The organism is Massilia sp. Dwa41.01b (genome assembly GCF_014171775.1).
In the GTDB taxonomy this organism is placed as follows: Bacteria; Pseudomonadota; Gammaproteobacteria; order Burkholderiales; family Burkholderiaceae_D; genus Telluria.
The window spans coordinates 4,211,988-4,269,658 of the sequence record NZ_CP050454.1; the positions used below are offsets into that span (position 1 = coordinate 4,211,988).

The 57,671-nt window shown below is 64.2% G+C and carries 47 protein-coding genes, 1 tRNA gene and 8 pseudogenes (2 of these 56 cut by a window edge); 32 read left to right on the forward strand and 24 right to left on the reverse strand.

The window, feature by feature from the left end:
* The 5 genes and pseudogenes from G4G28_RS19395 to glp form a co-directional block, all read left to right on the forward strand.
* A pseudogene (locus G4G28_RS19395) lies at positions 1-283 on the forward strand (Rne/Rng family ribonuclease) (it extends 2,877 nt beyond the left edge of the window).
* An 89-nt stretch (positions 284-372) separates the two neighbouring features.
* Positions 373-1,705 (forward strand): annotated as a pseudogene (chrA, locus tag G4G28_RS19400) (chromate efflux transporter).
* A 9-nt stretch (positions 1,706-1,714) separates the two neighbouring features.
* On the forward strand, positions 1,715-2,806 hold the full coding sequence (gene moaA, locus G4G28_RS19405) for a GTP 3',8-cyclase MoaA (protein ID WP_183107732.1): 1,092 nt from the start codon (positions 1,715-1,717) through the stop codon (positions 2,804-2,806).
* Between the two features lie 7 nt (positions 2,807-2,813).
* Positions 2,814-3,400: pseudogene (gene mobA / locus G4G28_RS19410) on the forward strand (molybdenum cofactor guanylyltransferase MobA); the annotation flags it as partial.
* Positions 3,389-4,689 (forward strand): annotated as a pseudogene (gene glp / locus G4G28_RS26785) (gephyrin-like molybdotransferase Glp). The pseudogenes mobA and glp, both read left to right, overlap by 12 nt.
* 79 nt (positions 4,690-4,768) lie before the next feature.
* On the opposite strand, the gene G4G28_RS19415 reads toward glp, so the two are convergent.
* From G4G28_RS19415 to G4G28_RS19435, 5 genes and pseudogenes are all read right to left on the reverse strand, one after another.
* A complete protein-coding gene (locus tag G4G28_RS19415; RefSeq protein WP_182989539.1) occupies positions 4,769-5,308 on the reverse strand; it encodes a transposase in 540 nt (179 codons plus the stop codon).
* Between the two features lie 246 nt (positions 5,309-5,554).
* Positions 5,555-6,874: a DNA recombination protein RmuC gene (locus G4G28_RS19420; protein WP_182989540.1), complete on the reverse strand. Its 1,320-nt coding sequence runs from the start codon at positions 6,872-6,874 to the stop codon at positions 5,555-5,557.
* 15 nt (positions 6,875-6,889) lie between these two features.
* Positions 6,890-7,279 (reverse strand): group II truncated hemoglobin, encoded by a 390-nt coding sequence (locus tag G4G28_RS19425; protein WP_182989541.1) that lies wholly within the window; start codon positions 7,277-7,279, stop codon positions 6,890-6,892.
* A gap of 65 nt (positions 7,280-7,344) precedes the next feature.
* Positions 7,345-9,877 (reverse strand): annotated as a pseudogene (locus tag G4G28_RS19430) (ABC transporter permease).
* 18 nt (positions 9,878-9,895) lie between these two features.
* Positions 9,896-10,903, reverse strand: a complete 1,008-nt coding sequence (locus G4G28_RS19435) for an adenosine deaminase (RefSeq protein ID WP_182989542.1) — start codon at positions 10,901-10,903, stop codon at positions 9,896-9,898.
* Positions 10,904-11,588: 685 nt separating this feature from the next.
* Between G4G28_RS19435 and G4G28_RS19440 the strand changes: the two genes are divergently transcribed.
* From G4G28_RS19440 to G4G28_RS19520, 17 genes and pseudogenes are all read left to right on the forward strand, one after another.
* Complete coding sequence (locus G4G28_RS19440; RefSeq protein WP_182989543.1) at positions 11,589-13,511, forward strand: PrkA family serine protein kinase; 1,923 nt, start codon at positions 11,589-11,591, stop codon at positions 13,509-13,511.
* Between the two features lie 230 nt (positions 13,512-13,741).
* Positions 13,742-15,013, forward strand: coding sequence for a YeaH/YhbH family protein (locus G4G28_RS19445; RefSeq protein ID WP_182989544.1), 1,272 nt, complete (start codon positions 13,742-13,744; stop codon positions 15,011-15,013).
* A 115-nt stretch (positions 15,014-15,128) separates the two neighbouring features.
* On the forward strand, positions 15,129-16,655 hold the full coding sequence (locus G4G28_RS19450; RefSeq protein ID WP_182989545.1) for a SpoVR family protein: 1,527 nt from the start codon (positions 15,129-15,131) through the stop codon (positions 16,653-16,655).
* Between the two features lie 533 nt (positions 16,656-17,188).
* A complete protein-coding gene (locus G4G28_RS19455) occupies positions 17,189-17,851 on the forward strand; it encodes an energy transducer TonB (protein WP_182989546.1) in 663 nt (220 codons plus the stop codon).
* Between the two features lie 85 nt (positions 17,852-17,936).
* Complete coding sequence (locus G4G28_RS19460) at positions 17,937-18,881, forward strand: MotA/TolQ/ExbB proton channel family protein (RefSeq protein WP_202033857.1); 945 nt, start codon at positions 17,937-17,939, stop codon at positions 18,879-18,881.
* 3 nt (positions 18,882-18,884) lie between these two features.
* Positions 18,885-19,313: a biopolymer transporter ExbD gene (locus G4G28_RS19465; RefSeq protein WP_182989547.1), complete on the forward strand. Its 429-nt coding sequence runs from the start codon at positions 18,885-18,887 to the stop codon at positions 19,311-19,313.
* Positions 19,314-19,400: 87 nt separating this feature from the next.
* Positions 19,401-19,832: a biopolymer transporter ExbD gene (locus G4G28_RS19470; RefSeq protein ID WP_182989548.1), complete on the forward strand. Its 432-nt coding sequence runs from the start codon at positions 19,401-19,403 to the stop codon at positions 19,830-19,832.
* Positions 19,833-19,900: 68 nt separating this feature from the next.
* Entirely contained in the window at positions 19,901-21,130 is a 1,230-nt protein-coding gene (locus G4G28_RS19475) for a lipopolysaccharide assembly protein LapB (RefSeq protein WP_182989549.1), read from the forward strand.
* A 601-nt stretch (positions 21,131-21,731) separates the two neighbouring features.
* Positions 21,732-22,724: a bifunctional riboflavin kinase/FAD synthetase gene (locus G4G28_RS19480; protein ID WP_183107733.1), complete on the forward strand. Its 993-nt coding sequence runs from the start codon at positions 21,732-21,734 to the stop codon at positions 22,722-22,724.
* Positions 22,725-22,799: 75 nt separating this feature from the next.
* Positions 22,800-25,709 (forward strand): isoleucine--tRNA ligase, encoded by a 2,910-nt coding sequence (gene ileS, locus G4G28_RS19485; RefSeq protein WP_182989551.1) that lies wholly within the window; start codon positions 22,800-22,802, stop codon positions 25,707-25,709.
* Between the two features lie 87 nt (positions 25,710-25,796).
* On the forward strand, positions 25,797-26,315 hold the full coding sequence (gene lspA, locus G4G28_RS19490) for a signal peptidase II (RefSeq protein ID WP_182989552.1): 519 nt from the start codon (positions 25,797-25,799) through the stop codon (positions 26,313-26,315).
* 37 nt (positions 26,316-26,352) lie between these two features.
* Positions 26,353-27,572 (forward strand): annotated as a pseudogene (gene coaBC / locus G4G28_RS19495) (bifunctional phosphopantothenoylcysteine decarboxylase/phosphopantothenate--cysteine ligase CoaBC).
* A 19-nt stretch (positions 27,573-27,591) separates the two neighbouring features.
* Positions 27,592-28,041, forward strand: coding sequence for a dUTP diphosphatase (gene dut, locus G4G28_RS19500; RefSeq protein WP_182989553.1), 450 nt, complete (start codon positions 27,592-27,594; stop codon positions 28,039-28,041).
* A gap of 157 nt (positions 28,042-28,198) precedes the next feature.
* A complete protein-coding gene (locus G4G28_RS19505) occupies positions 28,199-29,281 on the forward strand; it encodes a M48 family metallopeptidase (RefSeq protein WP_183107734.1) in 1,083 nt (360 codons plus the stop codon).
* A gap of 137 nt (positions 29,282-29,418) precedes the next feature.
* Positions 29,419-30,428, forward strand: a pseudogene (locus G4G28_RS19510) (XdhC family protein).
* 90 nt (positions 30,429-30,518) lie between these two features.
* A complete protein-coding gene (locus tag G4G28_RS19515) occupies positions 30,519-31,412 on the forward strand; it encodes a DMT family transporter (RefSeq protein ID WP_183107735.1) in 894 nt (297 codons plus the stop codon).
* A gap of 4 nt (positions 31,413-31,416) precedes the next feature.
* Entirely contained in the window at positions 31,417-32,304 is an 888-nt protein-coding gene (locus G4G28_RS19520; protein WP_183107736.1) for a DNA-3-methyladenine glycosylase 2, read from the forward strand.
* Between the two features lie 55 nt (positions 32,305-32,359).
* On the opposite strand, the gene G4G28_RS19525 is transcribed toward G4G28_RS19520, so the two are convergent.
* A complete protein-coding gene (locus G4G28_RS19525; protein ID WP_182989556.1) occupies positions 32,360-32,773 on the reverse strand; it encodes a T6SS immunity protein Tdi1 domain-containing protein in 414 nt (137 codons plus the stop codon).
* An 18-nt stretch (positions 32,774-32,791) separates the two neighbouring features.
* Here G4G28_RS19525 and G4G28_RS19530 point away from each other — a divergent pair, with 18 nt between their 5' ends.
* On the forward strand, positions 32,792-33,046 hold the full coding sequence (locus G4G28_RS19530; RefSeq protein ID WP_182989557.1) for a hypothetical protein: 255 nt from the start codon (positions 32,792-32,794) through the stop codon (positions 33,044-33,046).
* On the opposite strand, the gene G4G28_RS19535 is transcribed toward G4G28_RS19530, so the two are convergent.
* Positions 33,017-33,093, reverse strand: a tRNA-Met gene (locus tag G4G28_RS19535). The genes G4G28_RS19530 and G4G28_RS19535 overlap by 30 nt on opposite strands.
* A gap of 174 nt (positions 33,094-33,267) precedes the next feature.
* On the opposite strand from G4G28_RS19535, the gene G4G28_RS19540 reads away from it, so the two are divergent.
* The 5 genes from G4G28_RS19540 to G4G28_RS19560 all read left to right on the forward strand — a co-directional run bounded on the left by G4G28_RS19540 (position 33,268) and on the right by G4G28_RS19560 (position 37,554).
* Positions 33,268-33,858, forward strand: coding sequence for an NUDIX hydrolase (locus tag G4G28_RS19540; RefSeq protein WP_182989558.1), 591 nt, complete (start codon positions 33,268-33,270; stop codon positions 33,856-33,858).
* Between the two features lie 15 nt (positions 33,859-33,873).
* Positions 33,874-34,596, forward strand: a complete 723-nt coding sequence (gene aat, locus G4G28_RS19545; protein WP_182989559.1) for a leucyl/phenylalanyl-tRNA--protein transferase — start codon at positions 33,874-33,876, stop codon at positions 34,594-34,596.
* 70 nt (positions 34,597-34,666) lie between these two features.
* Positions 34,667-35,395: an arginyltransferase gene (locus G4G28_RS19550; protein WP_182989560.1), complete on the forward strand. Its 729-nt coding sequence runs from the start codon at positions 34,667-34,669 to the stop codon at positions 35,393-35,395.
* A gap of 60 nt (positions 35,396-35,455) precedes the next feature.
* Complete coding sequence (locus G4G28_RS19555; protein WP_183107737.1) at positions 35,456-36,496, forward strand: quinone-dependent dihydroorotate dehydrogenase; 1,041 nt, start codon at positions 35,456-35,458, stop codon at positions 36,494-36,496.
* A gap of 11 nt (positions 36,497-36,507) precedes the next feature.
* Positions 36,508-37,554 carry an aldo/keto reductase gene (locus G4G28_RS19560; protein WP_182989562.1) on the forward strand — a complete coding sequence of 349 codons (1,047 nt, stop codon included), beginning with the start codon at positions 36,508-36,510 and terminating at the stop codon, positions 37,552-37,554.
* A 148-nt stretch (positions 37,555-37,702) separates the two neighbouring features.
* Here the strand turns inward: G4G28_RS19560 and G4G28_RS19565 are convergent, their stop codons facing one another.
* The 7 genes from G4G28_RS19565 to G4G28_RS19595 form a co-directional block, all read right to left on the reverse strand.
* Positions 37,703-38,641 (reverse strand): CysB family HTH-type transcriptional regulator, encoded by a 939-nt coding sequence (locus G4G28_RS19565; RefSeq protein WP_182989563.1) that lies wholly within the window; start codon positions 38,639-38,641, stop codon positions 37,703-37,705.
* Positions 38,638-39,711: a sulfate/molybdate ABC transporter ATP-binding protein gene (locus G4G28_RS19570; RefSeq protein WP_183107738.1), complete on the reverse strand. Its 1,074-nt coding sequence runs from the start codon at positions 39,709-39,711 to the stop codon at positions 38,638-38,640. Before G4G28_RS19570 ends, G4G28_RS19565 begins: the two co-directional genes overlap by 4 nt.
* Positions 39,708-40,628, reverse strand: a complete 921-nt coding sequence (gene cysW, locus G4G28_RS19575; RefSeq protein ID WP_182989564.1) for a sulfate ABC transporter permease subunit CysW — start codon at positions 40,626-40,628, stop codon at positions 39,708-39,710. The genes G4G28_RS19570 and cysW overlap by 4 nt, the downstream gene beginning before the upstream one ends.
* Positions 40,625-41,467, reverse strand: a complete 843-nt coding sequence (gene cysT / locus G4G28_RS19580) for a sulfate ABC transporter permease subunit CysT (protein WP_182989565.1) — start codon at positions 41,465-41,467, stop codon at positions 40,625-40,627. The genes cysW and cysT overlap by 4 nt, the downstream gene beginning before the upstream one ends.
* 123 nt (positions 41,468-41,590) lie before the next feature.
* The gene (locus G4G28_RS19585) at positions 41,591-42,364 is read right to left on the reverse strand and encodes a sulfite exporter TauE/SafE family protein (RefSeq protein ID WP_182989566.1); all 774 of its coding nucleotides are present in this window, start codon (positions 42,362-42,364) and stop codon (positions 41,591-41,593) included.
* A gap of 467 nt (positions 42,365-42,831) precedes the next feature.
* Positions 42,832-43,470: a peroxiredoxin gene (locus G4G28_RS19590; RefSeq protein ID WP_182989567.1), complete on the reverse strand. Its 639-nt coding sequence runs from the start codon at positions 43,468-43,470 to the stop codon at positions 42,832-42,834.
* A 108-nt stretch (positions 43,471-43,578) separates the two neighbouring features.
* Entirely contained in the window at positions 43,579-43,965 is a 387-nt protein-coding gene (locus tag G4G28_RS19595) for a diacylglycerol kinase (RefSeq protein ID WP_182989568.1), read from the reverse strand.
* Positions 43,966-44,131: 166 nt separating this feature from the next.
* Here G4G28_RS19595 and G4G28_RS19600 point away from each other — a divergent pair, with 166 nt between their 5' ends.
* A complete protein-coding gene (locus G4G28_RS19600; RefSeq protein ID WP_182989569.1) occupies positions 44,132-44,917 on the forward strand; it encodes an IclR family transcriptional regulator in 786 nt (261 codons plus the stop codon).
* 61 nt (positions 44,918-44,978) lie between these two features.
* Here the strand turns inward: G4G28_RS19600 and G4G28_RS19605 are convergent, their stop codons facing one another.
* The 3 genes and pseudogenes from G4G28_RS19605 to G4G28_RS19615 all read right to left on the reverse strand — a co-directional run bounded on the left by G4G28_RS19605 (position 44,979) and on the right by G4G28_RS19615 (position 48,060).
* Positions 44,979-46,175 carry a serine hydrolase gene (locus G4G28_RS19605; RefSeq protein ID WP_182989570.1) on the reverse strand — a complete coding sequence of 399 codons (1,197 nt, stop codon included), beginning with the start codon at positions 46,173-46,175 and terminating at the stop codon, positions 44,979-44,981.
* Positions 46,176-46,448: 273 nt separating this feature from the next.
* Positions 46,449-47,153: a nitroreductase gene (locus G4G28_RS19610; RefSeq protein ID WP_182989571.1), complete on the reverse strand. Its 705-nt coding sequence runs from the start codon at positions 47,151-47,153 to the stop codon at positions 46,449-46,451.
* Positions 47,150-48,060: pseudogene (locus tag G4G28_RS19615) on the reverse strand (DMT family transporter). Before G4G28_RS19615 ends, G4G28_RS19610 begins: the two are co-directional and overlap by 4 nt.
* Before the next feature lie 333 nt (positions 48,061-48,393).
* Here G4G28_RS19615 and phaP point away from each other — a divergent pair.
* Positions 48,394-48,978 carry a TIGR01841 family phasin gene (gene phaP / locus G4G28_RS19620; RefSeq protein WP_182989573.1) on the forward strand — a complete coding sequence of 195 codons (585 nt, stop codon included), beginning with the start codon at positions 48,394-48,396 and terminating at the stop codon, positions 48,976-48,978.
* A gap of 505 nt (positions 48,979-49,483) precedes the next feature.
* Here phaP and G4G28_RS19625 read toward each other — a convergent pair.
* From G4G28_RS19625 to G4G28_RS19655, 7 genes are all read right to left on the reverse strand, one after another.
* Positions 49,484-50,575, reverse strand: a complete 1,092-nt coding sequence (locus G4G28_RS19625) for a serine hydrolase (protein WP_182989574.1) — start codon at positions 50,573-50,575, stop codon at positions 49,484-49,486.
* 393 nt (positions 50,576-50,968) lie between these two features.
* Positions 50,969-51,691, reverse strand: coding sequence for an ABC transporter ATP-binding protein (locus tag G4G28_RS19630; protein WP_182991896.1), 723 nt, complete (start codon positions 51,689-51,691; stop codon positions 50,969-50,971).
* Positions 51,692-51,702: 11 nt separating this feature from the next.
* The gene (locus G4G28_RS19635; RefSeq protein WP_182989575.1) at positions 51,703-52,473 is read right to left on the reverse strand and encodes an ABC transporter ATP-binding protein; all 771 of its coding nucleotides are present in this window, start codon (positions 52,471-52,473) and stop codon (positions 51,703-51,705) included.
* A 23-nt stretch (positions 52,474-52,496) separates the two neighbouring features.
* Positions 52,497-53,711, reverse strand: a complete 1,215-nt coding sequence (locus G4G28_RS19640; RefSeq protein WP_182989576.1) for an ABC transporter ATP-binding protein — start codon at positions 53,709-53,711, stop codon at positions 52,497-52,499.
* A gap of 9 nt (positions 53,712-53,720) precedes the next feature.
* Entirely contained in the window at positions 53,721-54,656 is a 936-nt protein-coding gene (locus G4G28_RS19645) for a branched-chain amino acid ABC transporter permease (RefSeq protein ID WP_182989577.1), read from the reverse strand.
* 215 nt (positions 54,657-54,871) lie between these two features.
* A complete protein-coding gene (gene ispH / locus G4G28_RS19650) occupies positions 54,872-55,819 on the reverse strand; it encodes a 4-hydroxy-3-methylbut-2-enyl diphosphate reductase (protein WP_182989578.1) in 948 nt (315 codons plus the stop codon).
* 11 nt (positions 55,820-55,830) lie between these two features.
* Entirely contained in the window at positions 55,831-56,286 is a 456-nt protein-coding gene (locus G4G28_RS19655; protein ID WP_182989579.1) for a peptidylprolyl isomerase, read from the reverse strand.
* Between the two features lie 243 nt (positions 56,287-56,529).
* On the opposite strand from G4G28_RS19655, the gene G4G28_RS19660 reads away from it, so the two are divergent.
* Positions 56,530-57,006, forward strand: coding sequence for an RDD family protein (locus G4G28_RS19660; RefSeq protein WP_182989580.1), 477 nt, complete (start codon positions 56,530-56,532; stop codon positions 57,004-57,006).
* A gap of 114 nt (positions 57,007-57,120) precedes the next feature.
* On the forward strand, positions 57,121-57,671 hold the 5' portion of the coding sequence (gene radC, locus G4G28_RS19665) for a DNA repair protein RadC (RefSeq protein ID WP_182989581.1). It continues 121 nt past the right edge of the window; 551 of the gene's 672 nt are visible here — the first part of the coding sequence; the start codon lies at positions 57,121-57,123; its stop codon lies beyond the right edge, outside the window.

Here is a 57,671-nt window from a genome sequence, read left to right on the forward strand (position 1 = left end):
CGCCGCTCCGGCAGCACCTGCTCCAGCCCCGGCTGCCCCAGCACCTGCTCCAGCCCCGGCTGCCCCAGCACCTGCTCCAGCCCCGGCTGCGGCAAGCGCGCCGGCCGACCTCGGCGAACTGCTCGGTGCCGCCGGCCTGACGCTGGCCTCGACCGATCCGGAAAAGCTGCGCGCAGCCGGGAAGCGGCGGCGCAAGCTGCCGCCCCGGTGCGCGGGCCGCGCCCGCAAGCCGGCGCCAAAGCTGGCCGACGAGCCGCTGATCCAGGTCGATACCCGCCAGTAACCGGGTAGCGATCCGAACGAAAAAGGGAAGCCGCGTGCTTCCCTTTTTTACATCGATTTTTTCGCTCGATTTCACGGGAAACCGCCGCCATGAACGATGCCGCCCTCCCCGCCCAGGTCAGCTTGCGCGAAGCCTTCCTCTACTGGCTCAAGCTTGGCTTCATCAGCTTCGGCGGCCCCGCCGGCCAGATCGCGCTCATGCACACCGAACTGGTCGAGCGCCGCCGCTGGATTTCCGAAGGCCGCTTCCTGCATGCGCTGAACTATTGCATGCTGCTGCCCGGCCCCGAGGCGACCCAGCTCGCTGTCTACATCGGCTGGCTGCTGCATCGCACCCGCGGCGGCATCGTCGCCGGCGTGCTGTTCATCCTGCCTTCGCTGCTGATGTTGATCGGGCTGGCCTGGATCTACCTCACCTTCGGCCACCTGACGCTTGTCACCGGCATCATGAACGGCATCAAGCCGGTCGTGGTCGCGATCGTGCTGGCGGCGGCCTGGCGCATCGGCAGCCGCACGCTGCGCAATCCCATCCTGGTGGCGATCGCCGCCGCCGCCTTTGTCGCCATCGCCCTGCTGAGCGTACCGTTTCCCTTGATCGTGCTGGCGGCGGCCCTGGCCGGCATGCTGGGGCGCGCCTGCGGCCGCAAGCCTTCCAGGCACCCGGCCATGCCGCGCACGCGCAGGCGGGAACGGCGCGTCCGCGCGCCCTCATCGACGACGACACCCCGACGCCCGCGCATGCCCGCTTTTCGCGCTTGCGGCTGGCAGCGGTCGTGGGAATCGGCGTCGGCATCATGCTGGCCTGCTGGCTGCTGCTGGCCGCCTGGGGCGGCGCCCACGGCACCCTGGCGCAGATGGGCTGGTTCTTCACCAAGACCGCCCTGCTCACCTTCGGCGGCGCCTATGCCGTGCTGCCCTACGTGGTGCAGGGCGCGGTCGAGCACTTCGGCTGGCTGAGCGGGTCGCAGATGATCGATGGCCTGGCGCTGGGCGAAACCACGCCCGGCCCCTGATTATGATCGTCGCTTTCGTCGGCTTCGTCGGCGGCTGGACCCATGCCGTGTTCGGACCGGCCGCGCCGGTACTCGGCGCCATCGCCGGCGCCTGCGTCGCCGCCCTGTTCACCTTCGTGCCTTCGTTCGTGTTCATCCTGGCCGGCGGGCCGCTGGTCGAGTCCACGCGCGGCAACCTGCGCCTGACCGCGCCGCTGACCGCCATCTCGGCCGCGGTGGTCGGGGTGATCGCCAGCCTGGCCCTGTATTTCGGCCGAGAAGTCTTCTTTGCCGGCGGCAGCCTGCAGCCGCAGGCGCTGGTGCTGGGCGTGCTGGCGGCGGTGGCGTTGCTGCGCTACCGGGTCGGCACCATCGGCCTGCTCGGCGCCTGTGCGCTGGCGGGGCTCGTGCTATCGTACTGGCATGGCTGAAAAATCTTCATGCTGAACGACTTGCGCCACCCTGCGCTGGCCGTTCCGGCAACACCCGTGGCACCGGGCGGCACGCTCGTCGATGCGCTGGCGCGTCCGCTGCACGACCTGCGCATTTCCGTGACCGACCGCTGCAACTTCCGCTGCGTGTATTGCATGCCGAAGGAAGTGTTCGGCAAGGACTACCCCTACCTGCCGCATGCCGAGCTGCTCTCGTTCGAGGAAATCGCGCGTGTGGCCGGCCTGTTCGTCGCCCATGGCGTGGAAAAGATCCGCCTGACCGGCGGCGAGCCGCTGCTGCGCAAGCACCTCGAGCGCCTGGTGGCGATGCTGCGCGCCATCCCGACACCGTCCGGCCGCCCGCTCGACCTGACCCTGACCACCAATGGCTCGCTGCTGGCGCGCAAGGCGCGCAGCCTGCGCGATGCCGGGCTGGACCGCGTCACGGTCTCGCTCGACGCCCTCGACGACAGCGTGTTCCGGCGCATGAACGACGTCGATTTCTCGGTGGCCGACGTGCTTGCCGGGATCGAGGCCGCGCATGCCGCCGGCCTCGGCCCGATCAAGGTCAACATGGTCGTCAAGCGCGGCAGCAACGACGACCAGATCCTGCCGATGGCGCGCCACTTCAAGGGCTCGCCCGTCATCCTGCGCTTCATCGAATACATGGACGTGGGCGCCTCGAACGGCTGGAACATGGAGGAAGTCATGCCATCGAGCGAGGTGGTGCGCCGCATCGGCGCCGAACTGCCCCTGCTGCCGCTTGCTGCCAACTATGCCGGCGAAACGGCATCGCGCTGGCGCTATGCCGATGGCAGCGGGGAAATCGGCGTCATCTCCAGCGTCACCGGGGCCTTCTGCGGCGACTGCAGCCGCATGCGCCTGTCGACCGAAGGCAAACTGTACACCTGCCTGTTCGCCACCCGCGGCCATGACTTGCGCGCCCTGCTGCGCAGTGGTGCAGATGACCTGGCGATCGGCGGCGCCATCGCCCAGCTCTGGCGCGGCCGCACGGACCGTTATTCCGAAACCCGCGGCATCGAGCCTGCCGGCACGAAAGCCGGCGCGAAAAAAGTCGAAATGTCCTATATCGGCGGTTGACAACAATATGAACAAGCATGAATCGATCAGCGGGCTGATCCTCGCGGGCGGACGCGGCACGCGCATGGGCCAGGTGGACAAGGGCCTGCAGCCGTTTCGCGGCAAGACCATGGTGGACCACGTGCTCGAGCGGCTCGGCGCCCAGGTTGGCAGCGTCGCGATCAACGCCAACCAGAACCTGGACACCTATGCGGCGCTGGGCGTGCCGGTATGGCCGGACGAGCTGCCAGGCTTTGCCGGGCCGCTGGCGGGCATGGCGGTCGGCATGCGCCACTGCGGCACGCCATATTTGCTCACCGCGCCCTGCGACTCGCCCTTCCTGCCACCCGACCTGGCCGCTCGCCTGCTGGCCGCGCTGGAGGCGCAGGACGCCGACCTGGCATTCGCCGTCACCCAGAACCCGGCCGGCGTCCGCAGCCGCATCCCGTGTTCTGCCTGGTGAAGGTGAAACACCTGCCGGTGCTGTCGCGCTACCTGATGGAGGGCGGCCGGCGCATGGATGGCTGGTACAGGGACCTGAAGGCGGTCGAGGTGCTGTTCGAGGATGGGGATGCCTTTCGCAACATCAATACGCTGGACGAACTGCAGGCGCTCGATGCGCCGCGCGCGCCGCGCCTGGCCGACGTGACGAGCTGCCTGTCCGGCTACGATCCGGACGCGCTGCCGGTGAAGGACGCCCAGCACATCATCCGCAGCTTCGTGCAGCCGGTAGGCGCCGTCGAGCAGGTGGCGCTACGTGCGGCCACGGGCGCGTGCTCGCGCGCGACATCGTCTCGACCATCGACGTGCCCGCGCACGACAATTCGGCCATGGACGGTTACGCGCTGCGCGGCGAGGATGTGCCGCTCGAAGGCGAAGCGCGCTTTGCCGTGATCGGCACCGCCTATGCCGGCATCCCGGCCGGCCTGGTGCCGGGCCCGGGCGAATGCGTGCGCATCATGACGGGCGGCGTCATGCCGGCCGGTTGCGACAGCGTGGTGCCGCAGGAATTCGTGATGGAAGACGGCGCCCACGCAATCGTGCTCAGGGCCGGCACCATCAAGCCGGGCGACAACCGCCGCTTCGCCGGCGAAGACCTGAAGGCCGGCAGCCCCGCCCTGCGCGCCGGCCGCGTGATCCGTCCGGCCGACCTGGGCCTGATCGCTTCGCTCGGCGTGGCCGAGGTACCGGTGCGGCGGCGCCTGCGCGTGGCCTTCTTTTCCACTGGCGACGAGCTGCGCTCGATCGGCCAGCCGCTCGCGCCGGGTTCCGTCTACGACAGCAACCGCTACACCATCTACGGCATGCTGCAGCGCCTCGGCTGCGACATCGTCGACATGGGCGTGGTGCGCGACGATCCGGCGGCGTTGGAAGAAGCATTGCGCAGCGCCTGCGAGAACGCCGACGCCATCATCACCTCCGGCGGCGTCTCGGTGGGCGCGGCCGATTACACCAAACAGATCATGGCGCGCCTGGGCGACGTCACCTTCTGGAAGATCGGCATGCGCCCGGGCCGGCCGCTGGCCTTTGGACGCATCGCCTCGAACGGCCATAGCGCCTTTTTGTTCGGCCTGCCGGGCAATCCGGTAGCGGTAATGGTCTCGTTCTACTTCTTCGCGCGCGACGCCCTGCTGCGCATGATGGGCGCCGACGCCCCGCTGCCGCTGCTGCGCGCCCGCTGCGTGGCGTCAATTCGCAAGAAACCCGGCCGCACCGAATACCAGCGCGGCATCCTCGCCCACGGCGCCGACGGCGCTCCTGAAGTCCGCATCACCGGCTCGCAAGGCTCGGGCATCCTGCGTTCGATGTCGGAGGCGAACTGCATGGTGGTGCTGCACGATGGGCAGGGCAATGTGGAGGCGGGGGAGATGGTGGATGTGCTGATGTTCGAGGGGCTGATCTAAGTCGGTAGGGTGGGCGCCCCGTGCCCACGCGGTACGACGTCTCCATGATCCACAGAGCGCGGCGACACCCCGTACCGCCCTACTCTAGCTGCATCATCTCAGCCTGAGCCGTTCCACCCCAATCGGCCGGATAAATGCCTGTCCGCACGAACCGATGAAATGTCGAAAACGGCCACGCTATCGCGCTGTCGGCATGACCATGCCGGACAGGGTTGAAATGAACGTAATCCGCATGCCGTTCGAAATCAAGATCATCCCGTATCCGATGTTCGAAGAACCGGCGCTGCCAGATTGCCGCATCACGGTGCTTGATTCGCGACGGGCTAGGGTGCCCGGTATAAGGCGTCGTTATCCCGGCAAAGCGCGACACCGAGTTCTTGATGAGCGCCCAGCGCGTCGAATAGTCCAGGTCCCCGTCGGGCAAGGTCCAGATGCAATGTAAATGGTCGGGCATCAAGACCCAGGCATCGATGTCGAACGGGCGAACGATACGAACATCTTGCACCGCGCGGCGTAGCGCGGCGCGGATCGGTGGGAGACACAGGATGGGTTGGCGCCGAAACGACACCAGGGTGAAGAAGTAGGTGGAGCCGGTACGTGCGCGACGGTATCGGGACATGGTGGCGCATTGTATGTTGCACGCACCGAAGTACGTTATGCGTCACGGATGATTGATGAGATGCGTCAACTGTTCCGTGACGCACCGTTCACGCGTGGGCGCGGGGCGTCAACCGTTCCGTGGTCGCACCGTTCACGCGTGGGCACGGGGCGTCAACCGTTCCGTGGTCGCACCGTTCACGCGTGGGCACGGGGCGTCAACCGTTCCGTGGTCGCACCGTTCACGCGTGGGCACGGGGCGCCCACCCTACGGGTCCAGCTCTTCTTGCGAGCCCAGCATCAACTGCGCCGCTTCGCTCGGCAGCGCTTCCACCGACTTCAGCTTGCGCGCCATCTGGCGGCTGCGCACCTCCGCGCTTTCGATGTTGCGGGCGGCTTTTTCCAGGGTGAGCTTGGTGGCGGCGAGCACGTCGCCGAACTTGCCGAACTCGGTCTTCACGGCGCCGAGCACCTGCCACACTTCCGACGAGCGTTTTTCCAGTGCCAGCGTGCGGAAACCCATTTGCAGGCTGTTGAGCAGGGCCGACAGCGTCGACGGGCCGGCGATCGTCACGCGCATCGAGCGCTGCAGGTCGTCCGCCACGCCGGGACGGCGCATCACTTCCGCATACAGGCCCTCGGTTGGCAGGAACAGGATGGCGAAGTCGGTGGTCTGCGGCGGCGACACGTATTTTTCGCAGATGGTCCTGGCTTCCGCGCGCACCGCCCGTTCCAGTTCGGCGCCGTGGCGGGCGACCCCTTCGGCGTCGGAACGCTCCTGCGCTTCCAGCAGGCGCTCGTACTGCTCCTTCGGGAACTTGGCGTCGATAGGCAGCCACAGCGGCGGGCCGCCGTCGACCACGCCCGGCAGCTTGATGGCAAATTCGACCCGCGCATTGGAACCCGCGATGGTTTCGACATTCTTCGCGTACTGGTCCACGGTCAGCACCTGCTCGAGCAGCATCTCGAGCTGGACTTCGCCCCAGGTGCCGCGCGTCTTGACGTTGGTGAGCACGCGTTTCAGGTCGCCCACGCCGATGGCTAGCTGCTGCATTTCGCCCAGGCCCTGGTGCACCTTCTCGAGGCGATCGGACACCTGGCGGAAGGATTCCGTGAGGCGCGTTTCCAGCGTCGCGTGCAGCTTCTCGTCGACGGTCTGGCGCATCTCCTCAAGGCGCTTGGCGTTATCGACCTGCAGGTCGCGGATCTTGGTTTCCAGCGTGGCGCGCACTTCCAGCATGCGCTGGGCGTTCGATTCGGTGAGATTCGCCAGGGTCTGCTGCAGGGTATCGGCAAAGCGCTTGAGCGCACGCGCCTGCTCCTCGCGTCCGCCGGCCGCGTGCAGCTGCATCTGCTGGCGCATGTTCTCCAACTGCTGGTTGGTGCCGCCTTGGTGCTGGGCCATGTGCCCGGCCAGTTCCTGGCGCGTGCCCTGGGCGCTGTGCTGCAGCTCCTGGCGCAGCTCGCGTTCGAGGCGTTCGAAGGCGAGCGCGCTGCCATCTGTACGTCCGCGCAGGAGCAGCAAAACCTGCAGCCCGATCACGGCCAGCAGCGCCAGCGCCAGTACGGCAAATTGAAGAGTACTCATCTCGTTCGGCTCATTTCAATCCGCTTTATTGCGCATCCAGTCGGCGGTCTGGTAGAAGGACTGCATCAGGCGCAGGCGGATATCGTCGTCCATGCCGATGTCTTCCATCGCCCAGGCCATCGCGCGCAGCCACTGGTCGCGCTCCTGCGTGCCGATGGCGAATGGCAGGTGACGGGCGCGCAGGCGTGGGTGGCCATGACGCTCCACGAACAGGTCGGGGCCGCCCATCCAGCCGGACAGGAACATGAACAGTTTTTCGCGCGAGCCGTCGTTGGGTTTCGGGTGCATGGCGTGGATGCCGGCGAACTCCGGCTCCAGTTCCATCAGGTCGTAGAAGCGGTCGACCAGTTCGCGCAAGCGGGCTTCGCCGCCGATGATTTCGTACAGGGTTTGGTTCTCGGACATCCCGTGATCATAACTGAGCGTGGGCCGCCGCGTGTACCGACGCGGCATTCCCGCAACGATCTCGATCAGGTCGCCTCGCGCAGCGTTTGCAGCGGTGGCTGGCGCAGCACGCTGCGCAGCCCCAGCCAGCCGCCGGCCAGCGCGCAGACGGCACCGGCCAGGATGCCCGCCCCCACACGGTCGGATTGAACGACCACTCGAACTTGAACTGCCAGGTCGCCAGCGCCCAGCCCGGGGCCGCCGCGCCGCTGGCCGCGAGCAGGCCAGCCAGGCCGCCGACCAGCACGAACTCGATGCGCTGCGCCTGCGCCAGCTGCCTGCGCGTCGCGCCCGGGGCCCGCAACAGGCCCGCCTCGCGCGTGCGATCGGTGGTCGAACCCATCAGCGCCGCATACAGCACCAGCACGCCCGAGGCCAGCGTGAACAGGAACAGGAATTCGACCGCGACCACGACCTGGTCCACCACTTCCTGGATCTGGCGGATGATGCCGCTGACGTCGATTACGGTCAGGTTCGGATAGGCGCGTGCCAGCGAACTGGCCAGGTTCGCGCCCTGTTCGGGCAAGTGGAAGGCCGTCATGTAGGTGGCCGGCGCCTTCGCCATCGCGGCCGGGTTGATGATGACGAAGAAGTTGGCGCGCATCGAGCCCCATTCGAGCTTGCGCAAGCTGGTGATCTTCGCGTCCACCGGCAGACCGCCCATGTCGAAGCGGATGGTATCGCCGAGCTTCAATCCCAGGGTCTTGGCGATGCCCTGCTCGACCGAGGCCTCGGAGACGCCGGGCGCGTCCCTGTACCAGGCGCCGCGCACGATCACGTTGTCCTCGGGCGGCGTGGCCATCGTCGACAGGTTGAATTCGCGGTTGGCCAGGCGCTGGGCATCCTCGCTCTTGTAGGTGCTTGCCGTGACCGGCTTGCCGTTCACGGCCGTCAGGCGGCCGCGGATCATCGGGTACAAACGCGGCGCCTCGACGCCGGCCGCGGCGATGCGGCGCGTGACGTCGTCCTTCTGGTCGGGCAGCACGTTGATGATGAAGCGGTTGGGCGCGTTCTCTGGCGTGGCGCGCTGCCAGGCCGCGACCAGGTCGCCGCGCACCACCGTCAGCAGCAGCAGCGCCATCAAACCGAGGGCCAGCGATACCACCTGCACGATGGTGGCGCCCGGGCGGCGCTGCAGCGAAGTGACGGCAAAACGCAAGCCCCGGTGCTTGAAGGCGCCGCGCAACTGGCGCAGCAGGCGCAGGCCCAGCCAGGCAACGAGCGCAAAGAAGGCGAAGCCGCCGAGGAAACCGCCGGCCGTGATCAGGGCCAGCTTCGGGTCGCCCGCCTGCCACAGCAGCAGCGCGACAAAGACGACGGTACCGAGGCCGTAGGTTGCCAGCGCCATCGGCTGCGGCGCGGTTTGCTCGCGCCGGATCACGCGGTTGTGCGGCACGTTCCGCAGCTGCAGGACGGGCGGCAGTGCAAAGCCGACCAGCAGCAGCATGCCGGTGGCGATGCCCTGCAGCGCCGGCAGCGGCGACACCGGCGGCAGGTCGGCGGGCAGCAGCTTGCCGATCAGTTCGAGCAGCACGAAGTGGGCACCAAAACCCACGAGCACGCCAAGCAGGCTGCCGGCCAGGCCGACCAGCGCGAACTCGATCAGGTACAGGGCGCCGACCTGGTTCTGCGTCAGCCCCAGGCAGCGCAGCATGGCGCAGGCGTCCAGGTGGCGCTGCATGAAGCGGCGCGCCGCCATCGCCACGGCCACCGCCGCAAGCAGCGCCGACAGCAGGCCGACCGGGGACAGGAAGCGGTCGGCGCGGTCGAGCGTGGCCTGCATTTCGGGCGGCCGTTTTCCAGCGTCTCGATGCGCACGCCCTTGACGTTGTCGCCGGCGATGCGCGCGCGCAGCCAGGCCTCGAAATCGCGCACGCGCGCAAAATCGTTCTTCGCCGGGGACGCCACCTGCACGCGATAGGTCACGCGCGCGAAATTGTCGACCAGGCCGGTCGACTGCAGATCGCCGATCGACAGCAGCACGCGCGGTGCGAAATTGGCGAACGAGGCGCCACGGTCCGGCTCGGCCGCGATCAGCTGGGCAATGGTGAAGCGCCGGTCGCCCAGCTGCAGGGATTCGCCGACCTTGACGCCGATTCCGGTCAGCAGGTTGGCGTCGACCCAGACGGTGCCGGGCGCGGGGATGCCGCGCGTGCGGGTGCCAAGGGCATTGCTGGCCTGGGCGGGATCGGTGGTAATGCGCAGTTCGCCGCGCAGTGGATAACCGTTCGAGACGGCCTTGATCGAGGCCAGCTGCGCCGTTGACGCTTCGCCCTCGCCGCCTTGCGCCATGCTGGGGAAGGTGATGGTGTCGGCCAGCAGCAGGCCACGCCGCGTCGCCTCGGTGCGCCAGGCGGCGGGGACCGGCTGGTCGGCGTTCAGGATCAGGTCGGCGCCGAGCAGCTGGTGGGCGTCCCGCGCCAGGCCGGCGCGCATGCGGTCGATGAAGAAGCCGACCGAGGACAGGGCAGCGACGGCAACGATCAGTGCCACCAGCAGGAAACGCAACTCGCCGGCGCGCCAGTCGCGCGCGGTCATGCGAAGGGATTGGGTCAGCATCGTCGCGGTTCCTTGTTGTTATGCGTTGGCGAAGAACTGGTCGACTTCAGCCAGGAAGGCGCGCTTCTGCTCGGGCCCCAGGAAGGCGGCGGCAAAGCTGTTGTGGGCCAGCTGGCGCGCATGCGTGATATCCAGCGGCAAGGCGTCGAAGGCCGCGATGAAATTGTCGTTCATGTAGCCGCCGAAATAGGCGGGGTCGTCGGAATTGACGGTGGCCGCCAGGCCCTTGTCGAGCAGGGTGCGCAGGTTGTGCGAGCCCATCACGTCGAACACGCGCAGCTTGATGTTCGACAGCGGGCAGACAGTCAAGGCCATGTGCTCGCGCGCCAGGCGCTCGACCAGCTCGGGGCTCTCCAGGCAGCGCACGCCGTGGTCGATGCGCTCGACATTCAACACGTCCAGTGCGCTTTCGATATAGGCCGGCGGCCCCTCCTCGCCCGCATGCGCGACCAGGCGCAGGCCGAGCTGGCGGGCGCGCTCGAAGACACGCGCGAACTTCTCCGGCGGGTGGCCGACCTCGGACGAATCGAGGCCGACGCCGATGAACTTGTCCCGGTGCGGCAGCGCCTCGTCGAGCGTGGCCAGGGCCTCTTCTTCCGACAGGTGGCGCAGGAAACACATGATCAGGCCCGCGCTGATGGGCCCATCCTGGCAGGCTCGCCAGATGCCGTTGATCACGGTCTCGAAGGGCACACCACGCGCCGTGTGGGTTTGGGGATCGAAAAAGAGTTCTGTGTGTCGAACGTTGTCAGACGCCGCCCTTTGCAAGTAGGCCGCGGTCATGTCGTAGAAATCCTGCTCGGTCAGGAGCACACTGGCGCCAGCGTAATAGATGTCGAGAAAGGACTGCAAATCGCTGAATGCGTAGGCCTGGCGCAACGCTTCGACCGATGGATAAGGCAGCGATACACCGTTCCTTTGTGCCAGCGCAAAGATCAGTTCCGGCTCCAGCGAGCCCTCGATGTGGATGTGCAATTCGGCTTTCGGCATCCGTTGGATGATCTGGCGCAGCTGCTCGGTCAGCATGGTTTTACTCCGTCTTGGGGCGCTTGGGCAGGGGTGTGAAAGTGGTAAAACTGACCACTGCCGGCCAGTGTACCGCATGGGACGACGCCCCGTTTTTCCGGTAAAAACGGAGCAAAAAAAGCCCTGCGTTTGGCGTGCGCCGCTACCCCTCGAGATCGTGCACTATCGATTCAGGGTACCGACAACCCAGCAGTAAATACAGCTGGAAATGGCCTGTTGGAATGCCTCGAAATGGGGTCCCGAAGGACTGCGCACGAACGCGCCGCGGCCCTCGTCAAATTCGCTCTTTTTTCTTTCCAATCAATTACTTATCGATAACGCGACAGTGCACACGATAGGGCTTTGACTTCGGAAACGGATAGGCACATAATAAATTTCAGTAACACAAGAAGACCTCCACTCCATGGGAACTGCCGGCCACAAGCCGGCCAGAACAAGAAGATCCGCCAGAGCCGCCGCCCCACCTCGCGGCGCTACCACGGCGACCCGTCAATAAGAGCGCCTGGCAAAGCCTTCAGACCCAGGCGCGTTGCCGAAGACAGTACGCCCGTACGGCGAGACAACGCAACGCTGGGCTGGAGGCTTTGTTAGGTGCTCCAAAGTACGCCAAGAAAAACGGGACTTAGCAGTCGGCATCGATCGGCTGCCGTGACAGATCGTTGTTAGCAAACTAAAGGACATGCACATGACCATTTTTGACAACTACGCCGCCCGTTATGAGCGTACCCGCGAAGAAGAATATTCCCTGACCGAATACCTTGCCCTGTGCAAGAAAGACCCGCTGACCTACGCGAGCGCACCCGAGCGCATGCTGGCCGCCATCGGCGAACCGACCCTTGTCGATACCCGGCTCGACCCGCGGCTGTCGCGCATCTTCGCCAACAAGGTCATCAAGATCTATCCCGCCTTCCGCGAGTTCTATGGCATGGAGGAAGTGATCGAGCAGGTCGTTTCCTACTTCCGCCACGCGGCGCAAGGCCTGGAAGAACGCAAGCAGATCCTCTACCTGCTCGGTCCCGTCGGCGGCGGCAAGTCGTCGATCGCCGAGAAGCTCAAGCACCTGATGGAACAGGTTCCCTTCTATGCGATCAAGGGTTCGCCCGTGAACGAATCGCCGCTGGGCCTGTTCAACGAAGACGAGGACGGCGTCATCCTCGAGGAAGACTATGGCATCCCGCGCCGCTACCTGCGCTCGATCCCGAGCCCGTGGGCAGTGAAACGCCTGCACGAGTTCGGCGGCGACATCAACAAGTTCCGCGTCGTGAAGCGCTACCCGTCGATCCTGAAACAAATCGCCATTTCAAAGACCGAGCCGGGCGACGAGAACAACCAGGATATTTCTTCGCTGGTCGGCAAGGTCGACATCCGCAAGCTCGAGGATTATTCGCAGGACGATCCGGACGCCTACAGCTATTCCGGCGGCCTCTGCCTGGCCAACCAGGGCCTGATGGAATTCGTCGAGATGTTCAAGGCACCGATCAAGGTGCTGCACCCTTTGCTGACGGCCACGCAGGAAGGCAATTACAAGGGCACCGAGGGTTTCGGCGCGATTCCCTTCGAAGGCATCATCCTGGCGCACTCGAACGAGTCGGAATGGAAAAGCTTCCGCAACAACCGCAACAACGAGGCTTTCCTCGATCGCATCTACATCGTGAAGGTGCCGTATTGCCTGCGCATCTCCGATGAAATCAAGATCTACGACAAGTTGATCCGCAATTCCTCGCTCGAGAAAGCACCCTGTGCGCCGGGCACGCTGCGCATGATGGCGCAGTTCGCGATCCTGTCGCGCCTGAAGGATCCGGAGAATTCCAGCATCTATTCAAAGATGCTGGTCTACGATGGCGAAAATTTGAAGGACACCGACCCCAAGGCCAAATCCTTGCATGAATATGTGGATTACGCCGGCGTGGACGAAGGCATGAACGGGCTGTCGACGCGCTTCGCCTTCAAGATCCTGTCGAAGGTCTTCAACTTCGACAATACCGAAGTGGCCGCCAATCCGGTGCACCTGCTGTATGTACTGGAACAGCAGATCGAACGCGAGCAGTTCCCGCCGGAACAGGAGCAGCGCTACCACTCTTATATTAAAGAGCACCTGGCGCAGCGCTACGTCGACTTCATCGGCAAGGAAATCCAGACGGCCTACCTGGAGAGCTATTCGGAATACGGCCAGAACATCTTCGACCGCTACGTGACGTTTGCCGACTTCTGGATCCAGGACCAGGAATTCCGCGATCCCGACACCGGCGAAAGTTTCGACCGCGAGTCGCTCAATGCCGAACTCGAGAAAATCGAGAAGCCGGCCGGCATCTCGAATCCGAAGGACTTCCGCAACGAGATCGTCAACTTCGGCCTGCGTGCCCGGGCGACCAATGGCGGCAAGAACCCGGCCTGGACCAGCTACGAAAAATTCCGCACCGTGATCGAGAAGAAGATGTTCTCGAACACCGAAGAACTGCTGCCGGTGATTTCGTTCAACGCCAAGGCCAGCGCCGAGGACGCGACGAAACATGCCGACTTCGTCAACCGCATGGTGGAGAAAGGGTATACGGCCAAGCAGGTGCGGCTCCTGTGCGAATGGTACCTGCGTGTGAGGAAATCGTCCTGAGGTAGGGACCACGCTGCCAGGGCACGCGGCGCCATCCGCCTGTGTCCGCTTACGGCCTGCTCGGTGTGCCGCAAGCATCGAAAGCGTCGCCTCCGGGCACGCTTTCGCGGCGTTCCACGCATTTTTGACGACCCTGCCAGCCGTGCGCACCCCGCGTCAGCACGCAGCGTATTAAGATAGGAGGACCAGCGCAGCACCTGGTCCGCCGCGATTTTTGCAGGAGGCATGTTTTGACTTACCTCATCGACCGTCGCTTGCAGAGCAAGAACAAGTCAGCGGTCAACCGCGAACGCTTCCTGCGCCGCTACAAAGCGCAGATCAAGGATGCGGTCGGCCGCGCGATCAAGGGCCGTTCGATCACCGATGTCGAGAACGGCGAAAAGGTCTCGATTCCCGTCAAGGACGTCAACGAGCCTCATTTCGGCCACGCCCACGGCGGCGTATGGGAAACCGTCAATCCCGGCAATACCGAATACCAGAAAGGCGACCAGTTCAACCGCCCCCGCAGCGGCGGCGGCGGGTCCGGACGCGGGCGCGCCGGCAATAGCGACCAGACCGTCGAGGACGACTTCATCTTCGAGCTCTCGCGCGAAGAGTTCATGAACTACTTCTTCGAAGACCTCGAGCTGCCGAACATGATCAAGACGCAGCTGTCGCAGACGATCGAATTCAAGACCCAGCGCGCCGGCTACAACGTCTCGGGCACGCCGTCGAACATCCACGTACTGCGCTCGCTGCGCGGCGCACTCGGCCGGCGCATTGCGGTAGGCGGCCCCAGCCGGCGCCACCTGGCCGAAGCCCAGCAGGAATTGCAGGACCTGTTCGATGCCGGGGTGCTCGAAGAAGACCCGCGCGTCGTCGAACTGCGCCGCAAGATTCACCACTACCACACGCGCATCAACGCGATTCCCTTCATCGATCCGTTCGACCTGCGCTACAGCAACCGCATCAAGGTACCGAAACCGAGCACCCAGGCCGTGATGTTCTGCATCATGGACGTGTCCGGCTCGATGGACGAAACGCGCAAGGACACGGCCAAGCGCTTCTTCATCCTGCTCTATTTATTCCTCAAGCGCGTATACGAACACATCGAGGTCGTCTTCATCCGCCACCACACGGCCGCGGCCGAAGTCGACGAGGACGAGTTCTTCCACTCGCGCGAGTCAGGCGGCACCGTTGTCTCTTCGGCCCTGCACCTGCTGCAGAAGGTGATCGGCGAGCGCTATGCCAGCGCCGACTGGAACGCCTACGTCGCCCAGGCTTCGGACGGCGACAACTGGGACAACGACTCCGTGCTGTGCAAGCAGTTGCTGACCCACGGCATCATGCCCAAGGTGCAGTACTACACCTATGTCGAAATCACCGACGGGCCGCCGCAGAACCTGTGGGAGCAATATACCGAGGTGGCGGCGCAGCACAGCAACTTTGCGATGCAGAAGATCGTGACTCCGGCCGACATCTACCCGGTCTTCCGCGAGCTGTTCAAGAAGCAACCAAAATAAGGCCAGCACATGGACACCCGATATCCGATGCAAACGCAAGCAGGGCCGGCAGACCGCCGGCACCACACTTGCGCCGCGCCCGATGTCCGCGGGTCCTCCAACCGATAGGCACGCCATGCCAGACGACCATACCAATCCGCGCGCCCTCCCCGAACAGTCCGAATGGACCTTCGACCTGATCGAACAGGCGCACGAAGAAATTCGCCGCGTGGCCAGGAAATTCGGCCTCGACACCTACCCGAACCAGCTCGAGGTCATTACCGCCGAGCAGATGATGGATGCCTACACCTCGGTCGGCATGCCGGTGTCGTATAACCACTGGTCCTTCGGCAAACATTTCCTCACCACTGAGAAGAGCTACAAGCGCGGCCAGATGGGCCTGGCCTACGAGATCGTCATCAACTCGAATCCCTGCATCGCCTATTTAATGGAGGAGAACAGCCTGACCATGCAGGCGCTGGTGATTGCCCACGCGGCTTACGGCCACAATTCTTTCTTCAAAGGCAACTACCTGTTCCGCACCTGGACCGACGCCGAAGCCATCGTCGACTACATGGTGTTCGCCAAGAACTATATTGCCGAATGCGAGCAGCGCTATGGCATCGACGCGGTCGAGGACCTGCTCGACTCCTGCCACGCGATCCAGAACTATGGGGTCGACCGTTATAAACGTCCGGCCAAGCTGTCGGTGGCACAGGAAGCGGCGCGCCAGAAGGAGCGCGAGGAGTATGCCCAGTCGCAGGTGAACGCCCTGTGGCGCACGGTGCCCCGGCGCGAGGAGGAAGAGCGCGACACCCCGCCACCGCGCTTTCCAATCGAGCCCGAGGAAAACCTGCTGTACTTTATAGAGAAGTACGCACCGCTGCTGGAACCCTGGCAGCGCGAACTGGTGCGTATTACCCGCAAGATCTCGCAATACTTCTATCCGCAGCGCCAGACCCAGGTGATGAACGAAGGCTGGGCCACCTTCTGGCACTACACGATTCTGCAGGAACTATATAAAGAGGGGATCGTTGGCGACGGCTTCATGCTCGAGTTCCTGCAAAGCCATACGAACGTCGTCTATCAGCCACCTGCGACCAGTCCTTATTATTCGGGCATCAATCCGTATGCCCTCGGTTTCGCGATGATGAGCGACATACGCCGGATCTGCGAGAACCCGACCGATGAAGACCGCGCCTGGTTCCCGGACATTGCCGGCAGCGACTGGATCAAAACGCTCGACTTTGCCATGCGTAACTTCAAGGACGAAAGCTTCATTGCCCAGTACCTGTCGCCCAAGCTGATCCGCGACTTCCACTTCTTTGCCGTGCTCGACGACGACCGCAGCGACAAATTGACGATTTCGGCCATTCACGACGAAGCCGGCTACCGCTACGTGCGCCAGCAGCTGGCCGAGCAGTACAACATCGGCAACCGCGAGCCGAACATCCAGGTCTGGCAGGTCAACACCCGCGACGACCGCGCCCTCACCTTGCGCCATACCCAGTTCCAGCGCCGTCCGCTCAACGCCCAGGCCCAGGAAGTGCTCAAGCATGTCGCTCGCCTGTGGGGCTTCGATGTCCGGCTCGAAACCGTGGACACCAGCGGCCACGTGGTCAGCTTCCTCGACTGCCGACGCGAAAAGCGCCACCACCGCTAATCCCTTCGATGCGGCGCTTGTACGGACAAGTTTTTGAATACTTGTCCGTACGTATTATCCACATTGACGCATATCAAGTATTCAGTTTGCCACCACCTTCAGTCGTCCACCCCGCCCCGTCCAGCCCCCTGTTCTGTTAGCTAGCGAACGCTCAGCTCAGCCAAAACTGGCTATAGTTTGCAAAAAGCTCAGCATTGCACTATATGATATTTGCCACTTGGCAAAATCAGCGTGCATAATTTGGCAAAAGGGCAGCCCTCACCTCATGTTCTACAGAAGTGCAAGTAACACCGTGCAATCTTGTAATTTTGTTTAGAATTAGACCGCGCTTTTTTGCACAGCAGGAGTGCATCCGGATGAGCTGTATTGCCTGTTTTTACAGGCATTTACGGGGGTTTCGGAGGCTCAAAAATACCTGTGCAAAAATTAATTCGTAGGTATAATTCGCCGATGTCCCGGATGCGGCCTTGTCTTTTCGTCGTGTTTTGTGGGTTTAGTAGCAACAAAAAGAGTTGGTATTGGAGAAAGCAGGCATGAATTTTTCACATGAGAAGGAACCGGGGAAGAATCTCACTGGTATCACCATTGTGGTCCTGTTGCACGTCCTGGTCGCCTGGGGGATCATCAATGGTCTCGGTACGAAGGTGATCTCGAAAGTACAGGAAGCAGTGGAAACGAAGTTGATCGAGGAGGTGAAGCCGCCTCCACCGCCCGAAACTCCACCACCGCCACCACCGCCGGAAATGAAGGCCCCGCCGCCTCCATTCATCCCGCCGGTCGAGGTACAGGTAACGCCACCGCCGCCGTCGCCGACTGCCATCGCCGCAACGACGAGCACGCCGCCACCGACGACCAGCCTGACTCCACCAGCCCCACCGGCACCGGCAGCTCAGCCTAGCCCGGCGGCAGGTCCGAGCCGTACCCCGGCAGTGGCCGACTTCAGCACCTGCGCGAAGCCGGAATACCCGAAAGCCTCGGCACGTAACGAAGAAGAAGGCACAACCACGATCTCGTTCCTGATTGGCGTCGATGGTCGCATGGTCGATTCCAAGATCACGAAATCGAGTGGTTCGCGTGATCTGGACCGCGCAGCGCAGCAGGCTATCGGCAAGTGCCGCTTCAAACCGGCAATGGTCAATGGTCAGCCTGAACAGGCATGGGTCCCAGTACAGTACGTCTGGTCGCTGGAACAATAACCGAGACAGAAGATCGTCTCACAACTGTGATTTTCGTTGTCAATTAGATCAGCGAACTGTCTATTTTTATATTTCTGGAGGAAGCATGTTTAAGAATACCCGTTTGTCCGCTGTCCTGGCGGCAGTCCTGTTCTCGGTTACGGCAGCAGCGGCCCTGGTCTCGGCACCAGCCTTCGCTGACGCACCGGCAGCAGGCGCAGCAGCTCCGGCAGACGCAGCAGCAGCCCCGACCGCTGACGCAGCAGCAGCTCCGGCCGCTGACGCAGCAGCCGCTCCTGCAGCCGAAGGCGCTGCCGCTCCGGCCGCAGCCGGCGCCAAGGAAGAAGTCAAGAACCCGTACGGCTTCTCGGCCATGTGGGAAGAAGGCGACTTCGTCAACAAGGGCACCATCATCATCCTGTCGATCATGTCGATGGGTTCGTGGTACATCATCATCACCAAGCTGATCGACCAGTCGAAGATCATGCGCCAGTCGAAGGAAGTTTCCCAGAAATTCTGGAAAGCCAACTCGATCGCTGCTGGTTCGGCTACCCTGAAAGAAGGCTCGCCATTCCGCTTCATCGCTGAAACCGGCACCAAGGCAACCCAGCACCACGACGGCGCCCTGCTCGAGCAGATCGACCTGTCGACCTGGGTGACCATGCAGATCCAGCGCGCCGTGGACCGCGTCCAGTCGCGCCTGCAAGATGGCCTGTCGTTCCTGGCAACCGTTGGTTCGACCTCGCCGTTCATCGGTCTGTTCGGTACCGTCTGGGGCATCTACAACGCGCTGACCAACATCGGTATGTCGGGTAACGCGTCGATCGACAAAGTGGCAGGCCCAGTGGGTGAAGCACTGATCATGACCGCCTTCGGTCTGTTCGTTGCAGTTCCTGCGGTCCTGGGTTACAACTGGCTGGTTCGCCGCAACAAGTCGGCAATGGAAGATGTCCGTTCGTTCAGCGCCGACGTGCACTCGGTCCTGATCTCGGGCGCGATGACCACCTCCGAAGCTGCCCGTGCTGCCGCCGGCGCTAAAAAGATTGGATAAATCATGGGTATGAGTGTCGGCTCCGATAGCGGAGATGAAGATGCCGTGATGTCAGAGATCAACACGACGCCGCTTGTCGACATCATGTTGGTTCTCCTGATCATCTTCCTGATTACCAGCCCAGTGGTCCTGCAGCTGAAAAAGGTGACTCTGCCGGCGGAAGTCAACCAGGTCACCAAGACCGCGCCGGAAGACATCAATATCACCGTCAATAAAGACGGCGAAATGTACTGGAACCAGCGCCGCATCGCGAATACGGACGAATTGTTCAAGTTCTTCGCGGAGCAGTCGGTGAAACAGCCGCAGCCTGCAGTGAAAGTTCGTGGCGACCAGGAAACCCGCTACGAAGCCATTGGCCGGGTGATCTATACGGCACAGCGTGCCGGGGTGCAGAAGGTCGGTTTCATCATCGAACCGCCTGACAAGATGTAACAGCCTGACATGGGCTGATCAAGCCGCAGCGTCGGACGCAAATCCGGCGCTGCCACTTGCACCCCAGTTATTTGAAAAGGAAACACCATGGGTATGAACGTAGGTTCAGGCTCCGCCAAGGCAGCCGATCCGGAACCGATGATGGAAATGAACATGACGCCGTTGATCGACGTCCTGCTCGTTCTGATCATTATGCTGATTATCACGATTCCGAAGCAAAACCACTCGGTCAATCTGAACATGCCAGTCGGTCCTTCGCCACCACAGGTCACTGAACCAGTTGTCGTCACCATCGACGTCGACTTCGACGGTACCGTGTCGTGGAACGGCCAGGTTGTTCCAGACCGGGCGACGCTGGAAGCCAAGATGAACGAAGTGGCAGCCCAAGCCGAACAGCCGGAAGTGCACCTGCGTCCGAACAAGCTGGTCGAGTACAAGGTTGTCGCCGGTGTCATGGCGACCGCACAGCGCCTCGGCGTGACGAAGATCGGCATGGTCGGTAACGAGCAGTTCCAGTAATCGCACCACGCTAGACCAACACGGCAGGGTTTCCCTGCCGTGTCCATTTTCAAAGAGGATTTTCCACGATGAGCAAATTCCGTCTCGCACACCTCGGCCTCGCATTGGCCGCCCTCGGCTTCACCGCAGCAGCTCCGATCGTCGGCATGGCTCCCGCCCACGCGGCAGAAACCCTGCGCCCCGAAGTCGGCCGCCCACTGCAGGCAGCCCAGGCATTGATGAAACAGGGCAAGCACAAGGACGCCCTGGCAAAACTGCGCGAAGCGGACAAGGTTTCCGGTAAAACAGCCAACGAAAGCTACCTGATCGAGCGCGTGCGCGCTGCTGCCGCCTCCTCGGCCGGCGACTACGGCACCGCTGCCAACGCTTTCGAAGCCCTGCTCGCCTCGGGCAAGCTGTCGGCAGCCGAACGCGGCCAGTTCTCGGAAGGCCTGATCGGCATCTACATGCGCGGCGGCGAACTGAACAAGGCGAACGAAGCGATCCTGCGCCAACTGAAGAATGGCGACGATCCGAAGCTGCGCGCCTATCTGCTGCAGAACTATTACAAGCAGGGCAATACCGCCGCCCTGGAAAACGAGCTGCGTAACGCCGAGAAATCGGGCCGCATGACCGAAGACCAGCTCGGCATGCTGGCGAACATCCAGCTCAAGAAGAACGACAAGACCGGTTACGTCAACACCATCGAAAAGCTGGCCGCCAACTATCCGAAGGCCCAGTACTGGAACGACCTGCTGAACCGCGTCCAGGGCAAGCCCGGGTTCTCGGGCCGCCTGTCGGTCGACCTGTACCGCCTGAAGCTGGCCAACAACCTGCTCAAGAAGCCGAGCGAGTTCATGGAAATGGCCCAGCTGGTGCTGCAGGCGAAAGCACCGGCGGAAGCCCTCAAAGTCATCGACAAGGGCTACAAGGCTGGCGCCCTGGGCACCGGTCCCGACGCCGCGCGCCACCAGCGCCTGAAAGACCTGGCCGAGAAGAACCTGGCCGAGCAGAACAAGACCATCGCCGCCCTGGAAGCCGAGTACACGGCCGCCAAGGACAACGACGGTCTCGTCGCCCTCGGTTACAGCCTGGTGCAGTCGGGCCAGGCCGACAAGGGTCTGAAGATGATGGAAAACGCCATCAAGGCCGACAACCTGCGCTACGCTGACGAAGCCAAGCTGCGCCTGGGCGAAGCCTACGCCGCGGCTGGCAAGAAGCAGCAGGCGATCAGCACCCTGCGCGGCGTCAGCGGCAAGGAAGGCACCGCCGAGCTGGCCCGCTACTGGATCATGGCGATCAACAAGCCACTGGCCTGATCTCCGGCAAGCACTTGCCCATGAAACGCCGCCTGTTCGCAGGCGGCGTTTTTTTTCCAGCCGCGATTTCTCCACCAACCGTAGGGTAGGCGGCTCCACCCGAACGCACGATGACCTGCTCCTTATGCGCTGCCTACGCGTTCAACGCATACATGCAAGTCGGGCCGCCGGCCGGATGCCGGGCTTGAACGCGTGGGCGGCATTTTCGCAACCGACCATCAAGCTCCGCGCTAGTGCAGCTCACCCCTACCTCCACGACGCAGGGTAGGCGGCTCCACCCGAACGCACGGTGACCTGCTCCTTATGCGCCGCCTACGCGTTCAACACACACATGCAAGTCGGGCCGCCGGCCTGCATGCCGGGCTTGAACGCGTGGGCGGCGTTTGCGCAGCCGGGTATCACGCTCCCGGGTGGAGCCGCTCACCTTGCGAATGCCCTGGCATGCCAAGCTTTGCATGCTGCAATCACCCAGCAGCCCTGGCAAACTGGCAACGAATGCCCCCTCCTCTCTCCGCATTGCAACAAGCCTTTACCGTATAATCAAGGTTTCGCCCCACGGCGTGGTCGCTTGCTTCACCCGCCCGGCATTCTGGAACAACCAATGAAGGTATTTCGCGGACTTCCCAACGACGCGGCGCGTGCTCCCTGTGCTCTGACGATCGGCAACTTCGATGGTGTCCACCGCGGGCACCAGGCGTTGCTGGCGCGCGTGCGCAATGCGGCCGACGCGCTTGGGCTGGAAGCGGCCGTGATGACCTTCGAGCCGCATCCGCGCGAATACTTCGCCCAGCGTAGCGGCGACCTGTCGCGGGCGCCGGCACGCATTGCCAACCTGCGCGACAAGCTGGAAGACCTGGCCGAGGCCGGCATCGACCGCGTCATCGTCGAGCATTTCAACGAACAGTTCGCTTCGATTTCCCCCGAGGACTTCGTCAGCCGCGTGCTGGTCGGCGGCCTGCACGTGAAATGGCTGATGGTCGGCGACGATTTCTGCTACGGCGCCAGGCGCGCCGGCAATGTCGCGATGCTGATGGAAGCCGGCCGCCGCCATGGTTTCCATGTCGAGACCCTGCCGACGGTGCGCGAAGGCGACCAGCGCATCTCGTCCTCGGCCGTGCGTGCGGCCCTGGCCGCGGGCGAACTGGAAGCCACCGGCGCCCTGCTCGGCCACCCGTATGCGATGTCCGGCCACGTGATCCACGGTGCCAAGCTCGGCCGTACGCTCGGCTTCCCGACCCTGAACCTGCGCGTCGCACACCGCCCGGCCGTGCATGGCATCTTCGTGGTGCAGGTGCATGGCTTGGCCGACACGCCGCTGCCGGCCGTGGCCAGCCTGGGCGTGCGTCCTACCGTCGAGGACGCCGGCCGCATGCTGCTCGAAGTCCATGTATTCGACTACGACCGTCCCTGCTACGGCAAGCTGGTGCGCGTCGAGTTCCTGGAAAAACTGCGCGACGAGGAAAAGTACGTCGACCTCGACACGCTCACCAATGCCATTCACCGCGACGCCGAGCAGGCGCGCGCCTGGTTCGCCCGCCACGGCCTGCGCGGCACTCCGCGTGCCGGCGCCCTGACCGCCACCGACCGAATTTGACGCCGGCCCCGACCCTCCCGCGTCGCGCTGCCGGAAACCGGTAGCCACTCCCGAATTTCCTTACCGAAGAAACATATGTCCGAAAACAGCAAACCCGTCCAGAACGCGCCTGCCCAGAAGGCAGCCAAGAAACCTGAGAATAAGCCACTGAGCAAATACCCGGTCAACATGACCGACACCCCCTTCCCGATGCGCGGCGACCTCGCCAAGCGCGAACCGGGCTGGGTGAAGCAATGGCAGGACAAGCAGATCTACCACCGCATCCGCAAGGCGGCCGCCGGCCGGCCGAAGTTCATCCTGCACGATGGCCCACCGTATGCGAACGGCGACATCCACCTTGGCCACGCCGTCAACAAGATCCTGAAAGACATGGTCGTCAAGTCCCGCACCATGGCCGGCTTCGATGCGCCCTATGTGCCCGGCTGGGATTGCCACGGCATGCCGATCGAGATCCAGATCGAAAAGCTGTACGGCAAAAACCTGCCGACCGCCGAGGTGCTGCAGAAAGCCCGCGCCTATGCGCTCGAGCAGATCGACCGCCAGCGCGCCGGCTTCATCCGCCTGGGCGTGCTCGGCGAATGGGAAAACCCCTACATGACCATGGCCTATGGTAACGAGGCCGACGAACTGCGCGCGCTCGGCAAGCTGCTGGACAAGGGTTATGTCTACCGCGGCCTCAAGCCCGTGAACTGGTGCTTCGATTGCGGCTCGGCACTGGCTGAAGCGGAAGTGGAATACCAGGACAAGCGCGACCCGGCCATCGACGCCGGCTTCAAGTTCGCCGAAGAAGAGAAACTGGCCGCGGCTTTTGGCCTGCCGTCGCTGCCGACCATGAACGGTTTCATCGTGATCTGGACCACGACCCCGTGGACCATCCCGTCGAACCAGGCACTGAACGTGAATGCGGAAGTGACCTATGCCCTCGTCCAGGCGGAACGCGACGGTGCGCCGCTGCTGCTGATCCTGGCCCAGGACCTGGTCGAGTCCTGCCTGCAGCGCTACAAACTCGAGGGCAAGGTCATCGCCACCACCATGGGTAGCCAGCTCGAAGGCATGCGCTTCAAGCATCCACTGCACGCGGCCGATCCCTTCTACGACCGTACTTCGCCGGTCTACCTGGCCGACTACGTCACCACCGACAGCGGTACTGGCGTGGTCCACTCGGCGCCGGCCTACGGCCTGGAAGACTTTATCTCGTGCAAAGCGCACGGCATGAAGGACGACGACATCCTGAAACCGGTGATGGGCGACGGCCGCTTCGCTTCCACCCTGCCCCTGTTCGGCGGCCTGACCATCTGGGAAGCCAGCAAGCCGATCTGCGCCGCGCTGACCGAGGCGGGTGCCCTGTTTGAACTGAAAATGTTCGACCACAGCTACATGCACTGCTGGCGCCACAAGACCCCGATCGTCTACCGGGCCACTTCGCAATGGTTCGCCGGCATGGACATCACGCCGAAAGACGGCGGCCCGACCCTGCGCGAAACCGCGCTGGCCGGCATCGACAAGACCCAGTTCTTCCCGGACTGGGGCCAGGCGCGCCTGCACGGCATGATCGAGAACCGTCCGGACTGGACCCTGTCGCGCCAGCGCCAGTGGGGCGTGCCGATGGCCTTCTTCATCCACAAGGAAACGGGCGAGCTGCATCCGCGCACCCCGGAACTGCTGGAGCAAGTCGCCAAGTTGATCGAACAGAACGGCATCGACGCCTGGCAGGCGCTCGACCCGCGCGAACTGCTGGGCGACGACGCTGAAGTCTACGAGAAGAACAAGGACACGCTCGACGTCTGGTTCGACTCGGGCGCGACCCACCAGACCGTGCTGCGCGGCTCGCACAAGGAGCAGTCGACCTTCCCGGCCGACCTCTACCTGGAAGGCTCGGACCAGCACCGCGGCTGGTTCCACTCGTCCCTGCTGACCTCGTCGATGCTGAACGGCACCCCGCCCTACAAGGCGCTGCTGACTCACGGTTTTACCGTCGACGAGAACGGCAAGAAGATGTCCAAGTCGCTGGGCAACACGATGGCGCCGCAGAAGATCTCGGACACGCTCGGCGCCGACATCCTGCGCCTGTGGGTGGCCTCGACCGACTACACGGGCGAACTGTCGATCGGCGAAGAGATCCTCAAGCGCGTGACGGAATCCTACCGCCGCATCCGCAACACCCTGCGCTTCCTGCTGGCGAACACTTCGGACTTCGACCCGGCCAAGCACGCCGTCCCAGTCGCCGAGCTGTTCGAGATCGACCGCTACGCGATCGCGGCGATGGCGCAGCTGCAGAAGGACGTCGGAGCCCACTTCGAGCGCTACGAATTCCATCCGGTGGTCTCGCGCCTGCAGAACTACTGCTCGGAAGACCTGGGCGGCTTCTACCTCGACATCCTGAAGGACCGCCTGTACACGACCGGCGTGGATTCGCCCGCGCGCCGTTCGGCGCAAACGGCGCTGTGGCATATCGCCCATTCCCTGCTGCGCGTGATGGCACCGATCCTGTCGTTCACCGCCGAGGAAGCCTGGGCCGTGTTCGCGGGCCAGCAATCCTATGCGGAGAGCGACGAGACCATCTTCACCCAGACGCTGTGGAGCTTCCCGGAACTGCCGGATGCCGAAGCGCTGCTGGCCAAGTATGCGGCGCTGCGCGAAGTGCGGGCAGATGTGACCAAGCAGCTGGAAGAAGTGCGTGCCTCGGGTGCGATCGGTTCTTCGCTGCAGGCCGAACTGACGATCAAGGCCGCCGGCGAGAAGCACGCGCTGCTGGCCAGCCTGGAGGATGACCTGAAATTCGTCTTCATCACCTCGCAGGCGACCGTGGAGCAGGCGGCCAACGAAAGCGACGAAACGGTGCAGGTCACCCCATCGGAAGCGCCGAAATGCGAGCGCTGCTGGCACTACCGCCGCGACGTCGGCCACGACCACGCCCATGCCGGCCTGTGCGGACGGTGCGTCAGCAACCTGTTCGGCAGCGGCGAAGCACGCCGCTTCGCGTAATATCTCGGCTGGCAAAGCCGAACGGCAAACACAGCCGCCATGCCGCAGCCCGGCATGGCGGTTTTTCACATCCGATCCTGACATCTTATGGCAACCAAGAAAAAACCGCTCGTTTCCAAAGTTCACAGCTCCGGCGCCGGCATGGGCCCCTGGCTGGGCATCGCCTTCCTCGTCGTCCTGTTCGACCAGCTGACCAAGATCACCGTCTCGAAACTTTTTCACTACGGCGAAACCCTGCCCGTCACGGGCTTCTTCAACCTGGTACTGGTGTACAACCCGGGCGCGGCCTTTTCCTTCCTCGGCAACCAGGGCGGCTGGCAGCGCTGGTTCTTCACCGCGATCGCCCTCGGCGCGATCGGCTTCATCCTGTACCTGCTCAAGCGCCACGCCGGCCAGCGCATGTTCTGCTGGGCCCTGGCCCTGATCCTGGGCGGCGCCGCCGGCAACGTCATCGACCGCGTCGCCTATGGCCACGTGATCGACTTCCTCGATTTCTACTGGCGTGGCTGGGGCCACTTCCCCGCCTTTAACGTCGCCGACATCGGCATTTCGGTCGGGGCCTTCCTGTTCATCCTCGACGAACTGCGGCGCGTCAATAAACACTGAGCAAGCACCGAGCAAACACCCATAAAGGAAGATGCACATGGACCTGCAGGGAAAGAAAATCGTCCTCGGCCTGTCCGGGGGCGTGGCCTGCTACAAGGCGGCCGAACTGTGCCGCGCGCTGATCAAGCAGGGCGCGCACGTGCAGGTCGTCATGACCGAGGCGGCCACCCATTTCATCGGCACCGTCACCATGCAGGCGCTGTCGGGCAACACGGTCTGGACCGACCAGTGGGACCCGCGCATGCCGAACAACATGGCGCACATCGACCTCACCCGCGGCGCCGATGCCGTGCTGGTCGCCCCCTGCTCGGCCGACTTCATCCGTAAACTCGCGCACGGCGCCTGCGACGATTTACTGTCGACCCTGTGCCTGGCGCGCCCGCACGGCGTGCCGTTGCTGGTTGCGCCGGCAATGAATGTCGAGATGTGGCAGAACCCGGCGACCCAGCGCAATGTCGCCACCTTGCGGGAAGACGGCGTCACGCTGTTCGGCCCGGCAGCGGGCGAACAGGCCTGCGGCGAAACGGGTCTCGGGCGCATGCTCGAGCCCGAGCAGCTGCTGGAAGAAGTCGTCGCCGCCTTCCAGCACAAGATCCTGGCGGGCAAGCGCGTGCTGGTCACGGCCGGGCCGACCTTCGAGGCGATCGATCCCGTGCGCGGCATCACCAATCTGTCCTCGGGCAAGATGGGCTATGCGGTCGCCCGCGCCGCGCGCGAAGCCGGCGCCGAGGTCACGCTGGTCTCCGGCCCTACCGCACTGGCCACCCCTACGGCGTGCGCCGCATCGACGTGCTCTCGGCCGCGCAGATGCACGACGCCGTCATGGCCCAGGTCGAAGGCCAGCACGTCTTCATCGGCGTGGCCGCCGTGGCCGACTGGCGCGTGGCCAATGCCAGCGAACAGAAACTGAAAAAGCAGGAAGGTGGCGGCGCGCCCCAGCTCGAGTTCGCGCAGAACCCGGACATCCTCGCGGCCGTCGCCGCCACCACCTCGCTGTCGGGCTGGCCCTACTGCGTCGGATTTGCCGCCGAATCGGAAAACCTGGTCGCCTACGGTGCGGCCAAGCGCGAGCGCAAGGGCATTCCTCTGCTGGTGGGCAACATCGGCCACCACACTTTCGGCCAGGACGACAATTCCATCGTCCTGTTCGACGAGAACGGCCACACCGTGCTGCCGCGCGCCGACAAGCAGACGCTGGCGCGCCAGCTGGTCTCCGAAATCGGCAAGCGCCTCGAGCAGCGCTCCCTCCTTACCTGAAACAGACAACGTATTACGCATGAACACCATCGACGTCAAAATCCTCGACCCGCGCATGAAAGACCTGCTGCCGGCCTACGCTACCCCCGGCAGCGCCGGCCTCGACCTGCGCGCCTGCATCGACGCCCCGCTCGTGCTCGAACCGGGCCAGACCGTGCTGGTACCCACCGGGCTGGCCATCCACGTGGCCGATCCGGGTTATGCCGCCATGATCCTGCCGCGTTCTGGACTCGGCCATAAGAACGGCATCGTTCTGGGCAATCTGGTAGGCTTGATCGACTCCGACTACCAGGGCCAGCTCATGGTATCGACCTGGAACCGCGGCCACGCCGCCTTCACGCTGCAGCCGCTCGACCGGCTGGCGCAGCTCGTGATCGTGCCGGTACTGCAGGTTGGCTTCAATGTCGTCGAAGAGTTTGCATCGAGCGAACGGGGTGCCGGAGGATTCGGCAGTACCGGAAAACAATAACAAACCAGAGCGCCCCGTATCGGCTTGTCGGTCCTGGCGCATCGTCGAAAACAGTACCCTGGTACGGCGTCCGGTACGGCGCCCGGTACGGCGTCCGGTACGGCGCGACGATGCCATGCCGGATCAGGCAGGTGCGGCGCGCTAGAAGAGGAGGATCATGATCCGCATTCATCGCCTGCGCCCGGTTGCGCTGGCCATTTCGATTGCCCTGCTGCTGACCGCCTGCGGCACCCAGCCCACGGTTTCCCAGGGCGGCCTGCCGAGTGCCGGACCGCAAACGCCGCCGAGCACGCAACTGTCGCCGCAAATGGCGGCCGCCGCCGACACGCTCACCAAGATGGCGGCCATGCAGGACCGCCTGTACCGCGTGGCGGCGCCCCTGCTGATCGACAACGCCGAACTCTGCCCGAAGCACGCGCGCAACCTGCTCGGCTTTACGGCAAAGAACCGCCACTACTACCCCGGCATGTACAACGAGGCCGCGCACGTGGCCTTCGGCATGGATGAACGGCTGCAGGTGACCGGCGTGCTGGCCGGCAGCGGCGCAGCCAAGGCCGGCCTGCGCCTGGGCGACGACCTCGTCGCCGCCGGCGGCAAGCCATTGCCGACGGGCGCGAGCGCGCCGAACACGGTCGGCGCCATCTTCGGCTCCCTGGTCGCCTCGCAGCCGTCCCTGCCGCTTACCATCGAGCGCGACGGCCGCCCGCGCGACCTGACCATTCCCGTTACGCGCGCCTGCGGTTTCGGCATCGAACTGGGCAATGGCGACAACGTGAACGCCTATGCCGACGGCAGCCGCATCATGGTCACGCGCGGCATGCTCGGCTTCACCAAAAGCGACGACGAACTGGCCTATGTGCTGGCACGCACGATGGCGCACAACATCCTCGGCCACCCGGCCGCGCTGCGCAACAAGGCCACGCTCGACAGCGTGATCGACAACCTGACGCGCATGAGCCCGGATATGGCGATGCTCAACGGCAGCGCGGGCATCAAGGCGGCCCCGGCGAATATCGACGCCGCCGCCGACCGCCTCGCCGTCTTCCTGCTGGCACGCGCCGACTACAACTACGAAGGCGCGCCGGCGTTCTGGAAGCGCTTCGCCGCAGCTTACCCGGCCAGCGTCGCCAACGGCTTTACCGCCAACCACCCGGCCACCGCGGCACGCCTGACGGCGATCGAGCTGGCGGTGGAGGACGTGAAGACGAAGAAGGCGGGCAAGAAGCCGTTGACGCCGTAACGTGGCGCCCGGGTGCAGGGTGGGCACGGCATTGAAGCCCCCGGCTTCAATGCCGTGCCCACCCTACGCCCAACGCCCGCCCCGCTTTTTTTGTATCATTGTCACCCCTCACCCAGCAGCGCCCCGCCGCCCGCCTCATGGACAGCCTCGACCTCGACGTACTCAAGACCGCAGCAAGCTGGATCGACGCTGGGCACCGCTGCGAACTCGTCACCGTCGTCAAGACCTGGGGCTCGAGCCCGCGGCCGATCGGGGCCATGCTGGCGCTGCGCGACGACGGCCGCGTGGTCGGCTCGGTGTCCGGCGGCTGTATCGAGGACGATCTGATCGAGAACGTGCGAGAGGGAGGCATCGCACTGGATGCGCGCCCGCGCATCCTCAGCTACGGCATCAGCGCCGACGACGCCCACCGCTTCGGCCTGCCCTGCGGCGGCACCATCGAGCTGGCGCTCGAGCCGCTCAGCCCGGCCAGCGGACTGCGCGCGCTCCTGCAGCGCCTGGAAGCCGGCGAGTTGCTGGAACGCCGCCTCGACCTCGATAGCGGCGCCGTCACCCTGGCTCCCGCGCCGCCCGGCGCCGTGCTGCGCGTCGACGGCGATAGCCTGGTCACCGTGCACGGCCCGCGCTGGCGCCTGTTCATCATCGGCGCCGGTCCGCTGTCGCGCTTCCTGGCCCGGTGGCGCAGGCCATGGACTACCGCGTCGTCGTCTGCGATCCGCGCGAGGACTACACCGCCGGCTGGGACCTGCCTGGCGTCGAACTGAGCCACACGATGCCCGACGACCTGGTGCTGGAGGCGAAGCTCGATGCGCGCAGCGCCGTCGTCGCCCTCACCCACGACCCGAAACTGGACGACCTGGCGCTGATGGAAGCGCTGAAGTCGAATGCCTTCTATGTCGGGGCGATCGGCTCGCGCCTGAACAACGCGCGGCGGCGCGAGCGCCTGAAACTCTTCGACCTCTCCGACGCCGAGCTCGACCGCCTGCACGGGCCGATCGGCCTGTACATCGGCAGCAAGACACCGGCTGAAATCGGCATCGCGATCCTGGCCGAGATGACCGCCGTGCGCAATGGCGTGCCGCCCGCCATGCTGGTGCCGCACGCGGCGGCGCCGCAAGCGGCGGGCAGCGAGGTCTGCGCGCGGTGACCTCAGGTGCAATAGCAATAGCAATAGCAAAAACGGGAAGCGCGATCGCGCGCCCTCTGCCACCATGCGCCTTCGCCCTCCTCTCTACCCATGAATACAGCCAATTTCCTGCGTCTCTTGCTGCTGGCCGCCATCTGGGGCGGCTCCTTCCTCTTCATGCGCATCGGCGCCCCCGTGCTCGGCCCGGCGGTGCTGATCGAATACCGCGTGCTGTTCGCGGCGCTGTTCCCGGCAGCCGTCGGCCTGGTGCTGCGGCGCCGCCTCGACCTGCGCGCCAACTGGAAGCATTACCTGATCCCGGGCTTCTTCAACTCGGCCCTGCCCTTCCTGCTGTTTGCCTATGGCGCACGCACCTTGACGGCATCCGTGCTGTCGGTACTGAACGCGACGGCGCCGATGTGGGGCGCGCTGATCGGGGCGCTGTGGGCGCGCCAGCCGATCACGCTGCGCACCGGCCTTGGCCTGCTGCTGGGCACGGCGGGGGTGGCGCTGCTGGTCGGCTTCGACGATGTGTCCAGCCGCCCCGGCGCGGCCATCGCCCCGGTGGCGGCGCTGGCCGCGGCGCTGTGCTACAGCATCGCCAGCCTGTATGCGAAATCGGCGAAAAGCGTCGAACCCTTCGCCAATGCCCACGGCACCATGTGGGCGGCAACCCTGTTCGTGTTGCCCGCCCTGCCCTTCTTTCCCGCGCCCGCCAGTCCCACGCCCGGCGTCTGGGCGGCGGTGCTGGTCCTGGGCGTGCTGTGCAGCGGCATCGCCTACCTGATCTACTTCCGCCTGATCGCCGAGGTAGGGCCGACCTCGGCACTGACGGTAACTTTCCTGAACCCGTTGTTCGGCATCCTCTGGGGCGCGCTCTTCCTGCACGAGACGGTGGGCTGGCATACGCTGGCCGGCTCGGCCATCGTGCTGGTCGGCACTGCGCTGGTGACGGGTTTTGTTCCGCGCTTCGGTGGCGCGCCGGCGAGCGCCGCCGGCAAATGACACGATGACCGAGGGGCTGACCCTGGCCTTGCCGCCGGGCTACCGCAGCGCCGACGTGCTGGCCTTCCACGCGCGCGACGCCGAAGGCCTGGCCGAACGGGTCGAAGGCAGCCGCCTGCGCAAGGCGGTGCTGCTGGGCGGCGTGCCGCTGCTCTTCGACCTCACGCTGGAGCCGACCCGGGCACTGTGCCGCATCGACGCCGACGCGCCATTGGACACGCACACGCGGGCGCGGGCGCACGCGGCCCCGGACAGCATCCTGGCGCTGCGCATCGACCCGGCACCGTTTGCAGAGGCGACGCGCGACGACCCCGTGTTCGGCCCACTGGTCGCGCGCTCCCCTAGCCTGCGCATCGTGCAGTCGGCCAGCGTCTTCGAGGCCCTGACCTGGGCGATCATCGGCCAGCAGATCAACCTGCCCTTCGCGATCAGCCTGCGCCGCAGCTTCATCGCGCAGGCCGGACGCCCGCACAGCAGCGGCCTGGTCTGCTATCCGGAGGCGGCCGATGTGGCGCGTCTCGACCTCGAGACGCTGACTACCCGCAAATTTTCGCGTGCAAAGGCCGAGACGCTGCTGCGCGTGGCGCGCATGGTCGACGCCGGCGAACTGCGCCTCGACCTGAACGACGATGCGGAACACGCGGGCGCGGCCCTGCTCGCCATCAAGGGCATCGGCCCCTGGACCGTCAACTACACGCTGCTGCGCGGCTATGGCTATGCCGACTGCTCGCTCGAAGGCGACGTGGCCGTGCGCGGAGCGCTGGGGCGCCTGCTGGGCGAGGCCGGCAAGCCGGACCAGGCACGCACCCAGGCCTGGCTGGCCGCCTATCGTCCGCATCGGACGATGGCGGCAGCCTACCTGTGGGCCAGCCTCAGCGCACCGCCTGGCTGAACGAACCGGGCAAGGCGAAGAAAGCCCAAGCTGGCATCGTCACAAAACAGTCGCGTCAACGCCAGCGCGGCACTCCCTCGAGCTGCTGCGCCCCCTCCCCGGCAAACCGTATCAGCTCGGACAGGGGAACCGTGGCAAGGTTTTCGCTGCCGTAATGCCCGCCAAGCGGGCTGGGAATCTTGAGGCAGTAGCGGCGGTCGTCGGTGAGCGGGCCGAGCGTGGACTCGGCGAGGTCGACCAGCTCGGGCATGTACCACTCGTTCAGGAAATCCTGGTTATAGGACAGTGCATCGAGCGCGGCGCGGTCCTGCGCGACGGGCTCGCAGCAGAGGTCTTGCGGACGCAGCCGCCAGTAGCTGCCGTCGGCGTCGCGGATGATCAGGTTACCGAAGGCATTGGCACCCAATACTTCGACGGCGCTGAGCCCTACCCAACCCCAGGCTTCGTTGATGTCGTCAACAGTAATCATGGTCTAACCCAAGGATCGATGTTCATCGAAGGGCGCGGAAACGCCGGTCCAGCCCATGAGGGGGACGACAGCCGCGCCGTGTTCCTGTTCGACCGGAGAGGAAGGGATGAGTGCGGCAAACAGCGTCTTCCCTTGATATTGGTCGAGTCCGCCAGGGAACGCCGCACACGGCCAGGCGCGCAAGGGATGGCGAAAACAAAAAAGCCGCTGAATCGGCAAGGATTCAACGGCTTTCGGAAATTCTGGTTGCGGGGACAGGATTTGAACCTGTGACCTTCGGGTTATGAGCCCGACGAGCTGCCAGACTGCTCCACCCCGCGTCTGATGAAATGAATTATACGCGCCTTCGGCCGTTTAAGCAAATCAATGCTCCCCCGATGTGCGATTGCAGCACAATGCTGCGACGGCAAGCATCCCGCCCGCGGCTGCGCGGCTGCGGCACAGCCGGGCCAATCGGGTGTAAAGTAGTCATACATTCATTCCTGTCATCCCCTATGAAATTCTGTTCCGAGTGCGGCCATCCGGTCGCGCTGGCCATCCCCGAAGGCGACAACCGGCCGCGCCATGTGTGCACGCAGTGCGGCACGATCCACTACCAGAACCCGAAAATGGTGCTCGGTTCCATCCCCGTGTGGGAGAAGGATGGCGAGCTGCAGGTGCTGCTGTGCCGGCGCGCCATCGAACCGCGCCATGGCTACTGGACGCTGCCTGCCGGCTTCATGGAAAACGGCGAAACCACGTCGGAGGCGGCAGTCCGCGAAACCGAGGAGGAAGCCGGCGCCAACATCGCAATCGGCAAGCTGTTCAGCGTGCTGAACGTCGCGCACGTGCACCAGGTACACATGTTCTACCTGGCGCGCCTGCTCGACCTGGATTTCGCACCCGGCATCGAAAGCCTGGAAGTGCAGTTGTTCACGGAAGCCGAGATCCCCTGGGATGACCTGGCCTTCCCCACCATCCGCACGACGCTGGAACTGTTCTTTGCCGACCGCGTCAAAATCCGGGAGGGTGGCCGCGACGCGGATTATGGCGTGCACAGCCATGACATCGTCCGCCCGATGATTGCTCCACGTGAACCCGACTGAAGGGGCGAGGCTGCCATGATTCCCTGGCTCGACGCGCATACGCCCTTCCCCGACGTGTCCGAGGCCCTCACCATGGACGCGCCGGGCCTGCTCGCAGCCGGCGCCGACCTTTCTCCCCAGCGGCTGCTGCTGGCCTACCAGAACGGCATCTTCCCCTGGTTCTCCGAAGGCCAGCCCATCCTCTGGTGGAGCACCGATCCGCGCATGGTGCTCTATACGGGCGAGTTCAAGGTCAGCGACAGCCTGAAGAAAACCCTGCGCCGCGTCGAGCGCAGCCGCACCGAGGGTGGCCGCTGGCAAGTCCGCTTCGACAGCGATTTCGAGGCCGTCATGCGTGCCTGCGCCGCGCCGCGCAAGGACGGTCCCGGCACCTGGATTTCCGACGACATCATTGTCGGCTATACCGGCCTGCATGCGATGGGCTACGCGCACTCGTCCGAAGTCTGGCTCGATGGCGAGCTGGTCGGCGGGGCCTATGGCGTGTGCATCGGCCGCATGTTCTACGGCGAGTCGATGTTTGCGCGCGTGTCCGACGCTTCGAAGGTCGCGCTGGCCTACCTGGTCGCCTTCCTGCGCCGCAACGGCGTGCGCATGGTCGACTGCCAGCAGGAGACCGGCCACCTCGCCTCGCTCGGCGCCGCGCCGATTCCGCGCAGCGTGTTCCTGCAGCACTTGCGTGCAGCCATACGCGAACCGGCGATCGGGCGCTGGGAAGTGCAGCCTCCGTTGGATGCTTAGTTGGGTACATAACCGTGCGCGCCCTCCGCTTTCGCTAGAATAGGTTCATCACGTCGCCCGAGAGACCTGCATGACGCACCTTAATGACCTGCCCTTCTCGACGCTGCAGTTCTATACGACCGCTCCGTATCCGTGCAGCTACCTCGACGCGCGGCAGGCACGCTCGCAGGTGGCAACGCCTTCGCACCTGATCAACGCGGACGTGTACTCCGAGCTCGTCAAGAACGGCTTCCGCCGCAGCGGCATTTTTACCTATCGCCCCTACTGCGACGGCTGCCAGGCCTGCATCCCGGTGCGCGTGCGCTGCAGCGAGTTCGCGCCCAGCCGCACCCAGCGCCGCGCCTGGAAGCGCCACGGCGACCTGACGGCGATGGTCGCGAACCTGTCGTTCTCGGACGAACACTACGCGCTCTACCTGCGCTACCAGACCACGCGCCACGTCGGCGGCGGCATGGACCAGGACAGCCGCGACCAGTACGCGCAATTCCTGCTGCAAAGCCGGGTCAACACGCGCCTGGTCGAATTCCGCGAGCCCGACGGCACGCTGCGCATGGTGTCGATCATCGACGTGCTCTCCGACGGGCTGTCCTCGGTCTACACCTTCTTCGATCCGGACGTCGCCGGTGCTTCCTTCGGCACCTACAACGTCATGTGGCAGGTCGAGCAGGCGCGCGAACTGGGGCTGCCGTATGTCTACCTCGGCTACTGGATCGAGCAGAGCCCGAAGATGGCCTACAAGATCAATTTCCGGCCGCTGGAAGCGCGGATCAATGGGGTGTGGGATATTCTCGACCGCTGAAGCCCTGACCTTGGGGTGGGCGCACGGTACAATTGCCGCGATCCCATTTTCGAGTGCTCCATGTCCGACAAGCTCCTGTACTCCCTCGCCCGCCCGCTGCTGTTCACGCTGCCCGCCGAAACCGCGCACAACCTGACACTCCCTGCCCTGCGCCGCGCTGCCGAACGCGGCCTGACCGGCAAGCTGTTCGCCCAACCGGCACCCGACCCGCGCACCGTGATGGGCATCGTGTTCCCGAACCCGGTCGGCCTGGCTGCCGGCCTCGACAAGGACGGCGCCTACATCGACGGCCTGGTCGCGCTCGGCTTCGGCTCGATCGAGATCGGTACCGTCACCCCGCGTGCCCAGGCCGGCAACCCGAAGCCGCGCATGTTCCGCGTGCCCGCCGCGCAAGGCATCATCAACCGCATGGGCTTCAACAACGGCGGCGTCGACGCCTTTGTCGCCAACGTCCAGGCCTCGCGCTTCTACCAGGAAAAGCAGGGCGTGCTCGGCCTGAACATCGGCAAGAACGCCGACACGCCGATCGAGCGCGCAGCCGACGACTATCTGCACTGCCTGCGCAAGGTCTACCCGTACGCGAGCTATGTCACGGTGAACATCTCATCGCCGAACACGAAGAACCTGCGCCAGCTGCAGGGCGCATCCGAACTCGATGCCCTGCTGTCGCAACTGAAGGCTGAACAAACCCGCCTGGCCGACGAGACTGGCCGCTACGTGCCGCTCACCCTGAAGATCGCCCCCGACATCGACATCGAGCAGATCCAGGATATCGCCGGCGCCCTGCTGCGCCACAAGATCGACGGCGTCATCGCCACCAATACCACCCTCAGCCGCAACCACGTCGCCCACCTGCGCCACGGCAGGCAGGCCGGCGGCCTGTCCGGCGCACCGGTATTCGACCTGTCGAACATCGTCGTGCGCGCCATGAAGAAGGAACTGGGCGAAGCGATCCCGATCATCGGCGTCGGCGGCATCCTGTCGGGCGCGAACGCGAAGGAAAAGATGGCGGCCGGTGCGCAGCTGGTGCAGCTGTATAGCGGCCTGATCTATCGCGGCCCGGCGCTCGTGCGCGAGTGCGCCGACGCGCTGCGCGCCTGAAGGAGACGAGCATGGAGTGCAAGCGGCTCGGCAGGTCGAACCTGGAAGTCTCCCCCATCTGCCTCGGCACGATGACCTTCGGCGAGCAGAACACGGAGGTTGACGCGCACAGCCAGCTCGACTACGCCGTCGAGCGCGGCATCAACTTCATCGATACCGCCGAGATGTACCCGGTGATGGCCAGCGCACGCACGCAGGGATCGACCGAGCGCTACATCGGCAGCTGGTTGAAGCGCCGCGGCCGGCGCGACGAGCTCGTCATCGCCTCGAAAATCGCCGGCCCGAACGCCAGCATGGGATGGATCCGCGGCGCGTCGCACGACCTGGACGCGGCCAATGTGCGCGCGGCGGTGGAGACCAGCCTGCAGCGCCTGCAGACCGACTACATCGACCTGTACCAGATTCATTGGCCGAGCCGCAACCTGCCTATCTTCGGCGCCAACAGTTTCAATCCAAAACGCGAACGTTCAAGCGTGCCGATCGAGGAGACGCTGGGCGCGCTGGGCGACCTGGTCCAGGCAGGCAAGATCCGCGCGATTGGGGTCTCGAACGAGAGCAACTGGGGCGTGTGCGAGTACGTGAAGCTGGCCGAAACAAAGGGCCTGCCGCGCATCGCCACCATCCAGAACCTGTACAACCTGACAGCGCGCGCATTCGAGACGACGCTGCTGGACGAGACCTGTTTCCGCGAAGAGGTCAGCCTGCTGGCCTACAGCCCGCTCGCCTTTGGCCAGCTGACAGCGAAATACCTGGACAACCCGACAGCGCATGGCCGCCTGACCATCTTCCCCGCCAACTGGAGCCCGCGCTACGTACGGGCCACGGTGCTGGCGGCAACCGCCGAGTATGCGGCGCTGGCACGTGCCCATGGCTTGACGCCGGCGCAGATGGCGCTGGCCTGGTGTTATTCGCGCTGGTTCGTGGGCTCGACCATCATCGGGGCGACGACGCTTGAGCAATTAAAGGAAAACATCGACGCGGCATCGATCAGTTTGCCGGGCGAGGTGGTCGCGGCGATCGATGCGATTCACGCGCGCATCACGAATCCGGGGCAGTAGGGTGGGCGCCCCGTGCCCACGCGGAATGAGGAGTCACATCGCCCTCAATCCGATGTGTGCCAGTACATTGTCACGAAGGGGCACACGCCAACACGGCTCAAGCTTCCGCGTGGGCACAGGGCGCCCACCCTACTACGCCTGGCAATGATTACGCCGTCGCCTCTTCGGCCTGCAAGGTCCGCTCGATATCCGAGCGCGTAAACCCCGGCGCGAATCGTTCGATGAAGTGGTAGGCATAGGCCCGCAGATACGCGCCACGTCGCACCGCCAGGCGCGTCACGTTCGGCGCGAACAGGTGCGAGGCCTCGACCGCGCGTAACCCCTTGTCGCGTCCATGGTCGAAGGCCATCGACGCGACGATGCCGACGCCCATCCCCAGCGACACGTACTGCTTGATCACGTCGGAATCCATGGCGGTCAAGACCATGTCCGGCGCCAGGCCCGCCTTCGCAAAAGCCTCGTCGATATGGCTGCGGCCGGTGTAGCCGACGTCGTAGGTGATCAGGGGATGCGCCGCCAGGTCGTCCAGGGTCAGGGGCCGGTTCTTCATCAGCAGCGGATGGCCGTCGGGCGCCACCACCACGTGGCTCCAGCGGTAGCACGGGAAGGACACCAGATCCGGGAAGGTCGACAGGCCCTCGGTGGCGATGCCGATGTCGGCGCGGCCCGACAGCACCCATTCGGCGATGTGTTCGGGCGCGCTTTGCTGCAGGGCGATGCGCACGTTCGGAAAGGCCGCGCGGAAGGATTGCACCACCTGCGGCAGCGCGTAGCGCGCCTGGGTGTGGGTGACAGCCACCGTCAGCGTGCCGCTGTCCTGGGCCGCGTATTCCTGGCTGGCCTGCGACAGGTTTTCCGCTTCCACCAGTAGCCGCTCGACGATTTTGAGGATGCCCTTGCCCGGCCCGGTCAAACCGGTCAGGCGCTTGCCGTTGCGCTCGAAAATGACCACGCCCAGTTCGTCCTCGAGCTCGCGGATCTGGCGCGACACGCCCGGCTGCGAGGTGAACAGTGCGTTGGCCACATCGGTCAGATTGAAGTTGCGGCGCGCCGCTTCGCGCACGGAGCGCAGCTGCTGGAAGTTCATATGCCGCCTCCCGCGTCGACGAACACCTCGATGCGGCGCGGACGCACCAGCAGGGTCTCGCCCTCCTTCAGCCCCAGGCGGCCGAAGCGCTCGTTCGGAATGACCGCCTCGATCAGCTGCTGCGTGTCGAGCCGCTCCAGGTCGAGCTGGGCCAGCGGGCCGATCGCATGCGCGCGGCGCAGCTTGACGGCGATGCCCTCGCCGCCGGCCACGTAGCGTTCGACGTCGAGGTCGTGCGGCCGCACGTAGCCGATACCCTCGGCATTGTTCACGCCATTCAGGGCCGGTGCGTCGAAGAGCGCGTCGCCGCTGGCCAGCACGCCTTCGTGCACGCGGCCATGGAACAGGTTGACGTTGCCGAGGAAGCCGTAGACGAACGGCGAGGCCGGCGAGTTGTAGACGGTTTCCGGCGTGCCGAGCTGCTCGACCCGGCCCTTGTTCATCAGGACGACCTGGTCGGCCACTTCGAGCGCCTCTTCCTGGTCGTGGGTGACAAAGATGGACGTCACGTGCAGGTCGTCGTGCAGGCGGCGCAGCCAGCGGCGCAGTTCCTTGCGCACCTTGGCATCCAGGGCGCCGAAAGGTTCGTCCAGCAGCAGCACGCGCGGCTCCACGGCCAGGGCGCGGGCCAGGGCGATACGCTGGCGCTGGCCGCCGGACAGTTGCGGCGGGTAGCGGTCGGCGATCCAGTCGAGCTGCACCAGCTCCAGCAGCTGTTTCACTTTGTCGCGGATCTGGGCTTCGCTCGGGCGCTCGCGGCGCGGGCGCACGCGCAGGCCGAAGGCGACGTTCTCGAACACGGTCATGTGCTTGAACAGCGCGTAATGCTGGAATACGAAGCCGACCTGGCGCTCGCGCACGTGGCGGGTCGAGGCGTTTTCGCCGTCGAGCAGCACGGCGCCCGAGTCCGGATGCTCCAGGCCGGCGATGATGCGCAGCAGGGTCGTCTTGCCGCAGCCCGAGGGGCCGAGCAAGGCTGTCAGCTGGCCGTCGGGGAATTGCAGCGAGACGTTGTCGAGGGCCGTGAACTGGCCGAACTGCTTGCGGATGTGTTGGACTTCGATCGTCATTGCAGGCGCTCCGTGGTACCGGCGTCGGCACGCATCGACAGGTGCAGACGCCATTCGATAAAGGACTTGATGGCCAGCGTCACCAGCGCGAGCAGCGCCAGCAAGGATGCGATCGCGAACGCGGCCGTGAAGTTGTATTCGTTGTAGAGGATTTCCACCTGCAGCGGCATGGTGTTGGTTTCGCCGCGGATGTGGCCCGAGACCACCGACACCGCGCCGAACTCGCCCATGGCGCGGGCGTTACACAGGATCACGCCGTAGAGCAGGCCCCACTTGATGTTCGGCAGCGTCACGCGCCAGAAGGTCTGCCAGCCGGAGGCGCCCAGCACCAGCGCCGCCTCTTCTTCCTCGGTGCCCTGCTGTTGCATCAGGGGAATCAGTTCGCGCGCGACGAACGGGAAGGTGATGAAGACGGTCGCCAGCACGATGCCGGGCACGGCGAACAGGATCTTGATGTCGTGGTCCATCAGCCACTGGCCGAACCAGCCCTGGGCGCCGAACAGCAGCACGTAGATCAGGCCGGCAATCACGGGCGAGACCGAGAACGGCAGGTCGATCAGGGTCAGCAGCACGCTTTTTCCCCGGAAGTCGAACTTGGCGATGGCCCAGGCCGCGGCCACCCCGAACACCAGGTTCAGGGGCACGGCGATGCCGGCCGCGATCAAGGTCAGCTTGATCGCGGACAGGGCATCCGGGTCGAGGATGGATTCGACATAGGTGCCCCAGCCGCGCTTGAGGGCTTCGGTGAACACGGCGACCAGGGGCACGAACAGGAACAGGGTCAGGAACACGAGCGCGATGGCGATGAGCGCATAGCGCACCCAGTTCGGCTCGAACACATTGTTTTTCACGGGACGCGGCGCAGCCTGCGTGACCGCGTTTGGCTTGTCCAGGGGTTTGTTCAGTACGGCGCTCATTTCTTGCCCGCCCGTTTGCGGGTCCATGCCTGCAGCAGATTGATGGTGAGGAGCAGGATGAACGAGACGACCAGCATCACCACGGCAATTGCAGTGGCGCCGGCATAGTCGTACTGCTCCAGCTTGGTGATGATGAAGAGCGGCGTGATCTCGGACACCATCGGCAGGTTGCCGGCGATGAAAATCACGGAACCGTATTCGCCGGTGGCGCGGGCAAAGGCCAGCGCGAAGCCGGTCAGCAGGGCCGGCAGGATCGAAGGCAGGATCACGCGGATGAAGGTTTGCAGCGGGCTCGCGCCCAGGCTGGCGGCCGCTTCCTCGAGTTCGCGCTCGGCCTCTTCCAGCACCGGCTGCACGGTACGCACGACGAAGGGCAGGCCGATGAAGGTCAGCGCGACCACCACGCCGAGCGGGGTGAAGGCGACCTTGATGCCAAACTGCTCGAGGTATTTGCCGATCCAGCCATTGTTCGAATACAGGGCGGTCAGGGTGATGCCGGCCACCGCGGTGGGCAGCGCGAACGGCAGGTCGACCAGCGCGTCGACGAAGCGCTTGCCAGGAAAGCGGTAGCGCACCAGTACCCAGGCGACGATGCCGCCGAAGACGACGTTCAGGCTGGCGGCGATCAGCGAGGCGCCGAAGCTGAGCTTGTACGAGGCGATGACGCGCTCGGACGTGACGGCGCTCCAGAACGCTTCCCAACTCATGGTGAAGGTTTTCAGGAACACGGCCGACAGCGGGATCAGGACGATCAGCGCCAGGTAAAAAATCGTGAACCCGAGCGATAGCCCGAAGCCGGGGAGGACCCGGCCCGGGGCACGCGGCTGCAGGAAGTTCATGGAGGCCTTATTACAAATTCTTCTATTGGGCTGTAATAATCTCACTTCAACTTCATAACGCAAACGAACCAATCTTCATTTGCATAGACAGATAGGCTATTAGTGGCCGAGCCCGTCCCAGCTTCAGTAGACGAGCTTGAAAGCCACGCCGGTCAGCGTCAGCGCCAGCAGCGCGCGCAGGAAGCGTTCCGGCACCTTGCGCGCCAGCATCGAGCCCAGCGTGATGCCGGGCAGCGAGCCGATCAAGAGGGTCAGTAGCAGCATCCAGTCGATCGAGCCCAGCCACCAGTGGCCGAAGGCGGCAATCGCAGTCAATGGCACGGCGTAGGCGATGTCGGTGCCGGCCACTTCGGCGGGCGTCAGTTTCGGGTACAACAGCACGAGCAGGGTCGCGCCAACGGCGCCGGCGCCGATCGAGGAGATCGTCACCAGGGTACCGAGCAAAGCGCCTGCCCCAATGGTGGCCAGGTGCAGCGCCCTGCCCTGCAGCTGGCGCCCGGGCTGGGCGTTCACCCAGGCCACCATGCGGCGCCGGAACAGCAGCGCCACCACGGTCAGCATGACGGACACGGCAATGGAATAGCGGATCAGCTGGCCGATCTCGGCCTGCACGGTGCCGTAGCGGCTGAGCAGCAAAGTAGCGACCAGCGCGGCCGGCAGCGCGCCCAGGCAGAGGCGGCGCACGATGGCCCAGTTGACGGTGCGATTGAAACGGTGGGTAACGGTGCCCGCGCTCTTGGTAATGGAGGCAAAGGCGAGGTCGGTGCCGACGGCAACCGTGGGCGACACGCCGAACAGCAGGGTCAGGAGCGGCGTCATCAGCGAACCGCCACCCACGCCGGTCATGCCGACCAGCAAGCCGACCGCGAAGCCAGCGGCAATATAGGTCATCAACATGCCCCAAGGGTAAGCCGGGGCAAGCGTGGGACAAAGGATGGCTTTCTTATTTGCTTATGCGTGCGGTGAGCTTGGGGTGACGCTTGGCGTTGATCGATATGCGCAGAACGGACGAGAATCGTAGGGTGGAGTCCTGACTCCACGCTGCCTGAGCGCCCGCTATCACGTAACTTGGCTGTTGCGCTGGCGGGCCGACTTGCGACAAGCTTATCGAAGTGCCGCCGTTCGACCGCGTGGAGTCAGGACTCCACCCTACGCCCTATGCGGGTTTCGCAGGGTGGGCACTCCGTGCCCACGCGGGATCATCGGTTGATCAGTTGCGGCTCAGGCCTGGCTGATGCACGTGATGCGAAGCGCGACGGTACGACCAAGTCGCATATGAGCAAGTGATGATACAGCGTGGGCACGGAGTGCCCACCCTACGTCCTTCGGCATGCATCGGGAGACGCATGCCGGCGCGGTTCCTGTTATTTGTTCGGCTGCGGCGTCAAACGCAGGTAAGGCCGCGGTGCCGTGAAGCCCTTCGGATACTTTTCAGCCAGCACAGCCGGATCCTGCACGGTCAGCGGGATGATGACGTCGTCGCCATCCTTCCAGTTACCGGGCGTGGCTACCGTGTAGCCGTCGGTCAGTTGCAAGGCGTCGATCACGCGCAGGACTTCGTCGAAGTTGCGGCCGGTGCTCATCGGGTAGGTGATGGTCAGGCGGATCTTCTTTTTCGGGTCGATCACGAACAGCGAGCGCACCGTCGCGGTGGCCGACTGTTCCGGGTGGATCATGTCGTACAGCGTAGACACGGTCTTGTCGGCGTCGGCGATGATCGGGAAGCCGACCACGGTCTGCTGGGTTTCCTCGATGTCGCGGATCCAGTTGCGGTGCTGTTCGGCCGGGTCGACCGACAGCGCGATCGCCTTGACGTTGCGCTTGCCGAATTCCGGCTTCAGCTTCGCAGTCAGGCCCAGTTCGGTCGTGCAGACCGGCGTGAAGTCGGCCGGGTGCGAGAACAGCACCACCCAGGAATCGCCCGCCCACTCATGGAAGCGGATGGGGCCGATGCTGGAATCCTGTTCGAAATCGGGTGCGGTGTCGCCGAGGCGTAGCGTCATGTTTTTCTCCATTAGGTTTGGACAAGACCGCAGCGCCCTCCCGGCGCCGCGTGGTCGTCGCCTATTGTGGAGCATTTTCGGCAAGCTTGCCGGCGTGTCTATGGGAGCTCAAGCAAACCTGTTGTAGAGCACCGTGCCCCAGGTGGCTGCGGCCAGCAGGACCGTCAGGCCAACGGCGGCGCTACCGAAGTCCTTGGCATTCTTCGAGAGCGGGTGGCGCTCGAGCGAAATACGGTCGACCACGGCCTCGAAGGCGGAGTTGATCAGTTCGACGATCAGTACCAGCAGCAGCACGCCGATGAGCACCAGGCGCTGGAAGCCCGATACCGGCAGCACGAAGGCGAAAATCACGCCGAGCACGAACACGAGCAGCTCCTGGCGGAAGGCATGTTCGATCTTCCAGGCCGTGACCAGCCCCTGGACGGTGTAACTGGAGGCTTTCAGGATGCGCTTGAAACCGCTTGTACTCTTGAATTCGCTGGTTTGATGTTCCATTTATATTTCCGACAAGACATGCAGAGCTGTCATTATGCCCGTTCCAGGCAGTCGCGGGCAGCTGTCGATAAAGGAAAATGTTAGACGAACGACACTAGCAAATTCTCTGCCGTTTTTCGCATTATGGTATAAAGTACAGACGATACCGCACTGCACCAACCACATCATGAAAATCGAAACACTTGAACCGCCCAAGACATCGATCCAGGTGATTGAACGCATGGTCGCCCTGCTCGATGCACTCGCCACCTATCCCGACCCGGTCAGCCTGAAGGAATTGTCGAAGGTCTCGGGCCTGCACCCTTCCACCGCCCACCGCATCCTCAACGACATGGTCGTCACCCGTTTCGTCGACCGCGTCGAGCCCGGCACCTACCGCCTGGGCATGCGTTTGCTGGAACTGGGCAATGTCGTGAAAAGCCGGTTGTCGGTGCGCGAAGCGGCGCTCGACTTCATGCGTGCCCTGCACAAGAAGACGCAGCAGACCGTGAACCTGTCAGTGCGCCAGGGCGACGAGATCGTCTACATCGACCGCGCCTTCTCCGAGCGCTCGGGCATGCAGGTGGTGCGCGCGATCGGCGGACGCGGACCGCTGCACCTGACGTCCACCGGCAAACTCTTCCTTTCGGTGGACGAGCCGAAGGCGATCCGCGCCTACGCCACCCGTACCGGCCTGGCCGGCCACAACAAGAATTCGATCACCGATCTTGCCAAGCTCGAGCGCGAACTGAGCCTGGTGCGCGCACGCGGCTATGCGCGCGACAACGAGGAACTCGAACTGGGCGTGCGCTGCATGGCCGCCGGCATCTACGACGACAGCGGCAAGCTGGTGGCCGGTTTGTCGATCTCGGCGCCGGCCGACCGCCTGCAGGAAGACTGGCTCGACGACCTGGTGCAGACAGCCGGGCAGATTTCGTCGACGCTGGGTTTCCGGCCCGTCTCGGTAGCGTGATCGCTGCCTGAACAAAAAAACGGCGCCCGCGGGCGCCGTTGTCGTTTTCATGCCTTGCGGCCTAGCGCTTCTGCAACACCGTTGCCGCAGACACGGCGGAGAAGGTGGTGGGCGTTGGGCTGGCCGCGCTGGCCGGGCTTGCCGTCGGGACGGTGATACTGTCGGGCGTGAGTGCTTCCAGCCAGCGCCGCATGCGGCCGGCGTCGGCGGTACGCGACATCTTCCCTTTCGAATCGAGGAAGACCATGATCACGTTGCGGCCCTGGATCATCGCCTGCATCACCAGGCAACGCCCCGCTTCGTTGATGAAACCGGTTTTCTGCAAGCCGATGTTCCAGTCAGGCAGCGCCACCAGGTAGTTCGTATTGTTGTAGCGCATCGGCCGGCCGCTGGCCTCGACCACCCAGTTCGGGTCGGTCGAATACTGGCGCAGCAGCGGCTTCTGGTGCGCGTAGGCCACCAGCTTGGCCAGGTCGCGCGCGCTCGACACGTTCTGGCTCGACAGGCCGCTGGAGTCGACGTAACGGGTGTCGTTCATGCCCAACTCCTTTGCCTTGGCATTCATCGCCGCGACAAAGGCGTTGATGCCGCCTGGATAGTTGCGCCCGAGCGCCGCGGCCGCGCGGTTCTCCGAGCTCATCAGGGCGATATGCAGCAGGTTGTTGCGGGTCATGCGCGCGCCGACGGGCAGGCGCGAGCTGCTGTACTTGTGGCGGTCGACGTCGTCGTTGGTGATGGTCAGCGTCTCGTTCAGGTTCTGGCCCGCTTCGACGACGACGAGACCCGTCATCAGCTTGGTGATCGAGGCGATCGGCAGCGGCACGTTGGCATTCTTTTCGAACAGCACCTGCGAACTGTTCTGGTCTAGCACGAAGGCGACATTCGAGCGCAGCGACAAGGGATCGCGCGTCTGGTTCAGGCCGGCCATGTCGCCCGCCGTGCGCATCGCCGGGATCGCGGCCACGGCCGGTGCCGCGCGCCGCACGACCTGGTAAGTGACGCGGCGCTTGCCACGCACGGTCTCGACCCGGCGCACCATGCGCTGGCGGTTGTCGCTGGCAATGGCCTGGGCTGTCTCGGCCTGGCGCTTGCCCTTGCGCGCGCGCGGCTGGGCGACGCGCTTCTTCACAAGCTTTTTCTTCGCAGCGGGACGTTTTGTCGCCGAGCTGGCCTGGGCACCCGCCCCGGCTGCCGTGGCCGTGACGGGTTCGGCCAGCAGGCACAGCGATACGAGGGCGGTCAACAGGAACTTCAACATGGTCTTTCCTTCTGACGCGATTCGGGTAATACGGATGAGGTAATACGGGTGAGCCGAGACGATGCGCTCATGCACATCGAATGCAATTGCAACTCAGCTGCAATCGACTGTAACACTCTCCTCATCATTTTGCCGCACTACAACGGAACGCGGCGCACTGCCCGGGGCAACAAGAATTCTGTTCCAATTCAATTGTCTACGTCGCGCAACGTTTTGTTTTGCGCCACCTCGGCATGCTGTCGAAACCCGTCGCAGCGAGGCGGGGTGGCGAAATCAGTCGTCCTGGTCGACAAAGTGCACGAAGTTCGCTACCGGTTCGCGCTCGGTCACGAGCGTGTTCTCGACCCTGGTCGGATCGGCCCAGCCCAGCGCCATGCCGCACACGACCGTCTCGTTGGCCGGGAGGTCCAGTTGCTCGGCGATGATGCGGTGGAACTGGGTAAAGGCGGCTTGCGGGCAGGTATCGAGCCCGCGTCCGCGCGCGGCCACCATGATGTTCTGCAAAAACATCCCGTAATCCAGCCAGGAGCCCTGCTCCATGACGCGGTCGATGGTAAAAATCAGGCCGACCGGTGCGTCGAAGAAGCGGTAGTTGCGCGCATGCTGGGCCGCCATGCCGGCCTTGTTGTCGCGGCTCAGCCCAAGCAGGCTGTACAGGTCCCAACCCACCTTGCGCCGGCGGTCGACAAAAGGAGAGACCCATTCGCGCGGATAGTAGGGATACTCCTCGGTATGCTGGCGCGACAGTTCCGGGTCGCTGTACACGGCAAGAATGGCGTCCGACAGCGCGACGCGGCGCTCGCCGGTCAGCACATAGACCTTCCACGGCTGGGTATTGGTACCCGAGGGCGCGCGTGCCGCCACCTCGAGGATGCGTTCGATGTCGGCGCGCTCCACCGGCTTGTCGAGGAAAGCGCGGATCGAGCGGCGCGAGGTGATGGCGGCATCGACCGCTTCTTGCTGTGGGCTTGCAATCATGAATGCTCCTGTTTCTTGACGACGAAGGCGACCCCGGTCACGGCCACCGCCATGCCGACCAGTCCAAGCGGGCTCAGGGCCTCGCCGAACAGGATCCAGGCCATGATGGCGGTCGTGGGCGGAGTCAGGTAAAGCAGGCTTGTCACCTCGGTGGCGGTCCCCTCGCGAATCAACCTGAACAGCAGGAATATGGCACCGATCGACAGCGCCAGGATCGCCCACAGCAGGGACGCAATAAAACCGGCGTTCCACCTTACTTTAGACAAGGACAAATCGAACTGTTCAAACAACAGCGCGAACGGCAGCAATGCCGCAATAGTCGCGCCGAACTGGATCACGGTGCCGGTACGCAGGTCGAAGCGCGGGCAATAATGCTTCTGGTAGAGCGTGCCCGCCGTAATCGACAGCAGCGCCAGCACGCAGTACAGGATCGCCCGTCCCGACAGACTCGCCAGGCTGATTTTCGCATACACGACGAGCGCCACCCCGCCCAGGCCCAGCGCGAGTCCCAGCCACTGGCGCGGACGCACGCGTTCGCCGATCAGGGCGCGGCCACGGCCGTCAGGACCGGTTGCATGCCGACGATCAGCGCCGACAGGCCTGCCGGCATGCCCAGCTTGATGGCACTCCAGACGCCGCCGAGGTAGCCCGCCTGCAGCAGCAGGCCGGCGACCGCGACATGCCCGATGCGCCCGCGCGGCCATGGCGCGCGCCAGATCAGCACGGCCGGCAACAGGATCAGCAGCACGCCGCTGCAGCGCAGAATCAGGAAAGTCAATGGCGGCGCATATGGCAGCCCGTACTTGGCCACGATGAAGCCGGTACTCCAGAGGACGACGAAGAAGGCGGGGAGTAGCCAGCTGGGGAGCGGGCGTCTTGCGCCTGGAGTGTCGAGCGGTTCGGCCATGATCCTGGATGTCGGGCGCTGGCACACCGGGTGGCGATTAGCGCAATGACAAGTCTAACATGGGCGAGATACCCGGGCTGGGTGGAACATTGCACGCGCCGATGGCAGAAGCGCATACAAAGTTGATGAGAAGTATTTCTTCCGATGCAAGGAAACAACAAGGATTTCCTCCATGGTGCGACGCACCAAATTCGCTTGACGTGTACGTCAAAATGCGCAAAACTGCGTTCTGTTGCGGTGCACCATCCAGTTTGCACTAGCCGTTTCGCGGTACCGATTCAGCAGTATTCCCTAGAAGTATCCCTTCTTATAAACGTTTGTTTGGAGAACCCCATGTTTGCAATTCCAGAGCAGTTCTCGAATGCCACCAAAGCCAATTTCGAATCGCAATTCGCCCTGCTGTCCTCGCTGACCGCGAAGACTTTCGAGAGCATGGAAAAGCTGGTGGAACTGAACCTTGCTACCGCCCGTGAAGTCATGGCTGGTAACTCGACCACCGCGCGCCAACTGCTGTCGGCCAAGGATCCACAGGAATTCCTGCAACTGTCCGCAGCCCAGGCCCAGCCGACCGCCGAGAAGGCCCTGTCGTACAACCGCCAGCTGGCAGCGATTGCCACCGGTACCGGTGCCGAGTTCTCGAAGGCCGCTGAAAGCCAGATCGTCGAAGCCAACCGCAAGGTCATCGCCCTGGTCGACGAAGTGAGCAAGAACGCCCCTGCTGGTTCGGAGACCTTCGTCGCCGCCGTCAAGACCGCGATCAGCAACGCCAACGCCGGCTACGAGCAGTTCAGCAAGACCACCAAGCAGGCTGTCGAAGCCATCGAAAGCAACGTGAACGCTGCTGTCTCGCAGTTCTCGCAAGCTGCCGCCAAGGCACCAGGCGCCGCTGCCAACGCTGCCGCTGCTGCCGCTGCTTAAGTAAGATTGCGGCGCCCGCCTTTCGGGCTGGCGCTACGTAGATAAAGGGCTGCCTGAGAAATCGGGCGGCCCTTTTGTTTGGATGCTCGAAGCGCAAGAGCTGGGGTCAGGTCTGACATTCGGACACGGACTCAGCCATACTGCGGTATGTATGGATGGCTTGTTCTGCTTCCGCATGTGCTGTCGCTTTGAACGTTCGCTCTAGAGTTGAGGTCGTGTCCGAATGTCAGACCTGACCCCAGCCTTGCCATTTATTTTCGGCTTAAACGCAAGCTGGCGCCCAGAGACAGCCGGGAACAAACGCAACGACAACGTAGGCCAAGCAAGACCACGCGCTAACCGCCGCCATCCTTAGCGCCTTCTTCACCCACGAGCGTGGAGAGTAGCTCGCGGCGAGCAATCCCGTGCCTACTGCGAGCAACAGGGCAATTGGCGCAACGCCCTCCGGTAACTGCCGAGGATTCTCGCGACGCTTTTGCCACCCACATGACATCGCGGACCGCTGTTATTGCCGCGCCTGCGTAGCGCTACCCTGCACCGCCGAAATCAGCTCCCGGCTCAACTCCTCGTTATCGCCACCGAACATGTCGCCGTTATGCAGGGTCACCGCGACGATGCCGGAATCGACGTCCATTTCCAGTTCGCTGTAGAAATTGATGATATAGCCGCCATGCCCGACCAGATGCTTGCCGTTGATTTCGCGCAGCCAGGTGCCGAAACCATAGCCGGTAGCCTGACCGTTCGGCAGCACGTATGGCGTATTCATGCGGCGCACGTTCGCCGGCGAGACCAGCTTGCCACCCTGCAGCGCGATCATGAAGGCAGCCATGTCGTCCACCGTGCTCACCACGCCGCCACCGGCGTAGAAGTTGCTGTTCGAAAGCAGCCAGGCGGGCGCGGGGCCCTTTCCATAGCCGGTGACTAGGCCGGGGATGAACGCCTTGTCGCTGCCCTCGCGCGTGTGGCGCAGGCCCAGCGGTTTGCTGATCCGCTCGTCGAGGAAGGTGTAGTAGGGCTTGCCGGAGACTTTTTCGATGATCAGGCCCAGCAGATGGTAACCCGTATTGTTGTAAGCGAATCTGGTCCCCGACGCCGATTCGAGCGGGCGCGCACGCACGGGGTCGACGAGTTCCTTGGGCGTATGGTCCAGGCGCACGCTCGTGCGCCAGTAGCCGGAATCGAGCGACAGATTCGGAATGCCGCTCGTGTGCGTCAGCAAATGCTCGATGGTGACCTTCTCCCAGTGCGCGGGCGCATCGGACAGGTAGCGGCTCACTGGGGCATCGAGCGCGAGCTTGCCTTCGTCGACCAGCAGCATGACGGCGGTGGCGGTGAAGAGCTTGGTCGTCGAGCCGATGCGGAAAACGTGTTCGGGCTGTGCCTTCACGCCGAGCTCGACGTTGGCCATGCCGTAGGCCTTGCGCAGGATGGGCTGGCCATCTTTCATCACCAGTGCGGCGACGCCGGGCTGATCGGGCTTGAAACGGGCGGCCATGAGGCTGTCGAGTGAGTCGGCGAGTTTTGGCTCAACCGGGGCCGCCATGACGGCCAGCGGAAAACAGAGGAGCAGTGCAAGGTGCTTCAAGTTCCGCTTCATGGTCGGTCCATTGCCTTTGTGAATGAGCGGCAATTCTATCGACCATGTAGCAAAAAAGGAAACTATTTACCGTGATCTGAAGCTGGGGTCGTGAAGCTGGGGTCAGGTCTGACATTCGGACACGTCATGAAGCTGGGCTCAGGTCTGACATTCAGACACGAACTCTGCTGTGAAGCTGGGGTCATGAAGCTGGGGTCAGGTCTGACATTCAGACACGAACTCTGCCATTCTCGATCTCATCTCTTGTAGACGGGCCAGCACTGTCAGCACGCCTGCCACATGCCAGCACAGTCTACACTCGAGCTCGTGTCCGAATGTCAGACCTGACCCCAGTACTTTGCCCCCTGTACTTGACTCCAGTACTTGCTCCAATAGCGCAGCTGGCCGCTTCCTTCATTCTCCCAGGTAAGCCGCCCGCACTCTCGGATCGTCCAGCATGGCACGTGCTTCGCCCGTCATCGTGATCGCGCCCGACTCCATCACATAACCGCGGTGCGCCGCCTGCAGCGCCAAGCGTGCGTTCTGCTCGACCAGCAGGATGGTGATGCCCTGCCCCGACACCTCGCGGATCACCTCGAAGATCTTCTCGACCATGATCGGCGCCAGGCCCATCGACGGTTCGTCCAGCAGCAGCAGGGTCGGCTGGCACATCAGTGCGCGCGCCATGGCCAGCATCTGCTGCTCGCCGCCGGACAGCGTTCCGGCCAGCTGCGCCGAGCGTTCCTTCAAGCGGGGGAAGACGCCGAACCACTTCTCGATGTCGGCTTCGACGCCGGCCTTGTCGTTGCGCGTGTAGGCGCCCATCAAGAGGTTCTCGACGATGGTCATGCGCGTGAAGACGCCGCGGCCTTCCGGCACCATCGCCAGCTTCTGCTCCACCAGGCGGTGCGAGGGCGTGCCCAGCAAGGGCTTGCCCAGGTAGCTGACCGTGCCTTCCACCTTGCACGCGGGCAGGGTACCGGTGATGGCTTTCAGGGTGGTGGTCTTGCCCGCACCGTTGGCGCCGATCAGGGTCACCAGTTCGCCGCGCCTGACGTCCAGGTCGATGCCCTTGACCGCCTTGATGCCGCCATAGGCGACCTTCAGGCCCTGGATCTTCAGGATGCTTTCTTCCATCGCAGTGCTCATCAATGCGCCCCTCCCAGGTAGGCCGCGATGACGGCGGGATCTTTCTGGATGTCGGCAGGTATACCTTCGGCGATGCGCTTTCCGTACTCGAGCACGGTAATGCGGTCGCACAGGCCCATCATCAGCTTCACGTCGTGTTCGATGAGGAGGATGGTCGTGCCCTGCCCCTGGATCTTGACGAGCAGTTCGCGCAGCGCCAGTTTTTCGGTGGCGTTCATGCCGGCGGCAGGTTCGTCCAGCGCCAGCAGTTGCGGATCGGTGGCGAGTGCGCGCGCGATTTCCAGGCGGCGCTGGTCGCCGTAGGAGAGGAATTTCGCGGTGCGGTTGGCAAAAGCGCCGATGCCGACGAAATCGAGCAGCTCTTGCGCGCGGCGGCGGATCGCCTCTTCTTCGGCACGCGCCGCGCCGTGGCGGAAGATGGCGCCGAATACGCCCTGCTTCGAGCGCACGTGGCGCCCGACCATGACGTTTTCCAGCGCCGTCATTTCGCTGAACAGGCGGATGTTCTGGAAAGTGCGGGCAATGCCGGCCTTGGCTACCGCATGCGGGGCCGTCGGCGAATAGGGTTTACCGGCCAGCTCGAAGCGGCCGGTGTCGGGCTGGTACAGGCCGGTGATCACATTGAAGAAGGTGGTCTTGCCGGCGCCGTTCGGGCCGATCAGGCCATACACCTGGCCGCGCTGGATCTGGATGCCGACATCGGTCAGCGCCTGCAGGCCACCGAAGCGCTTGTTGACGCCGGAAATATTCAGGAGAAGTGGTTCGCTCATGCTCATGTCATTGCTGCGGCGCCTCAGGCGGCCGCCGCCTCCTCTTCGTCTTCGCGTGCATTGGCCACGTTGGGCCGGTCTTCCTTATTGGGCGACGGCCACAGGCCCGCCGGGCGCACCAGCATGATGCCCACCAGTACCAGGCCATACATCATTTGCCGCAGCACTTCGGCTTCGATGATGACGTGACCGAACAGCGCCATCTGCGCCGGCTCCACCACATGGCGCAGCACTTCCGGCAGCGAGGCCAGCAGCACGCCACCGAGCACCACGCCGGGAATGTGGCCGATCCCGCCCAGCACCACCATCGCCAGCACCGCGATCGATTCCGGCAGCGAGAACGATTCCGGCGACACAAATCCCTGGAAGGCGCCGAACATGGCCCCGGCCACGCCGCCGAAGGAGGCGCCGATCGAGAAGGCCAGCAGTTTCACGTTGCGGGTATTGATGCCCATGGCTTTCGCGGCGATTTCGTCTTCGCGGATCGCCACCCAGGCGCGGCCCAGGCGCGAATGCTGCAGGCGGCTCGTGATGAAAATGGTGACGATGCACAGCAGCAGGAACAGGAAATAGTAGGCGTTCACCGAGGGCATGCCGTAGCCACCGAGGTAGACGGTCGACTGGGACCCGGCCTCTCCCGCCAGCGACACCCCGAACACGCGGATCGGGTCGATCATGTTGATACCCTGCGGCCCGTTGGTGAAATTGATCGGGTCATTCAGGTTGTTCATGAAGATGCGGATGATCTCGCCGAAGCCGAGCGTGACGATGGCGAGGTAGTCGCCGCGCAGCTTCAGCGTCGGCGCGCCCAGCAAGGCGCCGAACAGGGCCGCCACGGCGGCGGCCAGCGGCACGATCGCCCACAGCGACAGGTGGATCCCGTTCTGGGCAATGTCCGGGCCGCACAGCGCGACCAGCGCCGCCCCGATTTCGGGACTGTAGTTGACCAGCGACTCGAGCAGCGCCGCGAACTGGGGCGAAGAGAACAGGCCGGTGAGATAGGCGCCAACAGCAAAAAACGCGATGTAGCCGAGGTCGAGCAGGCCGGCGAAGCCGACCACGATGTTCAGTCCCAGCGCAAGCATGATGTAGAGCAGCGCGATGTCGGCAATGCGTACCCAGGAGTTGCCGAACTGGGCGGCAACGAAGGGGAAAGCGATCATCACGACCAGCAGCAGCGCCATGCTGACGCGCGCCTGGCGCGGGTGGTGGCGGAGGTCGAAGGAAAGCGGTGCCATGGTCTCTCCTTAGGCGCGGTCGGCGACGCGCTCGCCCATGATGCCGGACGGACGCACGATCAGCACCACGATCAGGACGATGAAGGCGAAGATGTCCTGGTAGTGGCTGCCGAGGAAATTGCCGGTGGCCGCGCCGATATAGCCGGCGCCGAGCGCCTCGATGATCCCCAGCAGCAGGCCGCCGAGCATGGCGCCGTAGATGTTGCCGATGCCGCCCAGCACCGCCGCACAGAAGGCCTTCAGGCCCGGCAGCACGCCCATCGTGAAGGTGATGGTGGCATAGTTGGCGCCCCACATGACCCCGGCCACGGCAGCCAGCGCCGCGCCGATGGCAAAGGTGGCGACGATGACGCTGTTCGAATCCACGCCCATCAAACCGGCCACGCGCGGGTTTTCGGCGACGGCGCGCATCGCACGGCCCATTTTCGTGCGTTCCACCAGCAGCACCAGGCCAACCATGGCAATTGTCGCCAGCGCCAGCAGCAGCACCTGGGTAGGCGAAATCATGGCCCCGGCAATCACGATCGGGTCGGACGGCAGCAATTGCGGAAACGGCAGCGGGCTGCGGCCCCAGAAGCGCATCGCCATCACGAAGGTCTGCAGCAGGATCGAGACACCGATGGCGGTGATCAGGGGCGCCAGGCGCGGGGCATTGCGCAGGCGCCGGTATGCCACGCGTTCGATCAGGATATTGACCAGCATTGCGACCGGAATCGCACCCAGCATGGCAATGGCCAGTTGCAAGTAGCCCGGCAGGCCGGGGAATGCGCCTTCCAGCAATTGCAGGATCGAAAAGGCGACCATGGCACCGATCATCATGACGTCGCCATGCGCGAAATTGATGAGGTTCAATACTCCGTAGACCATCGTATAGCCGAGCGCGACAAGGGCGTACATGCTCCCCGTCACCAGCCCGTTGAGTATCTGCTGGACAAAAGTCTCCATCGTTTCCGCTGCCTCTTTCTTTCGATAACAAAAACGGCACCACGGAAAGTCCGGGGTGCCGCTCCTTGAGGTCGTGACATACAAGTCTTGCAGTTGCTCACTGCAGTTAAACAGTTGCCACGACTAAAATCCTGAGCCTTGCCATCATAGCGAGGTTTTTGCCGAACCAACAACGTAAAAGTAGTCCACACGGCGCCACGCACGGGCGCCGTGTTTCAGGCAACTTCCACGCGGGCGCCGTCGAGGCCCTTTGGCAGCGGGAAGGTGACGTGTTCCTCGACGCCTTCGAGCGCACGCACGCTGGCCGCGCCCAGGGTTTTCAGGCGGTCGATCACGGCCTGCACCAGCACTTCCGGGGCCGAGGCGCCGGCGGTGACGCCAATGCGCTTCTTGCCGAGGATCCAGGCCGGATCGATGGCGGCGGCGTTGTCGACCATGTAGGCCGGGGTGCCCATCTTGTCGGCCACTTCGCGCAGGCGGTTCGAATTCGAGCTGTTCGGGCTGCCCACCACGACCACGACTTCCACCTGCGGTGCCATGAACTTCACCGCTTCCTGGCGGTTCGTGGTGGCGTAGCAGATGTCGCCCTTCTTCGGCTCCATGATGTTCGGGAAACGGCGCTTCAGCGCGGCGATGATCTCGGCCGTATCGTCGACCGACAGCGTGGTCTGCGATACGTAGGCGACATTGTCCGGGTTCACGACCTGCAAGGTCTCGACGTCGTCCACCGTCTCGACCAGGTGCATACCCTCTTCCGCCTGGCCCATCGTGCCTTCGACTTCGGGGTGGCCGTCGTGGCCGATCATGATGATCTCGGCGCCGCCCTTGCGCATCTTCGACACTTCCACGTGGACCTTGGTGACCAGCGGGCAGGTGGCATCGAAAATCTTCAGGCCGCGTGCTTCCGCTTCGGCGCGCACCGCCTTCGAGACGCCGTGGGCCGAGAACACCAAGGTATTGCCGGCCGGGACGTCGTCGAGCTCTTCGATGAAGATCGCGCCCTTGTTGCGCAGGTCTTCCACGACATAGGCGTTGTGGACGATCTCGTGGCGCACGTAGATCGGCGCGCCGAACTGCTGCAGGGCACGCTCGACGATCTCGATGGCGCGGTCGACGCCGGCGCAAAAACCGCGCGGCTGGGCAAGAAGGATCTCGTTTTCCATGTCGTTTCCTGTTACAGGACTGAAATCAGTTTGACTTCGAATTGCAGGGTCTGGCCGGCCAGCGGATGGTTGAAGTCGAACAATGCGGCATCCTCGCGCATTTCGCGCAGCACGCCGGCAAAGCGGCCGCCGCCGGGCGCGGCGAAATCGACCAGGTCGCCTGCCTTGTAGTCGGCATCGGGCACCGAGTTTTCGTCCAGCGTGGCTTTCGATACCCACTGCAGCAATTCCGGATTGCGCTCACCGAAACCTTCAGCCGCGCTCAGGGTGAAGGTCTTGTGTTCGCCTTCCGCCATGCCGAGCAGGCGCTCTTCCAGGAAAGGCGCGAGCTGGCCTTGGCCCAGCATCAGCGTCGCCGGGTTGGTGCCGAAGGTGGTGACGATGTCCTTGCCATCGAAACCGGCAAGACGGTAATGCAGGGTCAGGTAGGCCGATTCGGTGACGACGGCGGGGGAAGCAGTGGACATGTTCTGGCGTTCTTTGTTGAAACAGGCAAACCGCTATTGTAAGCCACCGCTGCCGTTCCCGTTTGCGGGCGCCGCTTTTTTTGGCAGCGCGAACGGCCCGACGCATCGCCCGCGCCATCGTTGTCGCATTGGCGCATCATCAGTCTTTCTACCGTGTGACATTGCGAGTTTGATTTCCCAAGTGAAACAATGCTATCGTCATCCTCCGTGTAAAAATGCAGTCACCTTTTTGAGGAGCATGTCGTGGATCGACAGGAAGCAGAGCTGGAATACGTGGGTTTCTGGTGGCGCGTCTGGGCCTCGCTCATCGACACGGTATTCGTTCTCCTGATTACGGTTCCGCCGATGATGGCCGTGTACGGCGCCAACTACTGGGACGCCGGGGACCAGCTCGTGCGCGGCCCGGCCGAATTCTTCTTCTCGTATGTGCTTCCCGCGGTGCTCTTCATCGTCCTGTGGCGCAAGCTGGGCGCGACGCCGGGCAAGATGGCGATCGGCGCCACGATCGTCGACGCGCGCACCGGCGCCGCGCCCAGCCTGACCCAGTGTATCGTCCGCTACGTCGGCTATTACGTGTCCTTGATTGGTCTTTTCATCGGCTACTTCTGGGTCGGCATCGATTCGCGCAAACAGGGGTGGCACGACAAGATGGCCGGCACCGTCGTCGTGCGCCGCCGCGGCGGCGGAACCAGACCGGTGCAGTTCGAACAAAAGCGCTGAACGCGCCGCCCCGCAGCGCTGCTGCGCACGTGTCGAATCGATCAGTACACGCCTGCGGCCGCCGCTGAATAATGCGGAGTCCGGCATGGGCTGGCAACTTCGATACGGGGCGACATGGGCATCAATCACTGGCCGGAGCAGGACCGGCCGCGCGAACGGCTGGCGCGCGAAGGCGCGGCGGCGCTGTCGAACGCCGAGCTGCTGGCGATCTTCCTGCGCGTGGGCGTGCGCGGGCGCAGCGCCGTGGAACTCGGCAGCCACATGCTCGACCACTTCGGCTCGCTGCAGCGCCTGCTGCATGCGACGCCGCAGGAGTTTTCAGAAGTGAACGGCCTGGGACCGGCGAAATATGCGCAGTTGCAGGCGGTGATGGAATTGTCGCGCCGCGCCATCGGCGAAGAATTCTTCCGACAGTCGCTGTGCTCGCCGGATGTGGTCAAGGCTTACCTGCGCGCCAAGTTCGGCCTGCAAACCTATGAATCCTTCGTCGTGCTGTTCGTCGACGTCAAGAACCGCCTGATCGATGTCCAGGAAATGTTTCGCGGCACCCTCACCCATGCCAGCGTCTATCCGCGCGAAGTCGTCGTGGCCGCGTTGCGGCGCAATGCCTCGGGCGTGCTGCTGGCGCACAACCACCCTTCGGGCGTGGCCGAACCGAGCGATGC

Bases quoted from the DNA above. Each gene is read 5' to 3' on its own strand.
- ispH (WP_182989578.1), bottom strand. From the start codon at position 55,819: ATGGAAAACGAGATCCTTCTTGCCCAGCCGCGCGGTTTTTGCGCCGGC.
- aat (WP_182989559.1), top strand. From the start codon at position 33,874: ATGATTCCCTGGCTCGACGCGCATACGCCCTTCCCCGACGTGTCCGAG.
- G4G28_RS19425 (WP_182989541.1), bottom strand. From the start codon at position 7,279: ATGTCCGAGAACCAAACCCTGTACGAAATCATCGGCGGCGAAGCCCGC.
- G4G28_RS19470 (WP_182989548.1), top strand. From the start codon at position 19,401: ATGGGTATGAACGTAGGTTCAGGCTCCGCCAAGGCAGCCGATCCGGAA.
- G4G28_RS19605 (WP_182989570.1), bottom strand. From the start codon at position 46,175: ATGTTGAAGTTCCTGTTGACCGCCCTCGTATCGCTGTGCCTGCTGGCC.
- G4G28_RS19625 (WP_182989574.1), bottom strand. From the start codon at position 50,575: ATGAAGCGGAACTTGAAGCACCTTGCACTGCTCCTCTGTTTTCCGCTG.
- G4G28_RS19550 (WP_182989560.1), top strand. From the start codon at position 34,667: ATGACGCACCTTAATGACCTGCCCTTCTCGACGCTGCAGTTCTATACG.
- G4G28_RS19630 (WP_182991896.1), bottom strand. From the start codon at position 51,691: ATGGAAGAAAGCATCCTGAAGATCCAGGGCCTGAAGGTCGCCTATGGC.
- G4G28_RS19590 (WP_182989567.1), bottom strand. From the start codon at position 43,470: ATGACGCTACGCCTCGGCGACACCGCACCCGATTTCGAACAGGATTCC.
- G4G28_RS19480 (WP_183107733.1), top strand. From the start codon at position 21,732: ATGAAGGTATTTCGCGGACTTCCCAACGACGCGGCGCGTGCTCCCTGT.
- G4G28_RS19420 (WP_182989540.1), bottom strand. From the start codon at position 6,874: ATGAGTACTCTTCAATTTGCCGTACTGGCGCTGGCGCTGCTGGCCGTG.
- G4G28_RS19475 (WP_182989549.1), top strand. From the start codon at position 19,901: ATGAGCAAATTCCGTCTCGCACACCTCGGCCTCGCATTGGCCGCCCTC.
- G4G28_RS19610 (WP_182989571.1), bottom strand. From the start codon at position 47,153: ATGATTGCAAGCCCACAGCAAGAAGCGGTCGATGCCGCCATCACCTCG.
- phaP (WP_182989573.1), top strand. From the start codon at position 48,394: ATGTTTGCAATTCCAGAGCAGTTCTCGAATGCCACCAAAGCCAATTTC.
- G4G28_RS19540 (WP_182989558.1), top strand. From the start codon at position 33,268: ATGAAATTCTGTTCCGAGTGCGGCCATCCGGTCGCGCTGGCCATCCCC.
- G4G28_RS19560 (WP_182989562.1), top strand. From the start codon at position 36,508: ATGGAGTGCAAGCGGCTCGGCAGGTCGAACCTGGAAGTCTCCCCCATC.
- G4G28_RS19645 (WP_182989577.1), bottom strand. From the start codon at position 54,656: ATGGAGACTTTTGTCCAGCAGATACTCAACGGGCTGGTGACGGGGAGC.
- lspA (WP_182989552.1), top strand. From the start codon at position 25,797: ATGGCAACCAAGAAAAAACCGCTCGTTTCCAAAGTTCACAGCTCCGGC.
- G4G28_RS19465 (WP_182989547.1), top strand. From the start codon at position 18,885: ATGGGTATGAGTGTCGGCTCCGATAGCGGAGATGAAGATGCCGTGATG.
- G4G28_RS19585 (WP_182989566.1), bottom strand. From the start codon at position 42,364: ATGTTGATGACCTATATTGCCGCTGGCTTCGCGGTCGGCTTGCTGGTC.
- G4G28_RS19635 (WP_182989575.1), bottom strand. From the start codon at position 52,473: ATGAGCGAACCACTTCTCCTGAATATTTCCGGCGTCAACAAGCGCTTC.
- G4G28_RS19440 (WP_182989543.1), top strand. From the start codon at position 11,589: ATGACCATTTTTGACAACTACGCCGCCCGTTATGAGCGTACCCGCGAA.
- cysW (WP_182989564.1), bottom strand. From the start codon at position 40,628: ATGAGCGCCGTACTGAACAAACCCCTGGACAAGCCAAACGCGGTCACG.
- G4G28_RS19530 (WP_182989557.1), top strand. From the start codon at position 32,792: ATGTTCATCGAAGGGCGCGGAAACGCCGGTCCAGCCCATGAGGGGGAC.
- G4G28_RS19565 (WP_182989563.1), bottom strand. From the start codon at position 38,641: ATGAACTTCCAGCAGCTGCGCTCCGTGCGCGAAGCGGCGCGCCGCAAC.
- dut (WP_182989553.1), top strand. From the start codon at position 27,592: ATGAACACCATCGACGTCAAAATCCTCGACCCGCGCATGAAAGACCTG.
- G4G28_RS19455 (WP_182989546.1), top strand. From the start codon at position 17,189: ATGAATTTTTCACATGAGAAGGAACCGGGGAAGAATCTCACTGGTATC.
- ileS (WP_182989551.1), top strand. From the start codon at position 22,800: ATGTCCGAAAACAGCAAACCCGTCCAGAACGCGCCTGCCCAGAAGGCA.
- G4G28_RS19595 (WP_182989568.1), bottom strand. From the start codon at position 43,965: ATGGAACATCAAACCAGCGAATTCAAGAGTACAAGCGGTTTCAAGCGC.
- G4G28_RS19640 (WP_182989576.1), bottom strand. From the start codon at position 53,711: ATGGCACCGCTTTCCTTCGACCTCCGCCACCACCCGCGCCAGGCGCGC.
- G4G28_RS19525 (WP_182989556.1), bottom strand. From the start codon at position 32,773: ATGATTACTGTTGACGACATCAACGAAGCCTGGGGTTGGGTAGGGCTC.
- G4G28_RS19505 (WP_183107734.1), top strand. From the start codon at position 28,199: ATGATCCGCATTCATCGCCTGCGCCCGGTTGCGCTGGCCATTTCGATT.
- G4G28_RS19600 (WP_182989569.1), top strand. From the start codon at position 44,132: ATGAAAATCGAAACACTTGAACCGCCCAAGACATCGATCCAGGTGATT.
- cysT (WP_182989565.1), bottom strand. From the start codon at position 41,467: ATGAACTTCCTGCAGCCGCGTGCCCCGGGCCGGGTCCTCCCCGGCTTC.
- G4G28_RS19520 (WP_183107736.1), top strand. From the start codon at position 31,417: ATGACCGAGGGGCTGACCCTGGCCTTGCCGCCGGGCTACCGCAGCGCC.
- moaA (WP_183107732.1), top strand. From the start codon at position 1,715: ATGCTGAACGACTTGCGCCACCCTGCGCTGGCCGTTCCGGCAACACCC.
- G4G28_RS19450 (WP_182989545.1), top strand. From the start codon at position 15,129: ATGCCAGACGACCATACCAATCCGCGCGCCCTCCCCGAACAGTCCGAA.
- G4G28_RS19415 (WP_182989539.1), bottom strand. From the start codon at position 5,308: ATGTCCCGATACCGTCGCGCACGTACCGGCTCCACCTACTTCTTCACC.
- G4G28_RS19460 (WP_202033857.1), top strand. From the start codon at position 17,937: ATGTTTAAGAATACCCGTTTGTCCGCTGTCCTGGCGGCAGTCCTGTTC.
- G4G28_RS19435 (WP_182989542.1), bottom strand. From the start codon at position 10,903: ATGCTGACCGAGCAGCTGCGCCAGATCATCCAACGGATGCCGAAAGCC.
- G4G28_RS19555 (WP_183107737.1), top strand. From the start codon at position 35,456: ATGTCCGACAAGCTCCTGTACTCCCTCGCCCGCCCGCTGCTGTTCACG.
- G4G28_RS19515 (WP_183107735.1), top strand. From the start codon at position 30,519: ATGAATACAGCCAATTTCCTGCGTCTCTTGCTGCTGGCCGCCATCTGG.
- G4G28_RS19655 (WP_182989579.1), bottom strand. From the start codon at position 56,286: ATGTCCACTGCTTCCCCCGCCGTCGTCACCGAATCGGCCTACCTGACC.
- G4G28_RS19570 (WP_183107738.1), bottom strand. From the start codon at position 39,711: ATGACGATCGAAGTCCAACACATCCGCAAGCAGTTCGGCCAGTTCACG.